This window comes from Abiotrophia sp. (assembly GCF_057275535.1).
Genome location: NZ_DBHIRJ010000012.1, coordinates 1 through 56,494, shown reverse-complemented (window position 1 = coordinate 56,494; position 56,494 = coordinate 1). Strand labels below are relative to the sequence as shown.

Annotated in this window: 56 protein-coding genes, 1 tRNA gene, 1 other RNA gene, 1 riboswitch and 1 other annotated feature (1 of these 60 cut by a window edge); of the genes, 16 read left to right on the top strand and 42 right to left on the bottom strand. The window is 49.3% G+C overall.

The genetic code is table 11. The features are described from left to right. The 24 genes from ACO53F_RS09030 to ACO53F_RS08915 form a co-directional block, all read right to left on the bottom strand. A protein-coding gene (locus ACO53F_RS09030) for a DUF4097 family beta strand repeat-containing protein (RefSeq protein WP_485138158.1) crosses the window boundary here: on the bottom strand, positions 1–330 show its beginning. 1,371 nt of this gene lie to the left of the window's left edge; only the first 330 of its 1,701 coding nucleotides appear in the window; the start codon lies at positions 328–330; its stop codon lies beyond the left edge, outside the window. A 407-nt stretch (positions 331–737) separates the two neighbouring features. Beyond that, a complete protein-coding gene (uvrA, locus tag ACO53F_RS09025; RefSeq protein WP_485138157.1) occupies positions 738–3,566 on the bottom strand; it encodes an excinuclease ABC subunit UvrA in 2,829 nt (942 codons plus the stop codon). A gap of 100 nt (positions 3,567–3,666) precedes the next feature. Beyond that, positions 3,667–4,233, bottom strand: a complete 567-nt coding sequence (locus ACO53F_RS09020; RefSeq protein ID WP_485138156.1) for a DNA-3-methyladenine glycosylase I — start codon at positions 4,231–4,233, stop codon at positions 3,667–3,669. Beyond that, a complete protein-coding gene (locus ACO53F_RS09015) occupies positions 4,220–4,420 on the bottom strand; it encodes a hypothetical protein (protein WP_485138155.1) in 201 nt (66 codons plus the stop codon). The genes ACO53F_RS09020 and ACO53F_RS09015 overlap by 14 nt, the downstream gene beginning before the upstream one ends. Before the next feature lie 16 nt (positions 4,421–4,436). Then, complete coding sequence (gene rsmI, locus ACO53F_RS09010) at positions 4,437–5,309, bottom strand: 16S rRNA (cytidine(1402)-2'-O)-methyltransferase (protein WP_485138154.1); 873 nt, start codon at positions 5,307–5,309, stop codon at positions 4,437–4,439. Further along, positions 5,290–5,622, bottom strand: coding sequence for a GIY-YIG nuclease family protein (locus tag ACO53F_RS09005; RefSeq protein WP_023391524.1), 333 nt, complete (start codon positions 5,620–5,622; stop codon positions 5,290–5,292). The genes rsmI and ACO53F_RS09005 overlap by 20 nt, the downstream gene beginning before the upstream one ends. Continuing rightward, positions 5,612–6,364 carry a tRNA1(Val) (adenine(37)-N6)-methyltransferase gene (locus tag ACO53F_RS09000; RefSeq protein ID WP_314761179.1) on the bottom strand — a complete coding sequence of 251 codons (753 nt, stop codon included), beginning with the start codon at positions 6,362–6,364 and terminating at the stop codon, positions 5,612–5,614. Before ACO53F_RS09000 ends, ACO53F_RS09005 begins: the two co-directional genes overlap by 11 nt. A 9-nt stretch (positions 6,365–6,373) precedes the next feature. Next, positions 6,374–6,766 (bottom strand): initiation control protein YabA, encoded by a 393-nt coding sequence (locus ACO53F_RS08995; RefSeq protein ID WP_298078055.1) that lies wholly within the window; start codon positions 6,764–6,766, stop codon positions 6,374–6,376. Positions 6,767–6,810: 44 nt separating this feature from the next. Then, positions 6,811–7,764, bottom strand: a complete 954-nt coding sequence (locus ACO53F_RS08990) for a hypothetical protein (protein WP_485138153.1) — start codon at positions 7,762–7,764, stop codon at positions 6,811–6,813. A gap of 12 nt (positions 7,765–7,776) precedes the next feature. Continuing rightward, positions 7,777–8,106, bottom strand: coding sequence for a cyclic-di-AMP receptor (locus ACO53F_RS08985; protein ID WP_035364067.1), 330 nt, complete (start codon positions 8,104–8,106; stop codon positions 7,777–7,779). A gap of 26 nt (positions 8,107–8,132) precedes the next feature. Then, positions 8,133–8,765: a dTMP kinase gene (gene tmk, locus ACO53F_RS08980; RefSeq protein WP_070756423.1), complete on the bottom strand. Its 633-nt coding sequence runs from the start codon at positions 8,763–8,765 to the stop codon at positions 8,133–8,135. Between the two features lie 25 nt (positions 8,766–8,790). Beyond that, positions 8,791–9,387, bottom strand: a complete 597-nt coding sequence (recR, locus tag ACO53F_RS08975; RefSeq protein ID WP_070756424.1) for a recombination mediator RecR — start codon at positions 9,385–9,387, stop codon at positions 8,791–8,793. A gap of 31 nt (positions 9,388–9,418) precedes the next feature. Beyond that, positions 9,419–9,742 carry a YbaB/EbfC family nucleoid-associated protein gene (locus tag ACO53F_RS08970; protein WP_485138152.1) on the bottom strand — a complete coding sequence of 108 codons (324 nt, stop codon included), beginning with the start codon at positions 9,740–9,742 and terminating at the stop codon, positions 9,419–9,421. Between the two features lie 25 nt (positions 9,743–9,767). Continuing rightward, complete coding sequence (dnaX, locus tag ACO53F_RS08965) at positions 9,768–11,738, bottom strand: DNA polymerase III subunit gamma/tau (RefSeq protein WP_485138151.1); 1,971 nt, start codon at positions 11,736–11,738, stop codon at positions 9,768–9,770. Positions 11,739–12,008: 270 nt separating this feature from the next. Beyond that, the gene (mgtA, locus tag ACO53F_RS08960; protein ID WP_485138150.1) at positions 12,009–14,666 is read right to left on the bottom strand and encodes a magnesium-translocating P-type ATPase; all 2,658 of its coding nucleotides are present in this window, start codon (positions 14,664–14,666) and stop codon (positions 12,009–12,011) included. 215 nt (positions 14,667–14,881) lie between these two features. Next, positions 14,882–15,037, bottom strand: a riboswitch (M-box (ykoK) riboswitch). 68 nt (positions 15,038–15,105) lie between these two features. Further along, positions 15,106–15,528, bottom strand: a complete 423-nt coding sequence (locus ACO53F_RS08955) for a YjdF family protein (protein ID WP_485138149.1) — start codon at positions 15,526–15,528, stop codon at positions 15,106–15,108. A gap of 184 nt (positions 15,529–15,712) precedes the next feature. After that, an RNA gene (gene ffs / locus ACO53F_RS08950) (signal recognition particle sRNA small type) lies at positions 15,713–15,798 on the bottom strand. A gap of 108 nt (positions 15,799–15,906) precedes the next feature. Beyond that, positions 15,907–16,902, bottom strand: a complete 996-nt coding sequence (locus ACO53F_RS08945; RefSeq protein WP_485138148.1) for a 2-hydroxyacid dehydrogenase — start codon at positions 16,900–16,902, stop codon at positions 15,907–15,909. A gap of 207 nt (positions 16,903–17,109) precedes the next feature. Continuing rightward, the gene (gene tadA, locus ACO53F_RS08940; RefSeq protein WP_485138147.1) at positions 17,110–17,646 is read right to left on the bottom strand and encodes a tRNA adenosine(34) deaminase TadA; all 537 of its coding nucleotides are present in this window, start codon (positions 17,644–17,646) and stop codon (positions 17,110–17,112) included. A gap of 4 nt (positions 17,647–17,650) precedes the next feature. Continuing rightward, a complete protein-coding gene (locus ACO53F_RS08935; protein ID WP_485138146.1) occupies positions 17,651–18,529 on the bottom strand; it encodes a PucR family transcriptional regulator in 879 nt (292 codons plus the stop codon). A 24-nt stretch (positions 18,530–18,553) separates the two neighbouring features. Continuing rightward, entirely contained in the window at positions 18,554–21,064 is a 2,511-nt protein-coding gene (locus ACO53F_RS08930; RefSeq protein WP_485138145.1) for an ATP-dependent Clp protease ATP-binding subunit, read from the bottom strand. Positions 21,065–21,083: 19 nt separating this feature from the next. Then, complete coding sequence (locus tag ACO53F_RS08925; protein ID WP_035364070.1) at positions 21,084–21,548, bottom strand: CtsR family transcriptional regulator; 465 nt, start codon at positions 21,546–21,548, stop codon at positions 21,084–21,086. Between the two features lie 295 nt (positions 21,549–21,843). Continuing rightward, complete coding sequence (locus ACO53F_RS08920; protein ID WP_485138144.1) at positions 21,844–23,181, bottom strand: bifunctional metallophosphatase/5'-nucleotidase; 1,338 nt, start codon at positions 23,179–23,181, stop codon at positions 21,844–21,846. Positions 23,182–23,202: 21 nt separating this feature from the next. Then, positions 23,203–23,970, bottom strand: a complete 768-nt coding sequence (locus ACO53F_RS08915) for a MurR/RpiR family transcriptional regulator (protein WP_485138143.1) — start codon at positions 23,968–23,970, stop codon at positions 23,203–23,205. A 189-nt stretch (positions 23,971–24,159) separates the two neighbouring features. Here ACO53F_RS08915 and ACO53F_RS08910 point away from each other — a divergent pair, with 189 nt between their 5' ends. Further along, positions 24,160–25,875 carry a PTS transporter subunit EIIC gene (locus ACO53F_RS08910; RefSeq protein ID WP_485138142.1) on the top strand — a complete coding sequence of 572 codons (1,716 nt, stop codon included), beginning with the start codon at positions 24,160–24,162 and terminating at the stop codon, positions 25,873–25,875. Between the two features lie 3 nt (positions 25,876–25,878). Next, positions 25,879–26,637 carry an HAD-IIB family hydrolase gene (locus tag ACO53F_RS08905; protein ID WP_485138141.1) on the top strand — a complete coding sequence of 253 codons (759 nt, stop codon included), beginning with the start codon at positions 25,879–25,881 and terminating at the stop codon, positions 26,635–26,637. 236 nt (positions 26,638–26,873) lie between these two features. On the opposite strand, the gene ACO53F_RS08900 is transcribed toward ACO53F_RS08905, so the two are convergent. Genes ACO53F_RS08900 through ACO53F_RS08855 form a run of 10 tightly spaced genes read right to left on the bottom strand, consistent with a single transcriptional unit; the run spans position 26,874 to position 34,662 of the window. Continuing rightward, on the bottom strand, positions 26,874–28,268 hold the full coding sequence (locus ACO53F_RS08900; RefSeq protein ID WP_485138140.1) for an oxaloacetate decarboxylase subunit alpha: 1,395 nt from the start codon (positions 28,266–28,268) through the stop codon (positions 26,874–26,876). A 15-nt stretch (positions 28,269–28,283) separates the two neighbouring features. Further along, positions 28,284–28,838 (bottom strand): citrate lyase holo-[acyl-carrier protein] synthase, encoded by a 555-nt coding sequence (gene citX, locus ACO53F_RS08895; protein WP_485138139.1) that lies wholly within the window; start codon positions 28,836–28,838, stop codon positions 28,284–28,286. Further along, complete coding sequence (gene citF / locus ACO53F_RS08890; protein WP_291428103.1) at positions 28,831–30,363, bottom strand: citrate lyase subunit alpha; 1,533 nt, start codon at positions 30,361–30,363, stop codon at positions 28,831–28,833. The genes citX and citF overlap by 8 nt, the downstream gene beginning before the upstream one ends. Before the next feature lies 1 nt (position 30,364). Beyond that, positions 30,365–31,252 (bottom strand): citrate (pro-3S)-lyase subunit beta, encoded by an 888-nt coding sequence (gene citE, locus ACO53F_RS08885; protein WP_291428105.1) that lies wholly within the window; start codon positions 31,250–31,252, stop codon positions 30,365–30,367. Beyond that, positions 31,240–31,548: a citrate lyase acyl carrier protein gene (citD, locus tag ACO53F_RS08880; protein ID WP_070756744.1), complete on the bottom strand. Its 309-nt coding sequence runs from the start codon at positions 31,546–31,548 to the stop codon at positions 31,240–31,242. The genes citE and citD overlap by 13 nt, the downstream gene beginning before the upstream one ends. Positions 31,549–31,577: 29 nt before the next feature. Continuing rightward, positions 31,578–32,585 carry a [citrate (pro-3S)-lyase] ligase gene (gene citC / locus ACO53F_RS08875; protein ID WP_485138138.1) on the bottom strand — a complete coding sequence of 336 codons (1,008 nt, stop codon included), beginning with the start codon at positions 32,583–32,585 and terminating at the stop codon, positions 31,578–31,580. A gap of 6 nt (positions 32,586–32,591) precedes the next feature. Continuing rightward, a complete protein-coding gene (locus ACO53F_RS08870) occupies positions 32,592–32,723 on the bottom strand; it encodes an OadG-related small transporter subunit (protein WP_023391554.1) in 132 nt (43 codons plus the stop codon). A gap of 18 nt (positions 32,724–32,741) precedes the next feature. Beyond that, complete coding sequence (locus tag ACO53F_RS08865; protein WP_268442528.1) at positions 32,742–33,866, bottom strand: sodium ion-translocating decarboxylase subunit beta; 1,125 nt, start codon at positions 33,864–33,866, stop codon at positions 32,742–32,744. Between the two features lie 24 nt (positions 33,867–33,890). Further along, positions 33,891–34,295, bottom strand: coding sequence for an acetyl-CoA carboxylase biotin carboxyl carrier protein subunit (locus ACO53F_RS08860; protein WP_485138137.1), 405 nt, complete (start codon positions 34,293–34,295; stop codon positions 33,891–33,893). Between the two features lie 34 nt (positions 34,296–34,329). Next, positions 34,330–34,662 carry a hypothetical protein gene (locus tag ACO53F_RS08855; RefSeq protein WP_485138136.1) on the bottom strand — a complete coding sequence of 111 codons (333 nt, stop codon included), beginning with the start codon at positions 34,660–34,662 and terminating at the stop codon, positions 34,330–34,332. 349 nt (positions 34,663–35,011) lie between these two features. On the opposite strand from ACO53F_RS08855, the gene ACO53F_RS08850 reads away from it, so the two are divergent. Beyond that, on the top strand, positions 35,012–36,394 hold the full coding sequence (locus ACO53F_RS08850; RefSeq protein WP_291453789.1) for a CitMHS family transporter: 1,383 nt from the start codon (positions 35,012–35,014) through the stop codon (positions 36,392–36,394). 151 nt (positions 36,395–36,545) lie between these two features. Here ACO53F_RS08850 and ACO53F_RS08845 read toward each other — a convergent pair whose 3' ends face one another. Continuing rightward, positions 36,546–37,457, bottom strand: coding sequence for a DUF2268 domain-containing putative Zn-dependent protease (locus tag ACO53F_RS08845; protein WP_485138135.1), 912 nt, complete (start codon positions 37,455–37,457; stop codon positions 36,546–36,548). Positions 37,458–37,561: 104 nt separating this feature from the next. Between ACO53F_RS08845 and ACO53F_RS08840 the strand changes: the two genes are divergently transcribed. The 8 genes from ACO53F_RS08840 (at position 37,562) to ACO53F_RS08805 (ending at position 45,271) form a co-directional block, all read left to right on the top strand. Beyond that, positions 37,562–38,305: a MerR family transcriptional regulator gene (locus ACO53F_RS08840; protein ID WP_485138134.1), complete on the top strand. Its 744-nt coding sequence runs from the start codon at positions 37,562–37,564 to the stop codon at positions 38,303–38,305. Between the two features lie 87 nt (positions 38,306–38,392). Continuing rightward, a complete protein-coding gene (locus ACO53F_RS08835; protein WP_485138133.1) occupies positions 38,393–39,088 on the top strand; it encodes a GntR family transcriptional regulator in 696 nt (231 codons plus the stop codon). Beyond that, the gene (citG, locus tag ACO53F_RS08830; RefSeq protein ID WP_485138132.1) at positions 39,081–39,923 is read left to right on the top strand and encodes a triphosphoribosyl-dephospho-CoA synthase CitG; all 843 of its coding nucleotides are present in this window, start codon (positions 39,081–39,083) and stop codon (positions 39,921–39,923) included. The genes ACO53F_RS08835 and citG overlap by 8 nt, the downstream gene beginning before the upstream one ends. A gap of 178 nt (positions 39,924–40,101) precedes the next feature. Further along, a complete protein-coding gene (locus ACO53F_RS08825) occupies positions 40,102–40,452 on the top strand; it encodes a MerR family transcriptional regulator (RefSeq protein WP_306486499.1) in 351 nt (116 codons plus the stop codon). Positions 40,453–40,494: 42 nt separating this feature from the next. Continuing rightward, positions 40,495–41,841: a type I glutamate--ammonia ligase gene (glnA, locus tag ACO53F_RS08820; protein ID WP_485138131.1), complete on the top strand. Its 1,347-nt coding sequence runs from the start codon at positions 40,495–40,497 to the stop codon at positions 41,839–41,841. A gap of 217 nt (positions 41,842–42,058) precedes the next feature. Next, a complete protein-coding gene (locus tag ACO53F_RS08815) occupies positions 42,059–43,009 on the top strand; it encodes a C39 family peptidase (protein ID WP_485138130.1) in 951 nt (316 codons plus the stop codon). Between the two features lie 60 nt (positions 43,010–43,069). Beyond that, complete coding sequence (locus tag ACO53F_RS08810) at positions 43,070–43,966, top strand: cation diffusion facilitator family transporter (RefSeq protein WP_485138129.1); 897 nt, start codon at positions 43,070–43,072, stop codon at positions 43,964–43,966. 12 nt (positions 43,967–43,978) lie between these two features. Beyond that, positions 43,979–45,271: an adenylosuccinate synthase gene (locus ACO53F_RS08805; RefSeq protein ID WP_485138128.1), complete on the top strand. Its 1,293-nt coding sequence runs from the start codon at positions 43,979–43,981 to the stop codon at positions 45,269–45,271. A gap of 49 nt (positions 45,272–45,320) precedes the next feature. Here the strand turns inward: ACO53F_RS08805 and ACO53F_RS08800 are convergent, their stop codons facing one another. Continuing rightward, on the bottom strand, positions 45,321–46,367 hold the full coding sequence (locus ACO53F_RS08800) for an alpha/beta hydrolase (protein ID WP_485138127.1): 1,047 nt from the start codon (positions 46,365–46,367) through the stop codon (positions 45,321–45,323). A gap of 173 nt (positions 46,368–46,540) precedes the next feature. Between ACO53F_RS08800 and ACO53F_RS08795 the strand changes: the two genes are divergently transcribed. Further along, positions 46,541–47,545, top strand: coding sequence for a biotin--[acetyl-CoA-carboxylase] ligase (locus ACO53F_RS08795; protein WP_485138126.1), 1,005 nt, complete (start codon positions 46,541–46,543; stop codon positions 47,543–47,545). A gap of 46 nt (positions 47,546–47,591) precedes the next feature. Here the strand turns inward: ACO53F_RS08795 and ACO53F_RS08790 are convergent, their stop codons facing one another. From ACO53F_RS08790 to ACO53F_RS08770, 5 genes are all read right to left on the bottom strand, one after another. Continuing rightward, a complete protein-coding gene (locus ACO53F_RS08790; protein ID WP_291453799.1) occupies positions 47,592–48,431 on the bottom strand; it encodes a MetQ/NlpA family ABC transporter substrate-binding protein in 840 nt (279 codons plus the stop codon). Positions 48,432–48,448: 17 nt separating this feature from the next. Beyond that, positions 48,449–49,654, bottom strand: coding sequence for a M20 family metallopeptidase (locus ACO53F_RS08785; RefSeq protein WP_485138125.1), 1,206 nt, complete (start codon positions 49,652–49,654; stop codon positions 48,449–48,451). A gap of 26 nt (positions 49,655–49,680) precedes the next feature. Beyond that, a complete protein-coding gene (locus ACO53F_RS08780) occupies positions 49,681–50,517 on the bottom strand; it encodes a MetQ/NlpA family ABC transporter substrate-binding protein (RefSeq protein WP_485138124.1) in 837 nt (278 codons plus the stop codon). A gap of 29 nt (positions 50,518–50,546) precedes the next feature. Continuing rightward, on the bottom strand, positions 50,547–51,203 hold the full coding sequence (locus ACO53F_RS08775; RefSeq protein WP_070756789.1) for a methionine ABC transporter permease: 657 nt from the start codon (positions 51,201–51,203) through the stop codon (positions 50,547–50,549). A gap of 77 nt (positions 51,204–51,280) precedes the next feature. Beyond that, a complete protein-coding gene (locus ACO53F_RS08770) occupies positions 51,281–52,456 on the bottom strand; it encodes a methionine ABC transporter ATP-binding protein (protein ID WP_485138123.1) in 1,176 nt (391 codons plus the stop codon). Positions 52,457–52,807: 351 nt separating this feature from the next. After that, positions 52,808–53,044, bottom strand: a binding site (T-box leader). 183 nt (positions 53,045–53,227) lie between these two features. Here ACO53F_RS08770 and ACO53F_RS08765 point away from each other — a divergent pair. The 4 genes from ACO53F_RS08765 to mscL all read left to right on the top strand — a co-directional run bounded on the left by ACO53F_RS08765 (position 53,228) and on the right by mscL (position 56,239). After that, entirely contained in the window at positions 53,228–54,394 is a 1,167-nt protein-coding gene (locus ACO53F_RS08765; RefSeq protein WP_485138122.1) for an aminotransferase class I/II-fold pyridoxal phosphate-dependent enzyme, read from the top strand. 18 nt (positions 54,395–54,412) lie between these two features. Next, positions 54,413–54,583, top strand: coding sequence for a 2-hydroxymuconate tautomerase (locus ACO53F_RS08760; protein ID WP_070756776.1), 171 nt, complete (start codon positions 54,413–54,415; stop codon positions 54,581–54,583). 64 nt (positions 54,584–54,647) lie between these two features. Next, a complete protein-coding gene (locus ACO53F_RS08755) occupies positions 54,648–55,778 on the top strand; it encodes an NAD(P)/FAD-dependent oxidoreductase (RefSeq protein ID WP_485138121.1) in 1,131 nt (376 codons plus the stop codon). A gap of 74 nt (positions 55,779–55,852) precedes the next feature. Then, positions 55,853–56,239 (top strand): large conductance mechanosensitive channel protein MscL, encoded by a 387-nt coding sequence (gene mscL / locus ACO53F_RS08750; protein ID WP_485138120.1) that lies wholly within the window; start codon positions 55,853–55,855, stop codon positions 56,237–56,239. Positions 56,240–56,353: 114 nt separating this feature from the next. Here the strand turns inward: mscL and ACO53F_RS08745 are convergent. Then, positions 56,354–56,426, bottom strand: a tRNA-Thr gene (locus tag ACO53F_RS08745). Between the last annotated feature and the right edge of the window lie 68 nt (positions 56,427–56,494).

Sequence of the window (56,494 nt, the reverse complement as noted above, 5' to 3'; positions counted from 1 at the left end):
TTTGTCATCAAGGCTTTGTTGGACGCTATAGATGATTTCTTGACCAAATTTGAGGCTCTTGTCGATGGCTTCTTGGACGGTAGCCTTGAGTTGTTCTGAGTCGAAGCCAACCTTCTTGTCCTGCTCAGGCTCTTGGTCAGTTGGCGCTTCTTGATGGGTTGGCGCTTCCTGATCCGTCACTTGGGCTTGGTCTTCGGCTTGGGCTTCGGCTGGCTCCTCTACTTGGTCAGCTGATTTTGCTTGGGCCGAAGCTTCGAGGAGGCGAAGGGCTTCATCCATGGTAATAACTTGTTGTTTGACTAATTCAATGATTCTTTCTTTCTCATTCATATCTCTCACTCCTTAAATGAGGGCTTATTTCTTAACTACACCCTTATTATGCCAGTTTTCCACTAGTTTGACATAGGGCCTAGGACCGATATTTGCTCGGACCTAGGGATGAAAAGAGCGGCTGACAGGTCTCAGCCGCTTTAAGCGCATAACTTATTCTAAGTTATAAGGGAAAATATAAATTATTATATAATGAAGATATGACGAACCCGCCAAGCAAAAGCCTATTAAATCAGTCTTTTCCAATCAAAAGACGAACGTTCTTGTGAAATTCTCCCGACTTTGTGAAAAACAGCTAAGAGAGACCGTAAAAATCATGGTGCTAAACCCTATTTATTAGTGTAACACTAATAAATAGGGAAGAGTAGATAAACAGATAAGACTGGGACAAATGTCCCAGTCTTATTTTATTTTTTCAATAATGGTTTGAGGTACTGGCCGGTGAAGGAGCCCTTGACTTTGGCTACTTCTTCCGGTGTCCCGGTAGCGATAATCTGACCACCGCGAACCCCGCCTTCTGGCCCAAGGTCGATGACATAGTCGGCGGTCTTAATGACATCCAGATTATGTTCAATGACCACTACGGTATTACCCGCTTGGACTAGACGGTCGATGACCTCTAGCAACTTGCGGATGTCGTGGGCGTGAAGCCCGGTCGTTGGTTCATCTAGGACATAGAAGGTGTTGCCGGTCGAAACCCGCTGCAATTCGGCCGCCAGCTTCATGCGTTGGGCTTCCCCACCTGACAGAGTAGTAGCAGACTGACCCAGGCTAATGTAGCCTAAACCAACATCTAGCAAGGTTTGGAGTTTACGCTTGATTTTCGGAATGGCAGCGAAGAACTCTACCGCTTCTTCAACGGTTAAATCCAGCACTTCGGTGATGTTGAGCCCCTTGTACTTAATTTCCAGGGTTTCAGAATTATAGCGACGGCCGCCACAGACCTCACAAGGCACGTAGACGTCTGGCAGGAAGTGCATCTCAATCTTGTTAATCCCGCCGCCGGCACAGGCTTCACAACGCCCGCCCTTGATATTGAAGCTAAAGCGCCCCTTGTTATAACCGCGCAACTTGGCTTCATTGGTCTGGGCAAAGAGATCCCGAATATCGTCGAAGACCCCCGTATAGGTAGCCGGGTTACTGCGTGGCGTCCGGCCAATCGGACTCTGGTCAATGTCGATGATCTTGTCTAAACTTTCGTAACCCTTAATCGACTTAAACTTACCTGGACGGGTCTTAGCCTTAGTCATCTCCTTGAGCAAGGCTTGCTTAAGGATGGCGTTGACCAAACTGGATTTACCTGAACCCGAAACCCCCGTCACGGCTACAAAGCGCCCTAATGGGAATTTGGCGGTGACATTCTGCAGGTTGTTCTCGCTAGCTCCTGTAACCGTCACCCAACCCTTGTCTTCCTGACGACGGCTAGCTGGCAAGGCGATTTTCTCCTTACCTGACAGGTATTTACCTGTTAAGGAATTTGGATTCTTCATGACCTCTTCCGGCGTCCCACATGCCACCACTTGGCCACCGTGCTCACCAGCACCCGGCCCAATATCGATAATATAGTCGGCTGTCATCATGGTTTCTTCGTCGTGTTCCACCACAATCAGGGTATTACCCAAGTCCCGCATCTGTGTCAGAGACTGAATCAGACGGGAGTTATCGCGTTGGTGGAGACCGATAGAAGGCTCATCCAAGATATAGAGGACCCCACTGAGGTTGGAGCCAATTTGGGTAGCCAGACGAATACGTTGAGCTTCCCCACCTGACAAGGAACCGGCTACCCGACTCAGGGTCAGGTAATCTAACCCCACATTATTGAGGAAGGTTAGGCGATCGGTCACTTCCTTGATAATGGGCTTAGCAATGACTTCATCTGCCGGCCCAAAGGTCAGGCTCTTGAAGTGAGCCAAGGCATCACTAATAGACAATTCAGTCGCTTGGGCAATATTGAGGTCCCCTACCCGAACTGACAAGGCTGTTGGGTTGAGACGTTGGCCCTGGCAGGCCGGGCAGATATGTTCGACCATGTATTGGCGCATAACTTCCTTGGTATAGTCGGAACCCGTATCGTTGTAGCGGCGTTCCATGTTGGTAATAACCCCTTCGAAGACCGTATCAACCGTCCGCGTGCCGGTACCCGACATTGGGGTGTAGGTGAATTTGAAGCTGCGTCCGTCTTTGACCCCATACTTAAGGTCGGCTTGCTGGGACTTTTTGAGCTTCTTATAAGGAACATCCATGGGAATGCCTTCCTGCTCACAGAATTGGCGCATCATGGACATATAGTAGTTGGAACTGATTGGATTCCAGGCGACAAAGGCTCCTTCTTCCAAGGTGAGATTTTCATCGGGAATAGCCAAGGCTTCGTCTACTACTAGACGGGAACCCAACCCATCACAGCTTGGGCAGGCACCAAAAGGCGCATTGAAGGAGAAGAGACGAGGCTCCAACTCACCCATCTGGAAGTCGCCGTGCGGGCAGGCAAAGTGTTCATTGAAACGCAATTCCTGACCATCAATGACATCGATGATGACATAGCCTTCAGATAGTTTGAGGGCGGTCTCCATGGAATCGAAGAGGCGGGAGCGAACGCCATCCTTGATGACGACCCGGTCCACGACGACGTCGATATTATGCTTGTTATTCTTAGCTAGTTCAGGCACTTCGGTGACATCATAAACCTGACCATCCACTCGCACCCGGACAAAACCGTCCTTATTAATCTTCTCCAGGGTCTTCTGATGCTGGCCTTTTTGATTACGAATCAGAGGGGACAGAATTTGGATACGCGTACGCTCAGGTAGGTCTAAGACCTGGTTGACCATCTGCTCAACAGATTGACGTTGAATGGGAATATTGTGATGGGGACAGTAAGGTACCCCCACACGAGCATAGAGCAAACGCAGGTAGTCGTTAATTTCCGTTACGGTTCCGACCGTTGACCGCGGGTTGTGGCTAGTAGTCTTCTGGTCGATGGAAATGGCCGGGCTCAGACCCTCGATAGAGTCCACATCTGGCTTATCCATTTGACCTAGGAACTGGCGGGCATAGGCCGACAGGCTCTCCACATAGCGGCGTTGGCCCTCTGCATAGAGCGTGTCAAAGGCCAGGGAGCTCTTGCCTGACCCGGATAGACCCGTCACTACAACTAGCTGGTCACGAGGAATCTCTAGATTAATATTTTTTAAGTTATGGGACCGTGCCCCTTTGATTACGATTTTATCTTTGGCCATTGTCTTTCTCCTCTGGTTGAATCTTACCTTACCCATTATAGCACACTTAGTCTCCTAGGTGCGAAAATTTGTTCGCAAAAAAAGCGCTCACCCTCAAGGGCTAGCGCACTGCTTGATAACAGAAACATTCTGGCTCGTGGTCATTGACCATACCGATGGCTTGTAGATAGGAATAGACCGTCACACTGCCTAGGAATTTAAAGCCCCGCTTCTTGAGGTCTTTGGTTATGCGATCGCTTAGATCACTTCGGGTTGGCCGCTCCCCTGGGGGCGGAAAGACCACCTGGCCCTCCGTAAAGTGCCAGATATAGGCGTCGAAGCTGCCCCATTCGGCCTGAACCTTGAGAAAGGCCTGGGCGTTGGCAATGGTCGCTCGAATCTTACCCCGATGGCGGATAATGCCCGCATCCTGGGCTAGGCGTTCGACATCCTCTTCCTGATACTGAGCGATACTGTGATAGTCATAGCCTTCCAAAGCACGGGCAAAGTTAGCCTCCTTGGATAGGACCAAGCGCCAGGACAAGCCCACATGGAAGGATTCCAGGACTAGCCATTTGAAGAGGTCTAAGTCCTGATGCTGGGGTACGCCCCAAACCTGGTCATGGTAGGCCTGATAATAATCCGGCATATTGGTGGCCCAGGCGCAACGTTTTTTACTTGCGTCCATGATCCTTGCCTTTGGCTTGGTCATCCTGTTCATGGTCATCTTCTAAGGCGCTTGGGTCAAAGGCGAATTGGTCGGTAGGATCGACGAATTCCTTCTCTTCTTCATCTAGGACTAAGCCTAATTTGGCCATGGCAGCCTCCAAATCTTTATCATTTTTCAATAAGAAATCTTCATCTTTTAATGCCATAAATCTTCCTCCTCTATTAGTCGGTCAGGTCGTGATAGGCCTGATAGACGCTTTGTTTTTTCAGTCCGTAAGTCTTGGCCACTTGCTTAATGGCTTGCTTGGCATTGAGCCCTTCTTGAGCCATGAGGTCTTGGACCAAGGCCTTAAGATCTGTCTCTGCGGTCAAGTCAGGTCCCGTCTCGTCCTTGCCCCCGCCAGCTACCAGGAGGACACATTCCCCCTTGATTTCCTGGTCAGCCAGGCTCATGAGCACTTGATGTACACTGCCCCGAATGTAGGTCTCATAACGCTTGGTCAGCTCTCGAGCTATGACCACGGCCCGGTCCGGCCCCAATTCCTGGCGAATGGCCTGCAAAGCCTGCTTGATTCGGTGGGGCGACTCGTAGAAAATGGCCGTTGCCTCCTGGCCTGCCACTCGGTCTAAGACAGCGACCTGGCCTTTCTTATCCCGTAGGAAGAAGCCGTAATAGGTGAAGGTCTGGCAGGATAAGCCCGAAGCAATCAAGGCCGTCAGGGCCGCATTGGCGCCCGGCAGAGCCACCACTGCTAGTCCCTGGCTAAGGGCGGCATCCACCAAGGGATGACCCGGGTCATTAATCAGAGGCATGCCGGCATCTGACACCAGGGCCAAATCCTGACCTTGTGCCAAACGTTCTAACAAGGGCTGGAGACGGTCAGCCTGGCTATGCTCATGGAAGCTCTGCATAGGCGTCTCAATCTCAAAATGGTTTAAGAGTTTAATGGTGTTGCGGGTGTCTTCTGCCAGAATCAAATCCGCTTCCTTGAGGTGGCGAATGGCCCGGAAGGTCATGTCTTCTAAGTTACCAATAGGCGTTGGCACCAAGTAGAGGGTGCCCCCCGCCCGGGACTCAAAGCTCCGTTGTTCCATCTTGCACCTCCAAGGGAATAATTAAGGGTTGGCTGGCCGATAAGGACGTCAAGCCATGGCGGAAGAGATAGTCTTCTTTCTGGGCCCGGGTCAGTCGCTTAAATCGCGCCTCCGCCCGCATGGCCAGAGACCGACTAGGCCGCTCTTCAGCATAGAGCAGGCGAACCGGCCGGCGCTTGGCTTGTTGGGTATATTTGGCGCCCTTGCCAGCATTATGACTGGCAGTCCGCGCCTCTAAGTCCACCGTATAGCCGGTATAGAGAGTATGGTCTGCGCAGTAGAGCACATAGAAAAAATACTGTTTAGTCGCCATAATAAATTGCCTTCATTTCTGGGGTATATTGCTGATCCGGCCCATAAATGACAATCGGCGGCTCCACCTTCAAGCCTTGGCGTCCCCCTGCGTAAATGGCTTCGACCAGCACCACCTTGGCCACCTGGTCGGCCTTGCCATAAGCAAATTGCAGACGGTGAACACTAAAGCCCGCCCCTAGCAAGGTCTCCATCAAGTCATCTAGGCGGTCTGGCCGATAGACACAGAAGAGCTTGCCCCGGGTCTTGAGCTGGCGTTTGGCTTGGGCCACCCATTGTTCCAAGGTTAGGTAGACCTCATGCCGGGCAATGGCATGGGAGGTCAGGTGGTGTTGGGTCTGTTTGTTAGTGACTGAGAAATAAGGGGGATTGCAAGTCACAACATCATAGAGGGGACGCGCCGCCTCCATGGTTTTGACATCCCCTTGGCGAAAAGTCAGCCGGTCCGTCAGATCATTGAGCTGGCAAGAGCGCTGGGCCATATCGACTAGGGCCTCTTGCAGTTCAATCGCATCTATGTGACCGGCTGTTTTGGCACTGAGTAGGAAGGGAATGACCCCTGTCCCACTACAGAGATCCAGAATTCTGGCCGTCTGACGTCGTGGCACCTTGGCAAAATGGGCCAATAGAATGGCATCGACTGAGAAGGCAAAGTAGTCTGGATTTTGAATAATCGACAAGTTCTCGCGAGCTAGATAGTCTAGGCGCTCGCCGGGCTTAAGTAAGTCAGTCGCGTCTGTCATAGGGACCTCCTAGTGGTTGTCTCGCTGGAAACTATCCAGGAGATTCTGACAGAAGATACACTCTTCCCCTGGCTCTCGCTTCATCCCATAGAAGGTATGGCAGATATGGATGCCTTCCTGGTAGAAGGTCTGCAGGCGCTCGCGCCCCGCTTGTTGCCGTTTGGCTGGCGCCACTTGACTGGTCTCCTCCTGATGCTTGTCTTCTTGCTCTGGAGGCAAATCCGTCAGGGGCGGGCTGGCTTCGCTGACGACCGATGCTAACTGGGCATTGGCCATGCGAAGACGGTTATTTTCATGGGAAAGTTCTGTTACCTGGTGCTTGAGTTGCGCCATGGTATCACTTAATTGGCTAAACTGACTATCCATTAGGGCCAGAATCTGGGTCAAGTTTGACTCATCCATTAGCACAACATCCTTTCATTATCAATAAGAGTGAATTGGCTTGCTTAGCGCCCCGCCTTAAATCGTAAGACGCACTGTTCTAAAGCCAACTGAGGGGATACATTAGCCAAAATCCGCTGCTTAGCCTCTAGCAAGAGCTGGTTAAGCCGCAAGAGGTCAACCTGGCTAGGCAAGCCTTGTTTGGCCAAATCGGTCAAGAAATGCCCCTGGAAATCATAGGCTGCTGCCTTGGTTAAGAGCTGATGGGTCAGACGCAGGCAATAATCTGCCAGGTCCAAGCCGCCCTGCTGAGTCAGGTCTCCTTTGAGTCGAGTCTGTAAAGCAACAAAGGCCATAGGGTCGCCCAGTACTAGTTGGCGATACCAGCCGTTCCAGGTCTTGATAGCCTGCTCAAACTGGGTGGCCTCATAATCGCTAGTCCAGCGGGCCACGGTTTCCTCTCTGAAACCTGCCAGAATCTGAGCGTGAACGGGTAAGACTCCATGAGTCTCCCAGTCCGCTGCCTGGGCTTGGCGGTCTGGTGCCTCCAGATGCAGGACTTGAACCCGTGACAAAATAGTCGGCAGGAGCAAGTTAGCACTTGGACTCCAGAGGAAGAGATAGACATTGTCCACCGGCTCCTCCAAGACGGTCAAGAGGGCATTGGCCGAAGAGGCGTTGAGGCGCTCGGCCTGCTCAATAATAGCAAACTTACCACGCCCTTCTAGCGGGCTCTGCCCCAACCATTCCTTGAGCTCGTGAACCTGGTCGACCTTGAGGGTCTGGCCTTGAGCCTCTAAGTAATAGATATCTGCGTACTGGTTATCGGCAATCCGTTGGCGGATGGTCGCTGGGTTGCCAGCACTATCCCTAGAGAAATAGTCTTGGGCTAGGGCCGTCATGACGGCTCGCTTGCTAGTCATGTCCCCACCTGTCAGCAGGTAGGCATGGGCTAGGTGGCCTTCCTGGACCTGCTGGGCAAAATAAGTCTTAAGGGCTTCGACACTATAGGTAGCCATACCAGTCGCCGCCTAGAATTGGTGGAAGCTCTCGATTGGTAAGACGAAGACGGTCGCGCCCCCTACTTCAACTTTGACTGGTAGGTTGACAGCTGAATCTAGGCCCATGTCCAAATGGAGCGGAGCGCTGACATATTGCTCACGCGCCTTAGAACATTGGTCAATAATCTTCAAGACTTCCTCAATCCGTTCTTCCTCAATCCCAATCATAAAGGTAGTGTTGCCGGCCCGTAAGAAACCACCGGTGGTAGATAACTTGGTGGCACGGACATTGGCATCATAGAAAGCGCGGCTCAATTCGTTTTGGTCTTGATCTTGAACAATGGCAATAATTAATTTCATCATGATACTCCTTCTCCTCTCTGTCTCTAGAGGGCATGTTGATGTAGAACGTCAATACAAGCAGCCACGACCTGGTCTAGTGGCGCTTGGCCGTCAATGACCTTAATGCGCTCTGGTGAGGCTTGGGCCAAATCTAGAAAGGCCTGGCGGACCCGGTTATGGAAGTCCAGGGATTCTTGGTCTAGGCGATCATACTGGCGCTGACCGCGGGCCTGATGAATGCGGGCTAGGCCCACCTCAGCTGGCACATCGATTAAGAGGGTCAGAGCCGGCAGTTGGTCTTCTACCGCAAATTGGTTAATGGACCAGATCAGATCCACCGGAATATCGCGGGCCATACCTTGGTAAGCCAGGGACGAATCCACGAAGCGGTCGCAGAGGACGATTTTGCCTTGACGCAAGGCCGGTAGAATCACTTCGACCAAGTGTTGGCGACGGGCTGCCGCAAACAAGAGGGCCTCTGTCCGTGGGTCCATGGCAGTGTGATCCACATCTAGAATGACCCGTCTAATCTCTTCCGCAATGGGCACGCCCCCCGGCTCACGAGTGGTCAGGACTTGATGGCCCTGGCCCTCTAAATAGGCGGTCAACTCCGCAATCACACTGCTCTTGCCGGCCCCATCAGGACCTTCAAGGGTTATAAACTTTCCTGGAAACATGCCTTCTCCTCACTTTGTCTTTCCACTATAATTCACGCCGCCCTTCAATGGCCCGGAAGAGGGTCATCTCATCGGCGTATTCAATGTCACTGCCTACCGCCAAACCGTGAGCTAGGCGGGTTACCTTAATGCCAGCTGGTTTAAGCAAGCGGGCCAAGTACATGGCAGTCGCTTCCCCTTCCGCGGTGGCATTGGTGGCCACAATGACTTCTTCAATCTCCGTCTCCTGCAAACGTCGCAGGAGCGAGGGGATATTCAAATCTTCTGGCCCTGTGCCTTCCATGGGTGATAAGACCCCGTGAAGGACATGGTAGAGGCCATGATATTCATGCATTCGCTCCATGGACATGACATCCCGGGCATCTTCTACCACTAGGACCGTCTTGCTGTCACGACTTTGATCGGAACAGATGACGCAGAGCTCGCTGTCCGTGATATTGCCGCAAGTCGGGCAGAACCGCAAGTCGCGTTTGACTTGAATCAGGGCTTGAGCGAACTCGGTCACGTCGGATTCTTTCATGTCAAGGACATAGAAGGCCAACCGAGCCGCTGTCTTGGCTCCAATACCCGGTAATTTGGTAAAACTATTGATTAACTTCGCGATAGGTGCAGGGTATTGCACTGGGTGGCCACCTCCTTTGATGGTTTATAGGCTAGAAGGGTAGGTTCATGCCTTGGGTGTACTTACCTAGGCGTGATTCCATCGCTTGGTCTACTTGCTTCAAAGCATCGTTGACTGTTGCAATCACTAGATCTTGTAACATCTCGATATCATCTGGGTCTACCAAGTCTGGCGCTAGGTCCAATTCTACCAATTCCTTCTTGCCGTTGACTTTAACCGTTACTAGTTGGTTAACATCTTGGGCTTGGAAGATAGTGGCTTCAATGGCCGCTTGCTCCTTGGTCATTTCCTTTTGCATTTTTTGGATTTTTTGCATCATGCCTTGCATGTTGCCCATATTTCCCATTCCACGCATCTTTATATCTCCTTTAAGGCTTGCTTTATTTTTCGTAATCGATGTCGACCACATCTTGACCAAAGAGGGCCAAGGCTTGGCTGACAACGGGTGGGAGGCTGTCCTGGTCTGGCGCCTGTGCGAAGACAGGGTCAACCGTCGGCAAGTCCTCCTGGTCCGCTAGTGGCTGAGCGGGTTCTGACGCTTCCATTGGCAGACCAAACAAATCGGTGCCTGGCTCACTTGCCTCTGGCGCCTCTGGCAAGTCCATCATGACTTGCTCTAGGCTTTGGAAGTCGTCTGACTGTGGCTTGGCTTGTTCAGCTTCTATAGACTCTGCTTCAGGGGCTAGCCTAATAGGTTCTGCCACGGCACCAATTTTGATTGGGCCGCCCGCTTGGTCATAGAGGACCTTATAGGTCTGGCGCACCTGACTCCATTCACTCTGTAAGACAAAGGCCAAGGCGACCGGCCGGTCAAAGTGGCGGGCCAGTTGGCGACTTAGTTCTTGGACGAAGTCCGCATCTTGTTGGACCCGACCACAGAAGTCCTGGCTCTTGAAGGACAAGAGAATGCGTTCAGGACCTGCTGCCTGTACCTCTGCTCCCGTCAAGCGCACGCGGTCTTGTGGTGGCAAGGATTCTAGCCAAGTAGCCCAGCCACTTTTGAGCTGGCTGACGTCTTGACGTGTGGCTTCATTGAGGACGGCATAGACGGCATCCGTGTCCAAATGATAGGCTTGGCGCTGTCCAGCAGGACGCTCGCGCGGTACCCGTGCTTGGTCATCCACTGCTGACGCTTGAGGGCTAGGAGCTGCTACTTGAGCAGGTACTCCTGCCCGCAACTGGGCTTCCAGTTGGCTGACCTTGGCCTCTAGGGCTTGCACCTGACGCACAAGCTCGGCTAGGGCACCCGACTCAGGGCCAGCAGCTGCCGGCTGATTGGCGACCTCTTGAGCCAATTCAATGGTAGCTACTTCCACGAAGAGGTCTGCCTGGGTAGCAAAACGCATTTGGTTTAAGGCTTGATTAAGTCTTTCAATCAGACTGTAATAGAAGCGGTTGTCCCCTGCTTGACGCAGAGGCTTGAGCTCTGCTTGGGTCAAGAGGGTGAAGTTGTCTTTGGAATTCAAGGTCAACAAGAGGTCCCGGCAGAAGAGGATTAACTCTTCCACGAAGCGATTGGCCTGCTTGCCTTCTTGAAGACTGGCCTGCAAAATACTCAAGGCCTTAGGCCCATCGTGGGCTTGCAGGGCAGTCAGATAATCGATATAGACCAGCTGAGACAAGGACCCCGTCACTTCCAAGGCCGATTGAACGGTCACTGCTGAACGGTTATAGGATAGGGCTTGGTCCAGCAAACTCAGGCTATCCCGCATCCCACCATTGGCTGCCCGGGCAATCACGGCCAGGGCTTCGGCTTCAAAGTCAATCCCGTCTTGTTCCAGAATATACTGCATGCGGCCGACTAAATCAGCCTGACTAATCCGCCCAAAGTCGAAGCGTTGAGTCCGCGAGATAATAGTGGCGGGAATCTTATGCGGTTCCGTCGTCGCTAGGATGAAGAGAACCTGAGCCGGTGGCTCTTCCAGGGTTTTGAGCAGGGCATTAAAGGCTCCGGTGGTCAGCATATGGACCTCGTCGATGATATAGACCTTGTAGGTCGCTTGACTGGGCGCATAGCGCACCTTGTCCCTTAAGTCACGGATTTCTTCGACCCCGTTGTTAGAGGCCGCGTCAATCTCAATAACGTCGCTCAATTGGCCAGCTGTAATGGCCTGGCAAAGTTCACACTGGTTGCAGGGATTGCCATCTGTCTGATGTGGGCAGTTGACTGCCTTGGCCAGAATTTTGGCTGCAGAGGTCTTCCCCGTTCCCCGTGGCCCGGTGAACAAATAGGCGTGGCTTAATTGCTGGTTCTTGACCGCATTTTTTAGGGTTTCGGCAATTAGGGGTTGCCCCACTAACTCGTCAAAACTTTGGGGCCGCCAGACCCGATATAAGGCTTGATAACTCATTGTCCACCCTCCTTTTTGGGCACAGATATTTCCTATCTATTATAGCATACCTCACCCCCTATCCGCTAGGCGGGGACTTAGAATTCTCCATTGGTCTCATGGTCTCCCTATTTATCTATTCTATAGATAAATAGGGTAGAAGTTAACAAATCTACGGTTATTTTTCTTAACATATTTTCAAATCTAGCTCTTTATGGGGCCCCTTACCCAGAGATAGCTTCTTCATTCTGGCAAACAAAAAAGCTGGGATTTTCATCCCAGCCATAGGCTCTAGAGCCATTCATTATACCGTTTAATATAAGCCGATTTCACTACTGTCACCAAGGCCATGTAGGCTACAATAATCAGCAGTAAGGCTACAAAGTACGGCGCATTCAGTGGTGCCAACTTAAGTGCTCCAGCTAATGGCGTATAAGGTAAGATAGTTACGGCGAAAACTGCAAAAAGTGAGGTTACCACTAAGGAGAAAGCTGGTAGAGACTGCACAAAAGGCAATTTTGGTGAGCGTAACATATAGATAACCATAGTTTGTGACCACATGGACTGGATGAACCAACCTGTTTGGAATACCATGAGGAAGTAGGCTGGATTAACCGACTCAAAATAGCTTGTTCCCGTAATCATGGGCCCAATCAGGAAGAACATCACCATAAAGGTGATGATATCAAAGATAGAAGAGGTTGGCCCCATCCATGCCATAAAGCGTGTAATGGATTTTGCTGACCATGCCCGTGGCTCCTTGAGAAATTCAGGATCTACATTGTCAAAAGGTAAGGCAATACAAGATAAGTCATAGACCAGATTGAGTACAATCAGATGCACAGGTGCCATCGGTAAGAATGGCAGGAATACAGACGCAAACAGGAGGGAGAAGATATTACCAAAGTTGGAGCTGACCGTCATCTTGATATATTTGGTCATGTTGGCATAGACCTTACGCCCTTCAATCAAGCCCTTCTCTAAGACTAAGAGATCCTTGTCTAATAGGATAACATCGGCCACTTCCTTGGCAATATCAACCGCTGTGTCTACTGAAATACCCACATCTGACACACGTAAAGATGGCGCATCATTAATGCCATCCCCCATATAACCGACCTTGTGGCCCTTGGCTTTGAGCAAGCGGATAATGCGAGCCTTTTGGTCCGGTGATAGTTTCGCGAAGATTGTAATATCTTCGACAAGTTCACCCAATACCTCATCGGTCATCGTGTCTATTTCTGTCCCCAGCAGAATATGATTAACATCTAGACCAACCTTTTCACAGACTGTCCGGGCAACCTTCTCGTTGTCCCCAGTCAGAATCTTAGTTGCTACGCCATGCTCGCGTAAAGCTTGGATAGCTGGAGCTGCCGAAGGCTTAGGTGGATCTAGGAAGGCAAGGTACCCCATAAGAATCATGTCCGATTCATCTTCGACTGTGAAGGCATGGTCGGGATTGTCATAATTCTTGTAGCAGACCCCTAGGACACGTAACCCTTGGTCATTGAGATCACTCACGGCTTGTAGGACATCAGCACGAATCTTATCCGTCAGCGCTATAATCTGACCTTCATCTTGGACATAATTGGAAATTGACAGCATCTCTTCTAGGGCACCTTTGGTCACCATGCGGACTTGGCTCGCTTCTTGAACGATGACACTCATGCGACGACGTTCAAAGTCAAAGGGAAGTTCGTCAATTTTTTTGTAACGACTGGCTAGGTCCCGTAGATCCTCGTGTTCTAGGGCTTCTTTCTCTGTACGCCCAATAATGGCCCGATCCAGAAGATTCTTAAGTCCTGTCTGGAAGTAGGAATTAAGATAGGCAACCTTCAGGACACCTAGGTCTAACTGCGCATGAATGTCCAAGGGATACTCTAGGATAATTTCGTCTTGGGTTAGTGTACCGGTCTTGTCTGTACAGAGAATGTCAATGGCGCCTAAATCCTGAATGGCGTTCAACTTCTTAATCACGACTTTTTCTTTGGCCATGATGACGGAGCCTTTGGCTAGACTGGCCGTGATAATCATCGGGAGCATCTCAGGTGTCAACCCAACCGCTACACTTAGGGCAAAGACCCCTGCCTCTAGCCAGTCCGAATCGGTCAGCCCATTAATAACGAAGACCACCGGTACTAAGACTAGCATCAGGCGTATGAGCAACCAAGAGATGCTGTTCATCTCCTTCTCAAAAGAAGTCGGCTCGTCATAGGTGTTCAGCGTCTTCTCAATCCTCCCAATCAAGGTATGGTTCCCAGTCACCAAGACTAATGCAATAGCACTCCCGCTCACTACGTTGGAGCCCATAAAGACGAGTTGCTCCGCCTCTAATGGACTCTTGTTAGCTTGGCTATCACCGGGTAGGGGGTAAGCCTTCTTTTCGACGGAATCACTTTCACCCGTCAGGCTAGATTGTTGGACGAAAAAGTCGCGTGATTCTAATAGTAGGACATCTGCCGGAAGCATGTCACCGGCGCTTAATTTAACCAGGTCCCCTACAACCAGTTCATCAATCGGCACCTCACTCTCTTGCCCATCTCGGATGACAGTAGCAGTGTTAACAATCAAGCTGGATAAATTGCTGGCAGCTTGGTCACTCTTGAGCTCTTGGAAGAAGCGAATGGCACCCGATACTATGACTAAAATAATGATGATAATAGGGGTAGTCGGATCTTGCTCACCAGGTTCGGCTAAAATGACATTGGTCACTAGGGAGACCAGGGCAATAATCAAAAGAATGACGGTAAAGGGGTTAATAATAGATTCATAAATTTTTTGCCAGAGAGTAGCCTGGTTGGCTTTGGTAATGACATTCTCGCCATAAGTTTCACGATTGGCTTCAACTTGCTCTGGGCTCAAGCCACGGGGAGAGCTCCCTACTTGGGTCAGGAGTTCAGCCGTAGGTTGCATCATCGCTAATTCTAAACGTTCTTTTGCTGTTAACATGGGTTCACCTCTCTAATTTATAGGTTACCCGAATAGCCAAACCAGGGCGTGTTCAGCGCCTAGGTTTTGATATTCAGGTTTTGGCCTCAGTATTGGTTCACTATCGGCACTTGGCATACTGAACACTCCTTTCTTAGTGGAATTTTGCGCAGTAGGTATCAAAAAAGACTTTAGCTCGTGATGGCTTAGACCATGACAAGATAAAGTCGTCTTACTTTCTCATTCATCGTCCAAGCTTTAACATCATAGGGCGATGAAATGACGTTAGTCGCCGCCTTCTCGACAGCAACTGCTAACCAACGCGAAGTGTCTCCACTTCTTTGCGGTAGTCATCCGTATCCCTATGGTAGTCTCACCTACCGAATTGCAACTTTAGTATAGCGCCAATATTTGGCTCTGTCAATCAAAAAAATGCCTCCAAATAGGAGGCAGATTGGCCCTAATGGCCACGATGTTTTTCGCGACGTTTGGCCTGCTTAAGGGCAAATTGGCGCGCTTGGTGCTCGCGTTTATTGGCGCTTTTTTGGCGCTTGCCCTTTTGCTGTCGGGTCTCTTGCTGGACCTTCAAAGCAAGCTGGGCCTTGGTACTGGCTACTGGCGCCTCTATTAAGGCGCGTTTGGCTTGGCGCAAGAGACGTTTTGGATTGAGCCTTTTGTGCGAGTTTAGCTTTGCTTGGTCCACCGCCGGACTCCAAGTCAAGTCTTGCCAGATACGGGGTAGATTGGCCAAGAGCTGAGGATTAGTCGGTTCTTTGCCAAAGGTATATGTCGCCACCCGCATGCAATTGGCCTCACGCCATTCCAAGCGTCCTAGCCAAAAACTCCCGTCGAAATATACTGTGAGACAGATGCTTTCCGTCATAACAGTCCCTCCTTTTTTGAATTCAAATGAAGGGACAACCCAGGAGGGGCAGGTTACTGCTAGCCAAAGCTAGGACCGGACTACCAACCGATTCATGTGTTTTTATCATTCTACCTTAGTATACACCTCGGCATAAGAAAAAACCATTATATCATATATGATATAATGGGCGGTTTTTGATAGATAAAAAAATAAGCACATGGCTTTGTCACTTATAGCTGCTACCTTCCGGTCCTGACTCGATTCATGACGCCGCCATTGCCTACTCTTATTCTAGCAAAAGATGATCCAAAATGCAAGATGCAAGCCACTATGCCCCTACCTCGTCAATTTTCCTATAAAAAGAAGCTAGGAATGACTTCCTAGCTTGCTTCACTATTAGGCAATGTCGTTGCTACATTGGCCTGTTTCCAGGTAAGACTTGAGGTTATTAAAGCTGGTTTCCACCATGTTCTCTACTGCCTCATCGGTGTAGCTGCCCATGTGAGGGGTTAATAAGACCTTAGGATAGAGGTCAACCAATTTCTTAACCGCAGAGTCGCTAATGTCTTGACTGCGCAGGTCCTTGAAGAAGAATTGGCTCTCGTTCTCTAAGACATCTAAGCCTGCCCCAGCCAAATGGCCAGATTCGATGGCTTCAATGATGGCATCCACATCCTGCAGCTCACCGCGCGCGGTGTTGACCAGAATGGCCCCTGGCTTCATCTTGCTGATGAATTCCTTGGTGATGACCTTACCATTAGCTGGAATGTAAGGTGCGTGAATGGAAATCACGTCTGACTTAGCTAAGAGCTCATCCAGTTCTACTTGGGTACAGATATGATCTACCCCTTCTTTTGGACAGGCGTCGTAAGCTAAGACATTCGCGCCCAAGCCCTTGAAGAGCGTTGCGGTCGTCAAGCCAATCCGGCCAATCCCAACCACACCAACGGTACAGTTACGGATTTCCTTAGAAAACATTTGCTCGTGGATACGAAAATCATGCTGGCTAGTTAAGTGCGTTGTATAGGCGACATTCCGCAAGAGGGTCATGGCCAAGGTCAAAGCCAATTCAGCAATCGCATTAGGTGAGTAAAAAGGGACGTGTGCTAACTTGAAGCCCAATTGCCTAGCATAGGCAAGATCGATATGATCGACCCCTACTGTCCGCGTCAGGACATATTCTACCCCTAATTTTTTGTAGATGTCTAAGACCTCCTTTGTAGCCCAGCAGTTACCACGTAAAATAACGGCCTGACAATCTTGAGCTAACCAAGCCTCTTCCGGACCCGTTAGGTAGTTGGGCACACAAACTAATTCATAACCAAACTTTTGATTGGCTATATCAAAAACGGGTCTTTCGATATCGCGAACACCATATGCTAGTACTTTCATTATTGCTTTTGCTCCTTGCATTTACTTCTTGAACGAAGTGGGGGATTTAATATTCTTATTCTAGCACATTAGAAAGCCGATGTTGATTAATTTTCATGAAAATGGATAATTTTGTATCTCAAATATTCGTAATACTCCCAACCAAGACAAAAAACGCTCAAGACCGGCCCTTAAGAGGGCTGGCTTGAGCGTTCATTTTTATATTAATTAGTCAGCTTGTTCATCCGCTTGCTTGGCTTGCTCTTTACGCAACTTATTCCGCTTGCGGAGGCCTTGGAAGAAGGTCTTGAGCTTGTCACTACACTGGGCTTCCAGCACTCCCTTAATGACTTGAGGCTGATGGTTGAAGCGGCTGTCTTCCAAGAGATTCATGAGACTGCCGGCACAGCCGCCCTTGGGGTCACTTGCGCCGTAAACCACCTGACCCACCCGCGATAAGACCAGGGCACCCGCACACATAGGGCAAGGTTCCAAGGTCACATAGAGGGTACAGCCCTCTAGGCGCCAGGCACCCAGGGCCTGGTTGGCCGCTTCAATGGCTAGGAGTTCGGCGTGGGCCGTAGCCTGGTGGTTGACCTCCCGCAGATTGTAGGCTGAAGCCAGGAGGACGCCATCCTTAACTAAGAGGGCGCCAATGGGCACTTCACCTAGGGCTTGGGCCTGGTCGGCCAGTTCTAGGGCCTGCTGCATCCAATATTCGTGCTGGGCCAAGTCGGTGGGCGCCAGTTGGCTTGCATCCATCATGGCCTCACCCCTTATGTTCCAGAGCCAGGTAGCTAACAATCAGATCTGTCAGATGTTGCAGGTTAAGCCCCGTTTCCTTGGTGTATTTGCTGAGGCGATAGGTCAGGGTATTGCGATGAATATAGAGTTCGTCGGCTGCCTGACTCAGGTTGCCCTGGTGTTCAAAGAGGGCCCGCACCGTCGCCGCATAGTCTGGATTGTGCTTGAGGACATCGTGCAGTCGATCCATAAAGGCATACTGCTTGGTCACCTCGCGCCCTACCAGGCGCAAGAGGACTGAGGTCAGGGGCACAATTTCAGGCTCCATAATCTGAGACAGAATACTGTGAACCAGACGTCGCTCATCTTGGAAATGGGCCACATAATCCTGGTCCAACTTGGCTACTAGGCCGACACAACCTCGGGTCACCGTCTCAAAGTCAATGTCCAAGGTCTTAATAATGTCCACCAAGGCGCCCACGTGTTCCATGCCTCGAAGGCAGACTAGCCAGCGATTGGCTTCATCCGGAATGACCACTTCAATGGCTTCCAGAGAATCTTCCAGGGTTTGCTGCCACAAGACAGGGTCGAAGGTCTCTGACTTGGCCTGCATAATCAAATAGATACAGACCAAACTGCCCCGCATTTGGCCTTCTAGCGGCCGACCTTCTAGGAGAAAGGCCCGCCAGGCCTGTTGATGTGGCGCTAAATCCACAACCGGCACCTGGGGAGTGGCCTTGGCCAAGCTCATCATGAGCAGCAGTTCTTCCTCCTTGCTAGTCAGGTCGGCCTGAGGAATGGCCAGGCCTTGATCCCCCAATTGGACAATCAGATAGCCGGGCAGCACCGCATCCGGTGCGACTGCTTGGGCCTGGGGATAGAGTCTTTGCAGTTGTTCAAACATGGGCTACCTCCCGTCTTAGATTATTTAGGCTTTGGCTTTTGGCTTAGCTTTGGCCTTGCTTGAGCCAGCCTCATGGTCCTTAGCGGCAATGTTAATCTTGCCGGACCGGCCGCCAATGGTCACTGAGTCACCGGTGACAATGTTGCCACTGAGCAGCAGCTCACTGAGTTGGTCCTCAATTTGTTTTTGAATCGCGCGACGAATTGGACGCGCCCCGTATTCTGGGTCGAAGCCGGCTTCGGCGATAATGTCTACCGCTGTGTCGGTCACCCGAGCCTTGATGGCCAATTCGCCTAGGCGCTTGATAATATCCTTAGTATGGAGCTTCACGATTTGGCGAATTTCTTCCTTAGTTAAGGAGTGGAAGACCACCGTTTCGTCAATCCGGTTGAGTAATTCTGGACGGAAAGAACGCTTGAGCTCTTCGCGAATACGTTTTTCCATGGCCAGGTGGTCAGCGGTAAACTGCTTAGCCCCAAAACCGACGGATTTCTCATCCCGCAGGGCGGTTGCCCCTAGGTTAGAAGTCATGATAATGATGGTGTTGCGGAAATCGACTTGGCGGCCCTTGGAGTCAGTCAAATGTCCGTCGTCAAAGACTTGGAGCAGGATGTTGAAGACATCTGGGTGGGCCTTCTCGATTTCGTCGAGGAGAATGACAGAGTAAGGTTTTTGGCGAACCTTCTCGGTCAACTGGCCGCTTTCTTCATGGCCTACATAGCCTGGAGGCGAACCAATCAGGCGAGACACGGTGTGTTTCTCCATGTACTCGGACATGTCGACCCGAATCATATTGTCTTGCGAGCCAAACATGGCTTGGGCCAAGGCCTTGGCTAATTCGGTCTTACCAACCCCGGTTGGCCCTAAGAAAAGGAAGGAACCAATTGGACGGCCTGGCGCCTTGAGGCCAGAACGAGCCCGGCGAATAGCACGTGACACAGCGGACACGGCTTCTTCCTGGCCGATGACCCGTTGGTGAAGCTCCCGCTCTAGGTTAACTAGGCGTTGGCTTTCTTTCATGGCCATTTGGGTCACTGGGATGCCAGTTGATAGGGCCACGACTTGAGCCACTTGTTCTTCATCCACGACTAAATGTGCTGGCTGGCCGGCCTGTGCTTGTGCTTTCTTGCGGGCCCGGGCCAGGCGTTTTTCCAGTTTTTGTTCGGCTTCACGAAGGCTAGCAGCCTCTGGGAAGTTGCGGGCTAACACGGCTTCTTCCTTGTCGGCCTGCAACTTGGCCATTTCCTTCTCGAGGGCGAAAAGGGGATCGTGAGAGACGGCTTCTTCAATCCGCACCTTAGCGGCCGCTTCGTCGATTAAATCGATGGCCTTATCAGGCAAGGAGCGTGACGTAATGTAGCGGACACTAAGTTTGACCGCCGCTTCAATGGCTTGGTCGGTAATGGTCACGGCGTGGTGAACTTCATATTGGGTCTTGAGCCCTTGCAGAATCTGGATGGTTTCTTCAGGCGTTGGCTCGTCTACTTGTACCTTAGAGAAACGACGTTCCAAGGCCGCGTCTTTTTCAATGTATTTCTGGTATTCACTCAGGGTCGTCGCCCCAATGACTTGGATTTCACCCCGTGCCAGAGCTGGCTTGAGGATGTTGGCTGCATCAATGGCCCCCTCGGATCCACCAGCCCCAATCAGGGTATGGAGCTCATCAATGAAGAGAATCACTTGGCCGTCGGCCATGACTTCTTCCACAATGCGCTTCATGCGCTCTTCGAACTCACCCCGGTACTTGGTCCCAGCCACCAGACTCCCCATATCCAGCATCATAAGGCGCTTCTTAGCAATATCGGCTGGCACGTCGCCTGACACGATGTGTTGGGCTAGGCCTTCTGCCAAGGCAGTCTTACCTACCCCTGGGTCCCCAACTAGGACAGGGTTATTCTTCTTACGTCGGCTGATGATTTGCAGCATGCGTTGGACTTCCTTCTCGCGGCCCACCACTGGGTCCATCTGACCTTTTTTGGCCATTTGGGTCAGGTTGCGGGCAAAGGAATCCAAGGTCGGCGTCTTACTTGGCGCAGTTTCGCTGGCTTTCTGGGTCCGCGCCTGAGGCTTGCTTTGGCCCATTGGCATCTTATCAATGCCGATGGCTTGGTAGACGGCTTTCTTAAGGGCGTCTAAATCAACATCTAGGTTGCGCAAGATTAAGGTAGCCAAAATTTCTTGTGGCAGCATCGCTAATAAGAGGTGCTCGGTCCCAATTTGGCGGGCGCCCAAGCGCTTAGCTGTATTGGAGGCATCCATGATATTCTTCTTGGCGCGCGGCGAATAAGGTAGGGTTACTTCCCCCCGTGGCATAGGCGCCTCTACATCGCCATGGATGGCCCGCAACTCGTTCAGAATGAGTTCCGGGGTCACGCCAAATTCACGGAGAATGACGCCGGCAATGCCACGTTCTTCGCGGGCTAGACCAATCAAGATATGCTCGGTCCCAATGGCTGAATGGCGCAATTGGTAGGTAGCCTCAGCCGCCATGATCATGACTTGATGGGCACTTTCGGTAAATAGTTCTTCAAACATCGCGTCTTCACTCCTTTTCTTAATAGCTGTATTTGAGTTGTTGCAAAAAGGTCTTGAGCAGTTGGGCGCGAGCCGCCTGTTCCTGCTCACTGATTTGATGGAGGACAGATTTTTCAATCACGGACAGGATTAAGGTCCCCTCGCGGTTGGTAATCAGGCCCTTGCCAATCAAATTCTCAATCATATGAATGCCGTTGCGTTGGCTAATCTTATCGCCCACTAATTCAATCAGCTGATCAATCAGGGCTGCCTCGTCGGCCAATTCAATCTTGAGAATGCGGATATAGCCGCCACCACCCCGCTTACTTTCGACCAGGTAGCCATGCTCCTGGGTAAAGCGGGTCTTGATGACGTAGTTAATTTGTGACGGGACACAGTCGAAGTGCTCCGCGATGTCACTACGTTTGATTTCGACATGCTCTTGGTGCTTGAGGAATTCCTTCAAGTAGGCCTCAATGATGTCGGTCATATTGCGGCTTGACATGTTACCCCTCCTTACATTGACTTTCTTTGACTATTGTACACCAAATCAGACCTTTTGCCAACCTAATTGCTTGGCCTAGAGCTAAAGAAAAAGGAGCCTGAGGCCCCTTTTTATATAAATGATTATATATTTGACTTTTCATAAGTGGCCGGAGTCAAAGCCCGGTCTGACAGGCTTTTGCCGCCAAAAGACGAACGTTTCCGGCTTATTTTTGACTTTTTCAGTCTGTGGCCCCCAAAAAGCCAGAATTTTTGCCCTCTCAAACCCTATTTAATAGTGTAACTATTAAATAGGCTTAAGCCTCTTGGGACAGGTAAGCCACCAAGGCATCCAGATCGCTACCCAGCTGCTGATCCAGCAGCTGGTGACGGGCCAAGGCCTCATAACCATCCCGGCCGCGTCCTAAGAAGTCGTTAGTCACCAGCTGATAAGTGGCCTCAGGGTCCAGCCCCTTGACTGCCTCTTCAAGCTCTAGGGGCTGGCCTTGACTATCGATCATACGAGGATAGTGGCCAGATTCCAGCGCCTCCTTGAGATCGGCGCCTGTCACTTCCAGGACCCAAAGCTGGCAGCCAAAGGGCAGAATAGCCAGGGCCTCCTCATAGGTCACCGGCCCCTGATCTAGACTGGCGCGGACGCCTCGTCCATTAATGAGGCTAAAGTCCACTTGCCAGCCCTTAGCCCGAGCAGCTGCCGCATAGGCCCGGCAGACCAGTTGGCTGAGATTGGTATGGCCCTGACTCAGGGCCTCCCGACTGCCATCTAGGGCCTGGCGACTGACGCCAATGACTTGGCTAATGCGCGCCTGGACCTGGCTTTGCCAGATTTTGAGTTCCTTGGCTACCGGACGGGCAACCTTGGCATAATGACTTAAATCATGTAGTTGGTAGTGGCCTAGCTGGTGGCTACCATCCGGATAGAGCCAGAGACTGAGTTCGCCCAGCAGGCGGCCATAGTAGCCAGCCTGCACCACCAAGGTCTGGCCGACTAAGGCGGGCTGCTCTGTCACCGTATGGGTATGGCCTCCGATGATGGCGGCAAAGTCCGGCACTTCTTGGGCCAGCGCCAGGTCCGTCTCATAACCCAGATGGCTTAAGAGAACAAAGTGGCTTGCCCCAGCCTGACGGGCCAAGGCCAGATTCCGTTCTAAGGCCTCGCGAGGTTCTTCAAAGCCAATCAGCTCCCCTGGCGAAGAATTATCCAGAGTTTCCAGGGTTGTGGCTGCTAGGAGGGCCAGTCGGACACCGTCCGCCAGGTCATAGAGGCGGTAAGGCGCCACTTGTTGCGCCGCCAAATCAGCCAAAGCCGGCTCTCGGCTAAAGTCCAGGTTACTGGACACAAAAGGCACTCGGGCTTGGGCCAGATAGGAAGCCAAAAAGCTAGGTCCCAGATCAAATTCATGATTGCCAAAAGTTACCGCATCATAACCTAGCTGGTTCAAGAGGGCAATTTCCGCCTGGCCAGCAAAGAGCTGGAAGTAAGGACCACCCACAAAGAGGTCCCCCGCCCCCAGCAACAAGCTGGCCTCATAGCGTGCGCGCAGGCCTTCAATCAGGTGGGCCCGCTGGCCAAATAAATCCAGATAGGAATGGGTGTCATTGGTATGGAGAATGCCAAGTTTTACAGCATGCATGAATCAATCGCTTCTTTCTGCCTAGGCCTGCTCTTGTTGGGCGGCCTGGCGTTTGAGTAAGGTCTCGAAGAGGAGGGTTCCGGCCAGGTTGAGCATGAGCCGGGACCGAATCTTCTTACGCGCCTTGGGCGCATCATAAATCTGAATCAGTTGATCACTGAGTTTGGCCAAAGGATGATGGATTAGGCTGGTAATGGCCACAATATGGGTCCCCTTTTGGCGAGCCTTGAGTAGGGTCTCATTAACCGTCTTGTTGGCCCCACCTAGGGAGAAGACTACGATGACATCTTCTTTGGTCGCAATATCAGGAATGCGTTCAATACTATACTGTTCGAAGAAGTCATTGGCCCAGACATCAATGAGCTTGAGCTTACGGTTAAAGTCAGACATGGGCATATAGCTAGACCCAATCCCCACGCAGAAGACCCGACGCGCCGCCAAGACCCGGTCAGCCACCGACTCGAAATCGGCCTGGTCTAATAGGGCCATGGTTCGTTGGAACTCGTCCGTCAACTGGGCCTTCATCAAGTCAAAGTGACTGGCCGCCAGATGATGGGACTCCTGATTGGACTCCTTACTACGGCGCAGGTCATACTTGAGTTCATTAAAGGTAGCATATCCTAACTTCTTACCTGCCCGCACAATGGTCGAAGCCGACAAATGCAGGGCCGCCACAATAGACTTAAGGGTCTGGGCCTCGATATTGTCCTGCTTCATGAGATAGTCGATGACTTCCTGTTCATAGACCGATAATTCTTCATAGTGAGCCTTTAGATTGACGAAAAACATGTCATCCCTCCTGATCCCCTAAGGGTTTACATTTCTATTGTACCACAGCTGGGGGCCGCCACAAAATTTAGAGGTAATTTTACCTCTTGGAGTCAATTTTATCTTCCTTGGGAACTTTTTAGCACATTTAACTAAAGCGTTTGCTTTTTTGCTAGAATAGACTTATCAAATTATGAAGGAGCGACTACAATGAGTCAAAAAAACAAGTTTGTTTATGCCTTTGAGCAGTTTGGCCGATCCTTCCTCTTACCTGTTTCGGTCTTGCCAGGGGCCGGGATTATTAAGGGGATTGGGACTGCCTTCTCTAACTCAGATACCTTGAAGATGTTCCCCGTTCTTCAGAACCAAATCTTCCAATTCATTATGAAATTCTTTATTACCTTAGGGGACACAGCCTTCAACAACCTACCAATTATCTTCGCTGTCGGCGTCGCCGTTGGTTTAGCCAAACGCGAAAAAGGTTCTGCTGCCCTATCTGGGGTACTCGGTTTTATCGTCTTACACTCCGTCCTCAACTTCCTCCTAGTCCAAAGCCATAGCTTGGTGGACACCAGCAAGTTATCCAGCGCTGAAGCTAAACTAGCCATGGCCAATGCCATGCAGACTAAGGTCATGGGGATTCAAACCTTAGACCTCAGCGTCTTCGGGGGGATTATTGTCGGGATTGTGGTCTTCTTCGTTCACCGTTGGGCGGTTAAGAAACAATTACCTACCCTAATTGGCTTCTTCAGTGGCCCACGTTTCGTACCGATTGTGACCATCGTTGCCATGGCCTTTGTTTCGGTTATTCTCTTCTTCATCTGGCCACCAATCCAACAAGGGATTTCAGTTATGTCCGTCTTCATCCTGAAGTCTGGGCCTCTAGGTACCTTCCTCTACGGGCTAGTTGAACGGGCACTCCTACCATTTGGTCTCCACCATGGGCTGAACTGGCCAGTGCGTACCACTGAATTAGGTGGGACCTGGACCATCAATGGCGAACGCGTTGTGGGTACCATCAATGCCTACCTAGCGTCCCTTGCGGATCCTAACATTACTTCAATCGACCCATCTATCACCCGTTTCAACGGCGGGAAGTTTGTTTACTTCATGTTCGGTTTATCTGGGGCTGCCTACGCTATGTACAAGACAGCCGATCCTAAGAAACGCAAAGTCGTCGGCTCTCTGCTCTTCGCAGCTGCTGGTACTGCCTTCTTAACCGGGATTACCGAACCAATTGAATTTACCTTCCTCTTCGTTGCCCCAATCCTCTATGTTGCCCATGCCTTCATGGCAGGTGCTGCCTTATTGGTAATGCACCTCTTAGGTGCTGGGGTGGCAACCCCAACCGGTCACGGTTTTATCAACTTAATCATCTACGGCGTCCTGCAAGGGCCTAAGACCCACTGGTGGTTAGTCTTCATCGTCGGCGTACCATGCTTCATCCTCTACTACTATGTCTTCCGCTTGCTCATCCTCAAATTCGATTTGAAGACACCAGGTCGTGAAGATAGCGATGAAGTCAAACTTTCAAGCAAGAAAGAAGCGCGTGAAAAACTGGGTGTTACCATTAACCAAGTCGGTCAAAACAACAGTAACAATGACTTACACCCTGAAGACCAAGCCCTACTAAACTCAGGCACTGCCATGAAGACCATTCCTGACAGTCCCGAAGACATCCATCAACAAGCCCTGGGCTTGATTGCCGCTCACGGTGGCCCAGACAACATCGAAGAAGTCAACGCCTGCATCACCCGCTTACGGATTAATGTCAAAGACAAAGCCCAAGTGGATAAAAACACCATCACGAGCCAACTCGGTGCCCTAGGCTTCGCCGAAAACGACATGCAAATGCAATCGATTTATGGCGCCCACGCCAATGTCTTGAAAATGGAGATCCAAGACATCCTCGGCATGGAGGAATAAGTCATGCGTAACCTCTTTGTGACAGACTTAGATGGTACCTTCGTCAAGGATTCTGTCACGGTCAATGCAGCTGATTTGGCGGCCTACCATACCGCCAAAGAGCTGGGCGACTTCTCCATCGCCACTGGCCGCTCCCTGGCAGAGATCCAGTACATTGTCCAAGGCAATGACCTCGATGTCACGCATATGATTGGCTTTAATGGCGCGGTTGTGACCCGCTATGCCCAACTCTTGGCCGAGCATCACTTACCTGAAGACGTTACCCCCAAGCTACTGGCTTATTTCAAGGAGCACAAGTTAATCTTTGATGCCCTAGACGGTCAACGTCGTATTGGTAACTTCGACCATGAGCAGAAGCAACGGCTCTGGAATATGCCCTTGATTTGCTTGCCAGATCCTTATCCAGCCTTGGAAGGTCATCGCCTCTACAAGGTCAATGTCCGCCCAAGTGCTGAAACCGCCGACTTCTACCTGGCTGACCTGCAAGCCAAGTTCCCTCAACTGGCTACCTATAAATCAGGTTCTACCCGTCTAGAAGTAACGGCTCAAGGGGTCTCTAAGGCCTCCGGCTTAGCCATCATCCGGCCTGACTATGACCGCCTAGTAGTCTTTGGCGACTCAGGTAATGACAGCGACATGTTCGCAGTGGCCGACATTTCCTACTGTATGGATCATGCCCCAGTCGAGGTTCAAGCCCAAGCCACGCACGTGGTAGCTAGCTTCGCTGACGCCATGGCCCATTTCCAAACACACTATCTATAAAGCCTCCACACCCGCCTCACTTCCTTCACTTCCGCGGGTATAGGATAAAAGACAGCTAGCTCTCACTGAGCTAGCTGCTTTTTTTGCTCTCCCTATCTATCAATCTATCTATTGATAGATAGGGTCTGAAGTTGCTTATTTACGTGCTGATTTAATCACAACTTTTCAACTACTCCTCTATTTCCTGTCCCGACCCAATAAAAAAGAGGACGGGAATTCCTCCCATCCTCTCTAGCTTATTGTAAATCCAGGGAAACTTCCACTGTCTGAACAGGCACGTCATAGTAGGGATCTTCCCGGCGGCCTAGGTAATCCTTGGCTTGTTGTGGGAAGAGGGCATACATGAGTAAATCCTCGTCAGACTTAGCGTAGTCCTTAATTTCTTCCCGCAATTCTGGTAATTGCGGCTCAATCAAGTCAGCAGGTCGTACTGTTACAACTTCTGCGTCCCCAATAATGGTTTGCTTGACTTCTGGATCAATCTTGGCTGGTGCTTGACCGTAGTGGCCTAAGACATAGTCCTTGATTTCCTTAGGTACCATCTTGTAGCGTTGGCCAGAGATGACGTTCATCACTGCCTGGGTCCCTACCATTTGTGATAATGGGGTTACCAGCGGTGGATAGCCTAAGTCAGCCCGTACTTTTGGTACTTCAGCAAGTACTTGATCATACTTATCAGCCAAACCTTGTTCGGTTAATTGGCTGAGCAAGTTGGATAACATACCGCCAGGCACTTGATAAATTAAGGTCTTAGGCTCGGTGTCCTTAACCTTAGGATTGAGAATCCCTTCCGACCGGAACTTGTCGCGGATACCATTGAAGTAAGCCGCCGCCGCTTCTACTTCTTTCATATCCACACCTGTCTTGAAGCCTAAATCTTCTAAGGCCAAGACCATCGATTCGGTGGCTGGCTGGCTAGTCCCGCCAGAGAAGGATGACAAGGCTGTGTCGATAATGTCGGCCCCTGCTTCTGCTACCTTGAGGTAGGTCATCTCAGAAATCCCGCTAGTTGCATGGGTGTGGACTTCCAAAGGTAAATCTACCTTATCCTTGATACGGCTAACCAATTCATAGCCAGCTTGTGGTGTTAGAACCCCTGCCATGTCCTTGATACAGATAGAATCTGCCCCGAATTTGGCCATGCGTCCTACCAAGTCCACATAGTAGTCTATGGTGTGAACTGGGCTAGTGGTGTAGGAAATAGCTGTTTGGGCTAAGCCCCCTGCTTCCTTGGTTGCTTCAATCGAAGTTTGTAGGTTGCGCACATCGTTCAAGGCATCGAAGATACGAATAATGTCAATCCCATTTTCGACTGATTTTTGCACGAAGAGCTTGACCACATCATCCGCATAGTTACGGTAACCTAGCAGGTTTTGACCCCGCAAGAGCATTTGTAACTTGGTGTTTTTGACCGCTGCGCGAATTTGACGCAGACGTTCCCATGGATCTTCGTTTAAGAAGCGGATGCAAGAGTCGAAGGTCGCACCGCCCCATACCTCCAGGGCATGGAAGCCTGCTTGATCCAAAGTTTTCAAAATTGGCAACATATCTTCCGTCGTCATACGAGTGGCAATTTGGCTTTGTTGGCCATCCCGTAAGACTGTTTCAGTGATACGAATTAATTTGCTCATAGTTTATTCCTTTCCTTAAGGGGATTCAGTCTGGGCCTCATAGTTAGCGACGGCCTGACTGATATAGGCCTGCATGTCCGCTACTGAGTGTTGGCGTGAGCGTGCACACTGCTTGGCGTCTGCTTGGCAGAGGAAGCACTGGCGCGGGGCCAATCCTAACTGCCGGCGGCTGATGGGGCAGGGTCTACCTTCCACCAGTTCCAGCACATCCAAGTCCATTAGGCGACCTAAGGGGTGCTGCCCTTCAAAGGCCACTAAATGCCGCTTGACTAGCTCAGCCTCCTGGCTAACCACCCAATAGGCCTCTAACCCTGTCACGGCCTCCACCAGATCCTGGTAGAGGACCGCCTCTTGGGCCAAATGGTCACTGACTAGCTGGGCTAGCCGGTGACCGATTTTGGACAGGCCCTCAGAGTTTTTGACAGGTCCCGGCGTATTAAGGGTCATGGAGACCAAGACGGCCGGCGCATAGGTCTCGAGTAAGTGGCTCTGGCGCTGGCTCCGCGCCTCGCGGGCTGATAGAACCTGGGCCAAGTGGACCTCAGGCCCATCAAAGAGTCCCTTAGACATTGCGCACCACGTCGATGACGCTACCGTCACGATATTCGATGACCGCTACGACCTTGTCCCCGTATTGAATCGGTTCTGGGTTGCCCACAATGCTGTAGGCTTTTTCTTTGAGTTCTTGGATGGTGTATTGAGGCACCTTGAGAGACTTGAAGTGTTCAACTAAGTCTGGGCGGTTAGGGTTAACCGCAATCCCAATCTCAGTGACGACCACGTCCACGCTAGTCCCTGGTGTTACGACCGTGTTAACAGAGTCTACGAATGTTGGAATGCGGCCACGTACTAATGGTGAAATCACCATGGACATCTTAGAAGCAAAGGCAGTATCACAGTGACCACCAGAAGCACCACGGATAACCCCGTCAGAACCCGTCATGACATTGACGTTGAAGTCCGTATCGACTTCCAAGGCAGACAAGATGGCGACATCCAAACGGTTAACCATGGCCCCTTTGGACAATGGGTTAGCATACATGCTAGCGTCGATTTCATAGTGATCCGCATTGCGACCAAGGGACACTGCCGATGGGTGGTCAAAGTCTTGAACGTCGATGACCTTCTCAACGAGGCCTTCTTCTAAGAGTTCAACCATGGCATTGGTAATTCCACCTAGCACGAAGCTGGCTTTAATGCCGTCTTTAATCATTTGTTCGCGGATAAAGCGGGTTGCAGCCAGAGAGGCACCACCTGTACCAGTCTGGAAGGAGAAGCCTTCCTTATAGTAAGGAGAACCGGTAATCACCTTAGAAGCATATTCTGCAATCAAGAGCTCTTTAGGGTTCTTGGTGAAGCGAGTTGCCCCTTTAGCAATCCCTTGAGGGTCCCCAATAGCATCTACTACGACCACATAGTCTACGTCTGTTTGTGGAATGGAAATTGGGGTGTTTGGATATGGCACCAAGGAGTCGGTGATGACCACTACTTGGTCGGCATATTTAGCATCAATCATGGCATAACCTAGGGAGCCACAAGTCGCTTTCCCTTTGGTCCCGTTGACGTTCCCATATTCGTCAGAACTTGGGGCACCTAAGAAGGCTACGTCAATGTGGATGTCGCCTGCCGTAATGGCACGGGCACGTCCCCCGTGGGAACGAATCACCACTGGATTCTCCATAATACCGGAAGAAATGGCAGCCCCTAACTTGTCACGCAGACCACTAGAGGTAATGTTGGTGATAACCCCATTTTTGATGTGTTCGATGAGGGGTTCATGTACGTTGGCAATTGAAGAAGGTGCGATGGAGAGATTTTTGATCCCCATTTTGGCAATTTCTTCCATGACCATGTTGATGACATAGTCCCCTTCACGGAAATGGTGGTGGAAGGAAATGGTCATGCCGTCTTTGAGGCCGGTCTTTTCAATGGCTTCGCGAAGGCTGCCCAAGAGTTTTTCTTGGCGTGGTTCAACGGGCTTTACCTTACGGCTTGAAGCTTCATAAGGTTTAATCCGTGCCAGCTCTCCTTCATAGACGCCGTATTGATCGGCGATTGCTTGTGGAATTTCACGTCCTGCTTTGTTGACTACCATCTTAAATTTCCTCCTCGCTAATGAGTCCCGCTGCTTTGGCTAGGGCAATGACCCGCTCAGCGCGTTCCACGATTGGCTTGTCGACCATTTTCCCTTTGACTGAGATGACGCCAGATCCTTTAGCTTCAGCTTCACGAATGGCCCAGATAATTTCCTTAGATTGTTGGATTTCCTTCTCAGTTGGGGCATATACTTCATTAACCACTGGAATTTGGCGTGGGTTGATGACCGATTTACCATCGAAACCTAATTGCTTGATGCGGGTGACTTCCTCACGGAAGCCGTCCATGTTGTCTACGTTAGAGTAGACGGTGTCGATTGCGGCGATCCCTGCGGCACGCGCTGCATGTAGAATCATGCTACGAGCGAAGAAGAGTTCTTGGCCATCAGGGTAACGGCGAGTCTTCATGTTGGTCACATAGTCTTCCGCCCCTAAGGCAATCCCAATCAGACGGTCAGATGCCTTAGCAATCTCACGAGCATTTAGTACCCCTTCAGCTGATTCGATGGCGGCCATCATCTTAGTGCGACCAACTGGAATATTATTTTCCTGCTCAACACGGGTAATAATAGCATCGACATCCACGATATCTTGGGCGTTTTCGGTCTTAGGCAGACGTACCACGTCAACCCCAGCCAAGACTACCGCTTCGATATCTAGGGCACCGGTAGTGTCCAGCCCGTTAATCCGTACAACGGTTTCGACATTGCTGTAGTCAAAGGTTTTGAGGGCGAAGTGCACCAAGGTGCGGGCAGAATCTTTTTCCTTGAGGGAGACTGCATCTTCTAGGTCAAACATAATAGAGTCAGCCCCGTATAGTGGCGCATCGCGTAGCATGGCCGCATTAGCACCAGGGACAAACATCATTGTTCTTCTTAAGCGTTCCATGAGTCAATCTCCTTCCAGTTGTATTCTGATAAGTCAGCAGCACGGTGGGCCACCGTAATGGTCCGGGCTTGGATGGTACAATCTAAGGCACCCTTGTCAACCGCTACTACTTGAGCTGATTGAATGCCTAGGCGGGTCAAGGTGTCTTCAATGACACGACGAATTTGCGCCCCAAATTGCTTTTCGACTGAACTTTCTAATTGAATATCAATGCGTCCAGCATCACTCGGATTCAAGGTAATCATAATGTCGCTTGATTCCAAGGTGCCAACAACTGCACTTTTTTTAATTTCCATCTTTATTCCACCTTTTCTCTCTGGGCATCTTAGCCCAGTAAGTCTTGTGACTGTATGTAATGATAGGTTGACTGTGGGACTAGGTTGACCCAGTCAGCTAGTTTCCCTGCTTGAATCGCTGCCCGTACGCGGGTCGCACTAATAACCTGGCCGTCCTTTTCTAGACGGGGGATAATCTTTAGGTCTAAGTCCTGGCCGAAGGCTTGGGCCAAGGCCTGATTGTAGACTTGGGTGACCGGCGATAGGGGTTCTTCCCCTACAAAGCGAATGGCAATATCTAGACTAGGCGCAATGAAGGCTTTGAAGACTTGCGCATCAAGTTCCGCTTGGACCTGAGCCACCGCCAAATCCGCCCTTTCCTTAAGGAAGTAGGAGGGAAAGGTAGCCTGCGAGACCATATAATCCCGGCTAGGCAGGACGGTGACATTGGCTAGGTCTGCCACCCCGGCTTGGACCATTTTGAAGCGATCTTGCGCGCTAAAATAGGACCGATCTTCGGATACCACGAAGATATAGAGGTGACCACAGGCGGACAAAGCCTGTTCTACCAGATAGCGATGACCTAGGGTAAAGGGATTGGCGTTCATGACGATGGCCCCATTTTTGGAACTGTCCACCTTATGCTGAGTCAAATAGCTCAGATAGTCCTGAAAGGACGGAAAGCCCTGCTCCATAAAGAGCAAGGCTTCGGTTTGCGCCAGAAGCCGAAAGCCCAAGGCCTTAAAGTAAGGAAGATTCTTTGGTTTAGTATAGACGAAGCGATTGGTTAAGCCTTCCTGGTCCAAACGTTCCAAGAGGGCCATCACCACTTGCGTCAGCAAGTTCTCTGACTGATAGGCAGCGCAGACCACCAAGCACTTGAGAATCTTGCCGTCCAAGGACCCAGTCGCTGCCAAGCGTGCCCCATCATAAATGCCGATTGTATAATCGACCGTTTCCTGGTCACTCAGATTGGCTGCCTGCATTAAGGTCTGCCAATCTCGCAAAGCTTGGGGGTCACGATCCAACCAGAGGCGTCTGGTCACATAGCCGTCCATTTTGTCTTAGTCCTTCTCGACTGGGAAGTACTTGATGAGGAGTTCAGATGCCCCGTATAAGATACCGAGAACTAAGAAGACCCCACCCATCCCAATCAGCATGAGTTCAAGAGCTTGTCGTAAGTTATCTAAATTCATAAGTGTTACCTCGCAATCTTAGTGGATGAAGTAAGACAACAAGAGCCCGCCGGCAATAACGGAGGCAATTTGCCCAGAAACGTTAGCCCCTACAGCATACATCAAGATGAAGTTTTGAGGGTCTTCTTCTGTTGCCATTTTTTGAATAACACGGCTTGACATTGGGAAGGCAGAAATACCAGCCGCCCCAATCATTGGGTTGATCTTGTCCTTGCGGAAGAGGTTCAAGATTTTGGCGAAGATAACGCCCCCAATAGAGTCCATGATGAAGGCTACCAAACCAAACAAGATAATCATTAAGGTTTGGACATTCAAGAAGAGACCAGCTTGCATCTTAACCGAAATGGTAATCCCTAAGAGGATTGACACAATGTTAACCAATTCGTTTTGAGCGGTTGCTGATAAGCTATCTAAGACGCCACACTCACGTAATAAGTTCCCGAACATGAGGAAACCTACCAATGGTAAGGCGATTGGTGCGATAAAACCAGCTACGATTGTGATTACGATTGGGAAGAGGATTTTAGTCATCTTAGATACGCCTTCAGCATGGTAAGTCATGCGGATCTTGCGTTCTTCCTTGGTTGTTACTAACTTAATAGCAACTGGTTGAATAATTGGCACTAAAGCCATGTAAGAGTAAGCCGCAACCGTGATGGCCCCCAAGAGATGAGGTGCCAATTGGTTGGCTACGAAGATAGAAGTAGGACCGTCGGCCGCACCGATAATCCCGATAGAAGCTGCTTCGCGGATGTCAAAGCCTGCTAATACTGCCACTACGACGACGAAGAAAATCCCGAATTGGGCTGCCGCACCGAAGAGCAACATGAAAGGATTTTGAAGTAATGGCCCGAAGTCAATCATAGCCCCAATCCCAATGAAGATAAGTAGAGGGAAAAGTTCTGTCTCAATCCCGGCGCGGAAGAGAATATCTAAGACCCCGTGTTGGGTTACGTTACCGACGGTTTGGTCTAGAACCCCTGAACCTGGGAAGTTAACCAGAATCGTCCCTAAGCCCATTGGTACCAGCAAGGTTGGTTCGTATTCTTTCTTAATCCCCAGATACATGAGTAGGCCACCAATGACCATCATGAAAACTTGACCAATGTTAATGGTCGTAATACCTTGAATTAATGTTTCCACTGTCTGTCTCCTTTACTGACTAGATTAGTTGATGGTAATGAGGGCATCACCTGGGTTGACTACTTGGCCGTTAGCCACATGAATCCCTGATACCACCCCTGCTTTAGATGCTACGATTTCGTTTTCCATCTTCATGGCTTCTAAGATCATCAATGGTTGGTTCTCAGCCACTGTGTCCCCAACGTTAACTAAGATGCGGAGAATAGTCCCTGGCATTGGGGATGGCATGGCATCTGCTCCGGCTGGTGCTACAGAAACTGGGGCAGCTGGCGCTGGGCTTGCTTCTACTGCAGGTTCGCTAGCTGGTGCAGCTGGGGCTGGAGCCACTGGTGCTGGTGCAACTGGGGCAGCTGGCGCTACGGCCCCAATTTCTTCCATTTCTACCAAGTACTCTTTGCCGTCAACTTTGATTTTGAATTTGCGTAACATATTGTATAATTCCTCCTAAATAAATCCATAAACCTTATGTGCGTTTTTGATAAATGTGCTTGACGGCCCATTGGCTGTCAGGGGCGTCCCCAGCCGCAATGGCTGACGCAATCACCGATACAGTCGTCACTTCAGGGTTACGTTTTAAGACGCGCTTGACCACGAATTGACTGTCGGGATAGTTGGCCGCTGCTAAAGCAGAAGCAATCACACTGACTTCTAGCGCTTCTTCTGAGTCGGCATCCACATAGGCTGCCACGGGCTCCCATTCTGCCTCAAAAGCAGCTTGCTGAGCTTGCGCTTGCGCTTGGCTCTCTGCTTCTTCAGCGCGGCGTCGGCCGCCAAATAATCGTCTGAGTAGTTCCATTTCTTCACTCCCTTCCAGATTAATCTACTACTTGTATTATACCCTAAACTAGCGCTTACACTAGTCAAATACTGTTCTTTTTGTGTTCTATTAGGCCAAGATTTTGATTTAGTCTTCCTATTTAAGCAAGGCGTCTTTTTTGGCTATACAAATTTCCTGAGCCCTTGTTTTTTAAGTGTTCTTTTTAGCTAAAGCCCTTTCTTTTTGTCTAAACATTCGCTATGATACAGGCATAAAGTAAACGCGTTCATTTCATGGAATGGACGTGTCGGGTCTAGGTCAGAAGGTTTTAGCGACTTTTGGCCTTTGCCCATGCTATTATTATTTTAATTTCAGAAAGGAAGATATGATGTTACTCACAGTCTTTGCGTATGCAATGATGGTTGTCTTCATGTATGTCATCATGAAGAAGAAAATGTCACCATTCACTGCCCTAGTACTCATTCCACTTGCTTTTGCGCTGGTAGCAGTCTTAACCGGCGTAGTCCAAGATGTTAACATCGGGACGCTGGTTCGCCAAGGTCTCTTTGGCAACAACTCCAAGGATAAACTTACTGCAATGAAAGGGACGGCTGAAACCGGGGTTATGCTCCTCTTCGCCATCCTCTACTTCTCCCTCATGTTAGATTCCGGTCTCTTCGACCCAATTACTAACAAAATGATTCGCTACGCTAAAGGCGATCCAATGAAAGTCCTCGTGGCTACTGCTATTGTTGCGGCCGCTGTTTCCATGAACGGTGACGGAACAACCACTACCTTGATTTGCTGCTCGGCCTTCGTGCCAATCTACAAGAAACTAGACATGAAACTCATGAACTTGGGTGTCTTAGTTATCTTGCAAAACACCATCATGAACCTCTTGCCATGGGGTGGCCCAACCGCTCGTGCCATGTCCGTCTTGGGCGTTGAAGCCGACATCTTGGGTTACTTAGCACCAGGGATGGTTCTCTCTATTCTCTACGTTATCTTCTTCGTTGCCCGTGGTATGGGTAAAAAAGAACGCGCTCGTTTAGGTATCAAGGAATTAACCGACGCTGAACTGGATGAATTAACTACTATTTCTGATCCTGAAGTCTTGGCTATCCGCCGTCCTCAAAACTTCTGGATTAACGCCATTATGACCCTCGTCCTAATTGGTTGGTTAGTAGCTGGCTCCTTCATCGACGCTATTGAAGTCAAGCCTGTTGTCCTCTTCTTAATCGGTACCGGCTTAGCCATGATGATTAACTACCCAGACCTCAAGACTCAATCCAAACGTATTGGTGAGAATGCTGGGGATGCGGTACAAGTTGTCCTCCTCGTATTCGGGGCAGGGGTCTTCATGGGTCTCTTCCAAGGGACAGGTATGGCTAAGGCCTTGACCGACAGCATCGTCCACATCATTCCACAACAATTAGCAGGCTTCTGGAGCTTGATTATTGCCCTCATCTCCGTACCAGGTACCTTCTTCTTAACCAACGATGGTTTCTACTACGGGGTGCTGATTCCATTCGCAGAAATCGGTCGTCAATACGGCTTCACCGATATGCAAATGGCCTTGGCTTCTCTCATGGGGCAAGCCTTCCACCTCTTAAGCCCACTGGTTGCCTTCATCTACCTCTTGCTCCGCTTAACTGGCTTGGACATGGGCGAATGGCAACGTGAATCTGCTAAGTACGCCGCAGTGGTCTTCGTTATCTTCGTGGTTACCATCGTCTTGATGGGCCACATGCCACTCTACTTAGCACAATAATACTTATGACAAAAGAGCTAGGACTAAGTCCTAGCTCTTTTTTTGTGTCCCTATTCAAATTGTGTCCACTTATGCACGTAAATTTCCTGACTCAGACCCTATCTATCAATAGATAGATTGATAGATAGGGTAGCAAAGCAAGATTGTTTGGTTAGAGTTGGGAAGTTGGCTGCTCCCAGAATTCTGGTACCTGAGCCAAGATCTCATCAGCTGTCTTCAAGCTGGCTTCTTCGACACTCAGGCCTGTCTTCTTAAGGTAGTAGCGCACCAAGTGATAGCCACAACTATAGCCCGCTGCATAGGGCAGACCGACTGGGCGCCCCCCTTGCACTTGAGTCAATTCATCCCCGTAGAGATAAGGAGCGGCCCCATAGAGGTTAGAGATATCAAGATTAGCCTTGATTTTGGGCTTGATTAGACTGTCTAAGGTCGCCAAATCGGTCTTGGTCACCCATGGGCCTAGATAGTCGGGACCATAGAGTTTTAGCACGAAGTTCTCAGCCAAGCCTTCTGCCACCATAAGCTCCTTCAGGGCCCCTTGTTGCCAATCCACAAATTGGTAGCGCACATTATGGTTACATTCATGGGCCAAGGCCGCTGGCAAACGTCGCAAGGTCTCTTGGCTTGGTACCAAGGACAAGAAGATGTAGCCCGGAATCCCGCCTTCACCCAGATAATTATCATTGAGTCGCATAACAGGACTCTCCGCCTTGCCTAGCAAGATCGCTAAGACATATTCTTTGCATGGTGGGTGGATTCCTGCCTGTTCGAAACTGTCAATGGCCAGATGGAAAGCTTTTTCTAGCTCCTGATAAACTGAATCGTCTAGTGCTTCAATATCCGCACTATGCTCAGACCTTAGGTTAAAGGGCGTTAGATTAGCCAAGCTCAGAATCTGCAAGGCATCTGCCCCCTGTCCAGCTTCTATACTTAAACCCTGGCGGGCAAATTTCCCCCGAAAAGGCGCTAAAACTTCCTTCCTGAATAAAGCTTCGCCCTGCTCTGGGGATAAGGTCAAGACTTGTCGATAGACTTGATCTGTACGAATGATCTTTAAGTTCATCCTAATTCCTCCTTTTTCTCTATTAGTCTACACCTTAACCTTACGTTAGGGTCAAGCCCTATGTTATACTAAATACTAGATTTTACTAAAAAGGAGGAGCAGGCATGATTTATCAGGTCAAAGAAGCTTCCCAGTTAGCTGGAGTTTCCCCTCGAACACTCCACCACTATGATGCCATTGGCCTCTTACCAGCTAAGAAAGAGGCCAATGGCTACCGCTATTACCAAGAAGAAGATTTGGAGCGTCTCCAGCTCATCCTCTACTATAAATACTTAGGTCTCTCACTAGAGGACATTGGCAAGTTGCTAGAAGCTAATAGCACTAATTTCCTCCAACTTCTGGAGCAACAGCTGACTCAACTACAATCAGAGCGCCAACGTTTAGACACCTTAATAGAAACCTTAACGGCTAGCATCCAAGCGAAAAAAGCAGGCCAGTCCCTATCACCACAAGCGCAATTTCGCGGTTTTAGCTATCCAGATATGCTACCCTATGTTAGCCAAGCGCGACAAGATTACGGCCTAGACGTCATGATTGAGGCTGAAAAGCGCCAAGAGGGGCAGAAAATAGAGGTCGCCGAGAAGTTCAATGCGGTCTTTCGCCAATGGGCTCAGCATTTTGAGGCCGGACTTTCAATCGAGTCGGAGCCTGTCCAAAGCTTATGTCAAGAACTCTACCGTCTCCTCAATACCTATGCCTTTGACTGCTCCCTGACCGTCTTCGGCTACATTGGGCAAAACTATCAAGATAATCCTGATTTTCGCCACAATCTCAATCGCTTTGCTCCCGATTTAGCAGCATTCGTCAGTCAAGCTATCCAATATTTTGTCCGCCACGCTAAATCCTAAGGGCCCTAACAAGGCCTTCGCTTGGCTAAAGTCCCTATTTTTAGGTATAATGGACATGATGACATCAAAAAGAAAAGGAGAATCCCTATGTCTGCGATTATCGAGGCGGTCAAACGCAACTTAGATATTACTCAGAATAAACCCCTCAAGATTTCGCTCTACGAAGCCTTTCGTAAGACGATTATCTTGGGCCAAATCCCAGCTGGCACGCGGATCAATGAGAAGGAATTCTCTACTGCTCTCAATATTAGTCGGACGCCCATCCGCTATGCCCTAACAGAATTAACCAAGGAGCTCTTAGTAGAACATATTCCTAAGATTGGCATTATTGTCAAAGGCATCAGCATCAAGGACGCCCTCGAAATCTACGATATTCGTAAGGCCCTAGACACCTTGGCTACCATCAAGGCCATGACTTTGATGACACCCGAAGACTTCCAAGAACTTCAAGCTATCCTGGAAGAGTGCGAGCAACTCAATCAAGCCAACCGTGTGGATGATGTCTTAGCTAACTTCACCAAATTTAATGACTTCATCTATGCCAAGAGCCAGATGACCCGTTTGCGGGACATCGTCTCTGAGCTGCGGACCTATGTTATTTATTTCCGCGACCTATCCATTCGCTCTTCCCAACGCCGGAGCGCAGCCTTAGAAGAACACTGGTTAATCTACCGTGGTATGTGCAACCACGATATTGATCAGATTACCCTCATTACCCACGAGCATCTGGATCGGTCCCTGCGTTTCATCCTCAAGCAAATGGAGAAACTCCACATTGACTAATAAGACGCTCTCTTGTGATTATCTGGCAGATTTAGCCTGCCAAGCACTGGCTTTTGAAGTGCAACTGGCGCCTAAGCCTGGCTTAGTTGATCCTTGGTCCAATGGGGCACATGACGATATGACGCCCCAGACTTTCAACGCTAGTATTGAGGCCTTACGGCCTTATTTTAAGGGCTATGTCCAGTTAGGCCAAGCGCATGCGGGGGCGCCTGATCAACTCTTCCAAGCCCTACGTCACCTAGGGCAAGAAGCCGAAGCCGCCATGTTAGCCGCCACCGCTGGTGTCAACACCCATAAGGGGGCCAATTTTTCCTTTGCCCTCCTATTAGGTGCCTTGGGAGCCTGTCAGGGAGACTTAGGCGCTAGTTGGGCTTTAATTGAGGCCATGACCCAGCAGCTCGTAACTCAGGATTTTGCCCACTTGTCTCAGAAATCCTCCCTCTCTTATGGCGAACGACTTTACTTGGAACATGGTATTACCGGGGTTCGGGGTGAAGCAGCAGCAGGCTATCCCGTCTTACGCCAAGGCCTCCTGCCCTTTGTCAGTCAGCGCCAAGGTCTGGATCAACGCCAACTTTGGTTGCAAGCCCTAGTCTATTTAATGGCTACTGTCCAAGATGGCAACCTACTCCACCGGGGTGGACTGACCGCCTTGGCCCAGGTTCAAGGCGAAATGAGTCTACTCTTAAGCCAACTTCCTGACTTATCCTTGACCCAACTCGAAGAGCGGCTCACGGCCTATGACCAGGTCCTCATCGAACGCCACCTCAGCCCCGGCGGCAGTGCAGACTTTTTGGCCTTAGGCTATTTCTGCACACTGATTCCATCCGCTTAATCCGCGCTCGCTAAGTAATCCAACTTGGCGAGCTTTTTCTTTGTTCTAAGAGCTATCTAGGGTTCTGGCTTGCAGAATCCGAACGTTTGTCATATTATCTAACATAAGAGGTCAGGATGCAGTTGACCCCTCATTTGACTTTCCCTATAATCATAAATGATAAAAGAAGGTGACAACTATGGCAGCCAAAGAATTCCGCAAATCTCTCGCCGTATTTCCCATCGGAACCGTCATGACCCTAACCGGATTGACCGCCCGGCAAATTCGGCATTATGAAGATTTCGGTCTGGTAGTGCCGGGCAGAAGCTCAACCAATCGCCGACTCTACTCCCTCAACGATGTAGATCGGCTCTTGGAAATTAGTGACCTGCTCGAGGAAGGCATGACCCTGAAGGGCATTAAACGCCGCTTCGAAACAGAAGCCGAGCGCCCTCATATGGGGCATCCCACTACCAGTCAACCCCTGACTGACCAAGATGTTCGTCGGATTTTATGGGATGAGTTAGACATCCAAGGTCGATTTCGCTAAGTCTGGCTAGACTGACTAGCCTACTATCAAAGGAGGATTTCCATGCCAACCACTCAATGGACCAAAGAAAGTATCTTACTAGACGCCAAGGAACGCAATGTTCGTTATGTCCGCCTCATGTTCACCGATATTACCGGAACCATCAAAAACGTTGAAGTGCCTGTCTCCCAATTAGAAAAGGCCTTAGACAACAAAATGATGTTCGACGGTTCTTCGATTGAAGGCTTCGTCCGGATTGAAGAGAGTGACATGTACTTGGTACCTGACTACAACACTTGGCTAGTCTTCAACTGGAAGGAAGGTGCCGGTGACACCAAGATTGCCCGCTTAATCTGTGACGTCAACAGCGTGGACGGCCTACCTTTCCAAGGTGACCCTCGTAGCAACCTCAAGCGTATCCTTAAACGCATGGAAGACTTAGGATTCACTTCCTTCAATATTGGTCCAGAGCCAGAGTTCTTCCTCTTCAAATTAGATGAAAAAGGCCAGCCTACCATGCAACTCAACGACAACGGCGGCTACTTTGACTTGGCGCCTAACGACTTGGCCGAGAACTGCCGTCGTGACATCGTCTTAGAACTAGAAGCTCTAGGCTTTGAAATTGAAGCCAGCCACCACGAAGTAGGTCCTGGCCAACACGAAATCGACTGGAAATATGCAGACGCCCTCCGTTCTGCCGACAATATCCAAACCTTCAAACTCATCGTCAAATCCGTGGCCCGTCGCCACAACTTACACGCCACCTTCATGCCTAAGCCTATCTTCGGTATTGCGGGAAGCGGGATGCACTGTAACATGTCCCTCTTTGATGAATCAGGTAATGCCTTCTACGATCCTGACACAGAAGACCAACTATCCCAAACCGCCCTCTACTTCATCGGCGGCTTGCTCAAGTATGCCCGCGCCTACACGGCTATCTGTAACCCGCTGGTTAACTCCTACAAACGGCTGGTACCAGGTTACGAAGCGCCTGTCTACGTGGCTTGGTCAGGTCAAAACCGCTCACCTCTGATTCGGATTCCAGCGGCTCGTGGTAACTCCACTCGGATTGAAGCGCGTAGTGTAGACCCAGCCGCCAATCCTTACTTGGCTCTGTCTGTCCTCTTGGCAGCCGGCCTCAAGGGTATTGAAGATAAGATTATGCCACCTTCTGCTGTAGACCGTAATATCTACACCATGACCCGTGAAGAGCGCCTAACGGAAGGGGTAGAGGATCTACCTGGTTCCTTACGTGCGGCCCTCAAAGAGCTCAAGAAAGAGCCTGTCATTCTGGAAGCCTTAGGTGATCACATCGCGCAAAACTTCATCGCTGAGAAAACAGCTGAATACTTCGCTTATCAAAAGCAAGTCACCCAATGGGAACTGGAGCAATACTTCAAAAACTACTAAGCAATAAGTCAGAGGCTGGTGTAACACCCAGCCTCTCTTTATTAAGTCTCTGTAACAGGCAACCAGAATAGGTGCTTTATGGGCCAGGGTTTGATACAATAACTAAGGATTGTATCGGAGAAATTCTTTGATTTCTTGCCAAAAAATTCATATTTCTCTTACATTTCTCTGTTATACTTCCCTTATGATTGATTACTTAACCAAAGGAGCTGGCCCTATGCGCAAACGTCGTAAGAATACGATTGCCGTTGTTACCTTCTTCTTGCTCTTGATTTGCGGGACGGCGATTGTCGTTTTCCTCAAGGAAAATACGCATCAGGCATCAAAATTGAATAACCAAGTGGCTGGCCAAGAACATATTGCTCAGGACCAAAGTAGCCAAGTGACCTCTAGCACACAGGAGTCGTCCAGTGAGTCGGAGTCTGCACCTTTCAACACGGTCCCTTTGCAGCTATCGGATGATTCCCTAGTTCACAACCTATCTAAGGACGAGCTCTCTGAAGTCTTGCAAGATATCCAAAACCAAGACTATCAGAGCGACTTACTTAATGCCCAGTCTGACATCGTGGCTGCCATCAACAAGCACCGCCAAAATATCAGCGAGCTAGGCTATCTCTTCCTGCCGCAAAAACCGGCCCAAGTCAGCCAGTTGCAGGGCGTCAAACAACTGGACATTCCGCTCTATCTGCAGAAAGACCCTAAATGGCGGACCCTCCAATACGGAACGGACACCACTCGCCAATTGGGCGAAAATGGCTGTGCTATCCTCTCCTTGGCTATGATTCATGCCTACTATAATCCGCAAGCTACGGTGACACCGCAGACCATTTTGGATTGGAGCAAGGACCATTACTATGTCCACAACCAAGGAACTTCCTGGAATATTTTCTATGACTTCGCTCAATCCTTCAATTATCAGTTCACCAATTTTGGTAATAACTTTGAAGAAGCCATGCAGGCTGTCAACCAAGGCCAAGCCATTGTCGCGACGGTTAAACCAGGCCTCTTCACTGAAACTGGCCACATCCTTGTCATTCGTGGCTACCAAGATGGCCAAGTCTATGTCAACGACCCTAATGATGACCCAAGCAAAATGTTCAGCATCAAGGCTATTCCAGCCCAAACCATGATGGAAGAAGGGGTCAACTATTGGGCCCTATCCAAATAAGCATCATTTCAGGAGCTAAGGCTCCTGATTTTTTGGCATTATCGCGTGAAGGAGAATACTATGCAAGCAAGCGACAGACAAAACCAACAACTTAAAATCGCCGCCCGCGGGGCCCTAGTCGGTATAATGGTCTACCTAATTATTTCGAGCCTCAAGTTAGGCGCTGCTTATTTCTTCCATTCGGCCTCCCTCAGAGCCGATGGTCTTAACAACTTAACGGACATCATCTCATCGATTTTGATTTTTATTGGCCTTCGAATTGCCCGCAAACCAGCAGATGAGGATCATTATTTTGGTCACTCCAAATTTGAACCCCTGGCCAGCTTCGCCACCTCACTCATCATGTTTACGGTCGGCCTAGAAGTCATCAAATCTTCAGCAGAACGCTTTATAGCCCAGGATTATATGGCACCCGACCTCCAAGCTCTTTGGGTGGGACTTGCTGCCAGTGTCATTTTGCTCATAACTCAACGCTATATCCATCATTTGGCCCAGAAAACTCAAAGCATGGGCCTCAAGGCCAGTGCCAAGGATCTCTTCAGTGACTTTTTGACGACACTTGCTACTATGGTGGCCATTGCCGCTTCAAGTCTAGGCTTAGCCTGGCTAGATATTCTGACAGCCCTCATCATTGGAGCCATTATTCTTCATACTGCCTATACCATTTTCAAAGATTCGACCTTTGAATTATCAGATGGTTTCGACCAAGAAGAACTAGAAGCCTACCGCGCCATCGTCCTCAAACACCCTCAAATCCGTGCAGTGCCGCAGATTCGCGCTCGTCTCTGTGGCCAGTATGTTCACGTGGATATCACGGTTTTAATTGACGGTCATCTTTCAGTTATTCAATCTCATCACATAACAGAGGAAATCGAACAGATTTTAGCGTATAATTATAATGTGTATGATGTCGATGTCCATGTCGAACCATATTTCCAAACCAATCTCAATCAGTAAAGGGGTATGTTTATGTCATCAGTTGTTGTTGTAGGAACTCAATGGGGCGATGAAGGTAAAGGGAAAATTACCGACTTCCTAAGCGAGAATGCCGAAGTCATCGCGCGCTACCAAGGTGGCGACAATGCTGGCCACACCATTCAGTTTGGCGGCAAAACCTTCAAGTTACACCTCATTCCTTCCGGGATTTTCTCCCCTGACAAAATCAGCGTCATCGGCAATGGCGTCGTTGTTAACCCTAAGTCTATCGTAGAAGAACTTGCCTACCTACATGGCGAAGGTGTCTCAACCGATAATCTTCGCATCTCTTCACGTGCCCATGTTATCTTGCCTTACCATATTGTCTTGGACAAGCTCCAAGAAGCCTCTAAAGGCGATAACAAGATTGGGACTACTAACAAAGGGATTGGCCCAGCCTATATGGATAAATCTGCTCGGGTTGGAATTCGGATTGCCGACTTATTAGACCGTGAAATCTTTGAAGAACGCCTACGGACTAACTTGGCAGAGAAGAACCTCTTTATTGAACGCGTTTATGGCGCCGAGCCCCTGCTTTTTAAAGATATTTTTGAAGAGTACTACCAATACGGTCAAGAAATCAAACAATATGTGACCGACACCTCAGTTATCTTGAACGATGCCTTGGATCAAGGCAAGCGCGTCCTCTTCGAAGGAGCTCAAGGGGTCATGTTGGACATCGACCAAGGGACCTATCCTTTCGTTACTTCCTCTAACCCCGTCTCTGGTGGGGTCACTATCGGGAGTGGGGTCGGCCCAACCCGTATCAATCGCGTCGTTGGTGTCTGCAAGGCCTACACCTCTCGCGTTGGGGATGGCCCATTCCCTACTGAACTCTTCGATGAAATTGGCCACCAAATTCGCGAAGTGGGCCGTGAATACGGGACTACTACTGGTCGTCCACGTCGAGTGGGTTGGTTTGACTCTGTTGTCATGCGTCACTCTCGCCGAGTATCAGGCATTACCAACCTCTCCCTTAACTCCATCGATGTTCTGACTGGCTTAGAGACCATTAAGATTTGTACCGCTTATAAGACACCAGATGGTCAAGTGATTGAGTACTATCCAGCTAGCCTCAAGTTGCTAAAATCTTGTACGCCTGTCTATGAAGAATTACCAGGTTGGACTGAAGATATTACTTCTTGTCGTCGTTTGGAAGACCTACCTTTGAATGCCCAAAACTATGTCCGTCGTATTAGCGAATTAGTGGGGGCTAAAATTGCCACCTTGTCCGTAGGTCCAGACCGCGAACAAACCATGATTTTAGAAAGCGTATGGCGCAGCTAATATATGAAAACTCCCCCGTCTATCTGATGACAGACGGGGGAGTTTGTGCTTATGGCTCTTTTTGTGGCGCAAAGTACTGGGCTATAGCTTCCTTGTAAGCTGCTAACCAGTCTGACATGGTCTGACGCGTCAAGGGGCAGTCGAAAGCCTCATAGCCATGATAGGCACCCGGATAGACGCGGTACGTGGTCGCTACGCCCGCAGCTTGCAGTCGCTTCATATAGTCTAGCGTTTCATCCAAGAAGGGATCTAAATCTCCCACATGTGTATAGGCGGGTGGCATACCTCTTAAGTCTAATGCCCGATAGGGTGCCGCGTAAATGGGCACCTCCTTAGATTCATAGAGGTCTCCTAGATAGAGCTGCCAGCCCGCTCGATTTTTGATTTCGTTCCAAATCATTTCCCGATTGCCCTTCATCGATTCTGTCGATAGACGGTCATCAATCATTGGATAAATGGGCATATGGAAGGCCACTTGAACTTGACCCCGATCTCTAGCATAGAGAACCGTGGCAATGGTGAGGCCGCCGCCAGCACTAGGCCCTCCCACAAAGAGTTGGTCAGGATTGACGCCTAGTAGGGCTGCTTCTTCCTTGAGCCAAACTAGGCTAGCATAGGCATCTTCTAAGGATGCCGGGTAGGGCTCCTGAGCAGACAGTCGATAATCAGGAGCCACTACCACTGTATTAGTCTCTAGCACAAATTGCCGAATAAAGGGTAAGTCTAAACCCGGATGCCCCAGGGCGTAGCCACCTCCATGAAGCCACAGCAAGCCTGTCGCTTGGGGACGTGGCTGCTTAGATCGATAGATAAGGGCACTTAAATTAGGATTCTGACTACTGGGAATCTTCACTTCTTCGACGACTAGGTCCGGATCCTGAGGCAAGGGCACTCGGAAGGTCGTAAGGCCTGTCTCATTATAGGCCTTCAGGTCCTCTGGCTTTTTGAAGTCAACTAAGATATCCGTCATCCAACCCCGAAAACGCAAATCTGGATTAACCTGAGGATAGCGCCAAGCCAAATAGTGTCGAACTCCTGGCAGCCCCAGTTGGTGACGGCCCCCTAGCAGAGGAACTAGCTTCTTCATAAGATTCATGGGAAAGACTCTCCTTAGTTTATCCTTCATAATGGGAAGCATGACTTGCCCGTCTTCCCCTCTCAAGTTCATTATAGGTCCAGCTAGCCCTATTTTCAAGCTAAGTGGGCAAAAATTGACCCAGGACCTGACATTTGCTAGACTAGGATTATCGAAGATGAGGAGGTCACATGATGTCGACACAAGATGAAATTTTGGCGGTCTTACTAGAGCAAAATGGCCAGCCTATTTCTGGTCAAGCCTTGGCAGACCAATTGGGCTTGTCTCGGACCGCTGTCTGGAAGGCTGTCGAAGGCTTACGCCAACAAGGCTATCAGATTGCCAGCCTAAGCAAGAAGGGCTATCTGCTAGAGAGAGTCAGCCATGCCCTTGATGCCCAGCAAATCAAGCGCGACTTGGATGCACCTTTTGAATCGCTGCAGGTCGCCCTTTATGACAGTGTTACTTCAACCAATGACCTAGCCAAACAATTTGCCATTCAAGCACCTGGCCAAGCCGGCCTCTTCATCGCTCGCAAACAAACTCAAGGGCGGGGTCGGTCAGGTCGCCATTTCCACTCCGATATTGCCTCCGGTCTCTATCTATCGATCGTCTTCCAACCCCAAGTGACAGATTTAGAAGAAGTACCCCAATACACCCTGCTAGCTGCCAGTGCCATGGTTGCTGCTCTGGAAGCAGCCAGTGGACAAAAGCTGCGTATCAAATGGGTTAATGACCTCTTCTGTCGTGGTCGTAAAATTGGTGGAATCCTGACAGAAGCAACGACCGATATTGAAAGTCGTAGCCTATCCTCGATTATTATTGGCATCGGCCTCAACTTAAGTGGCGACTTCAGTCAAGCGGAAGCCTCAACTCAGTCTGTTGCAGGAACTCTCTTTGGCCAGGAAATGCCGGCCGACTTCAATCCCAACCAAGTCATCCACGACTTCCTTAAGCAGCTGGCTTACTATATCCGTACCCTCTCTAACAAAACCTACCTACCCCACTATGAAGAACACCTACTGGGCGTCGGGCGCCAAGTCAGCTACCAACAAGCAGGACAAGAATTCACCGGTATTATCCAAGGTATCACCGACCAGGGCCACCTCTTGATTCAAGACCCTCACGGTCAAATCCGTACCCTCTTCAGCCAAGAAGTTCATTTTTCTAGTCAACAATTCGCTGATGATCTCGACTAAAGTAAAATCCCGCATCATAAGATGCGGGATTTTTTTATCATTTAGATTACCACATTGGGATCTTAGAGTTCTTGCTTAATTCTTCAATCTTCTTAGCGATTTCGTCTGATTGGAAGATTTCTACGACTTTCTTGTAGAGTTTGTTGTCTTTTTCAGACTCTTTAACGGCGATGATGTTCTTGTACTCATCTTTCAATTTTGCCTTGTCAGTTGCGTCAACGAAGAGAGCGTCTTTAACGGTTAAGTTAGCATCTGCTGCGTAGTTCCCGTTGATAACCGCTGCATCCACGTCTTTCAAGCTGCGTGCTGTTTGAGAAGCGTCCACTTCTTCGAACTTGATGTTCTTGTCGTTCTTGGTTACGTCGCTAACGCTAGCTAAAATACCTTTAGCATCGTCTACTTCAATCAAACCTGCTAATTCTAAGGTCAAGAGGGCACGACCTTGGTTGGTCACATCGTTAGGAATAGCGATTTTGGCACCATCTTTAGCTTTTAACTCATCCAAAGATTTAACTTTTTCTGAGTAAATACCTTGCGGTTCTACATAAGTGAAGCCGATATTTACAACTTTCCCCTTGTTAGCCTTGTTCCATTCTTCCAAGAAGATAATGTGTTGGAAGGCGTTGAGGTCCAATGACCCGTCTTCTACTGCCGCGTTTGGTAAGTTGTAGTCAGAGAAATTGGTAATTTCGATTTCGATACCTTCATCTTTTTTCGCTTTTTCTGCTACAGCTTGCCAGAGTTCCTTGTCAGCTTCACCGACAACCCCAACTTTTACTTTTTGGCCTTCAAATTCTTTGGCTGCTTGTGCAGTTGGGAAGCTAGCCCCAAAAACCAAACCTGCTGCAAGGGCTAGAGCCCCTAATTTTTTAACAAACTTTTTCATATTGCATGACTCCTTTATTAATTATTATTTGTTTGTGTCAATGATTGATGCTGGGCCTTAATGGCCGCTAGTTTTTCCGGATCCAATAGTAGCGCTAAGGCCGTATTAGCCAACAAGCTAGCAGCCACCGCTATGGAAGCATAACCCTTAGGGCTACCTGCTGCGGCTTTAAACTCCTCGGAATGGCCAGGAATTGGGCTGTCACTAATGGATACGGTAGGTTGAATGGTAGGCACAACTTGAGAGACATTGCCGACATCAGAAGAACCTAGCGAGTTACGCTTGCTTCTTTCGATTTCGGACTCATCAATACCATAATCGGCAACCTCTTGGAAGAAGAGTTGGTCGAAGAGTGGCGTTGGTACCACGTCATCCACCCAGTTCTGGAAGAGGCCAAACTTGTAGTCGCATCCCGTTGCTAGAGCCGCTCCTTTGACAATGTTTTCTACCTTTTGGTAGACACTTTCCAAGGTCTTGCGCTCAGCGGCTCTGAGATAGAAGCGACCTGACGCATATTCCGGAATGACATTGGCAGCCTGCCCGCCATTGGTGATAATACCGTGAATATTGACATCCTTGGTCAGATTTAAGCGTAAAGCATTAATGGAATTAAAAACTTGAATCAAAGCCTCCAAGGCGTTAATGCCCGCTTCCGGTGCCCCCGCTGCATGCGAAGCCCGACCAAAAAATTCAATGTCCACTGGCGCATTAGCCAAGAGCCGTAAGGTTGGCGCAAATTTGTGGGCTGGATGAGCACAAAGGGCGGCATCGACATCCTGGAAGAAACCTGCCTTGACATAGGAACCTTTGGCAGAACCGTTCTCTCCACCCTCTTCTCCAGGTGTTCCGTATACTCGGATTTCACCACCTAGGTCATCGATGACGGCTTTGAGGGCTACGGCCGCTAAGAGTGAGTAATTACCAAAGAGGTTATGCCCACAAGCGTGGCCAATACCTGGCAAGGCATCGTACTCGGCTAGGAAAGCCAAGACAGGACCAGGCTTGTTTGCCCGGTAGACCCCGACAAAGCCAGTCTCATGACCTGCAATGTTCTGGGTGACTTCGAACCCTTCTTGTCGCAATTGCTTAGCCAGTAAATCAGAAGCAAAGTATTCTGTGTTGCAGACCTCAGGTCGCTCATAAATGGCCTTGGCATGGTCTTGGTAAGTGGCTAATTTTTCCGCCACAACTGCGCGAATTCTATCTTTGTAGGCCTGGATCATTGGCCCACCTCCTTTTATTTCAAGGCTTATTTAGCACCGAAAGTTTCCCAAGCTGGTAAGAGTGAACCTTTAGAAACTTCTTCGATAACCTTCTTAGTATCTTCCGTTTGGTAAGCTTCTACAATTTTCTTGTAAGTGGCATTTTCTGCGTCTTTCTTACGCGCCACGATAATATTCACGTAAGGTTTTGAGCTTTTATCAACTGGCTCTAAGTAGATGGCATCTTTGGATGGAGTGTAACCTGCATCGACTGCTACCCCTGAGTTGATGATGGAAGCCGTCACGTCATCTAAAGCACGAGCAGTTTGGGAAGCATCTAACTCTTGAATCTTAAGGTTAAGCTTGTTTTCTTTAATGTCAGAAACGGTTGGTTTGTAACCTTTTGCTTCGTCTACTTTGATTAAGCCTGCTGTTTGCAAGAGGCGTAAGGCACGACCGCCGTTCGTTGGGTCAGAAGGAATCGCCACTGTGTCGCCTTCTTTCAAGTCTTTAATATCCTTGATTTTCTTAGAGTAAACCCCTAATGGTGCGTTAACGGTATTCCCGATAGAAACTAATTCTTGATCCTTATGCTCTTGTAAGTAGCTATCCAAGAAAATTTGGTGTTGGAAAGCGTTGAGGTCAATTGAGCCATCAGCCAAAGCCGCGTTTGGTTGGCTGTATTCTGTGAACTTAACATATTCAAGCTCGATGCCATCTTTGGCCAAGCGTTCTTTAACGTTGTCCCAAACTCGGGTGTCGTCACCGACTAAACCAAGTTTAACTTTTTCTGCTGCTTGTGCAGAAGTGGCAGGTGCTAGGACGCTAATCCCTAGGCTAACTGGGGTGATAATTGCAGCAAGTGTTTTAATCCATTTTTTCATTGAGTGTTCCTCCTAAAATTGTTAGTTAATTAGTGGGTGACGCGCTTTTCAATGCGTCGAGCAATAAATTGAGTGATGAAGACCAAGATTAAAATCAAGATGGTCGACATCAAGGTGACATCTGTCTGGAATCGGTTATAACCACGAGAGATAGCTAGGTTCCCTAGACCACCACCACCGACAGCACCTGCCATGGCGGTTAAACCAATTACGCTGATTAAGGTGAGGGCTGACGCGCGGACGATACCTGGCAAACCTTCTTTGAGATAAACGCGGAAGATAATGCCCCATGGGCTGGTTCCCATGGCTTGAGCGGCTTCTACAACCCCAGGATTGACTTCTAAGAGGGCGTTTTCGACCTGACGAGCGAAGAAGGGAATAACCCCTGCAATCAGTGGCACCAAGGCCGCCTTGGAACCAATTGTCGTACCTGCTAAGAAGCGAGTGGTTGTCGCTAAGAGAGCAACTAAGATAATAAAGGGAATGGACCGAAAAATGTTGACCAGTTGATCTAGAATTCGGTAGAACCAACGATTTTCCAGAATGCCTCCGTCGTGGGTGACAACCAGAACCACGCCAAGTAAAATCCCGAAGATACCAGACCAGAGAGCCGTCCAGAAGGTCATATAAAGGGTTTGTTGCGTGGCTTCTAAAAAGTCCTTAGGAATTTTAGCCACGTTTGGCATGATGGGCTCTAAACTAGCCCAAGCTTGGTTACTCCAAGTGCCAAGCTTATCTAAAAATTCTGCTAACCATGTTGCCATTAGTCTTTTGCACCTCCCTTATAGTCTTTGGCGCTGTGTGGACGCTTGAGGAACTTAAGGTTGACACCTTGTTCTTTGATGTAGGCGACGGCAGCTTCCTTATCGGCTTCTGCCCCTGCCAAGGTGACAATCAAATTCCCGATTGGCGTATTATCAATAATCTCGACATTACCATGCAAGATGTTGGCGGTGACATTGAAGAGACTGTAGAGTGTCACAATCAATGGCTCATCGGTTTCGTCGCCTAAGTAGGACAATTCTACTAACCATTCATCATCCTTAAGTTGAGAGAACTTAGGCTGGCTGAGAATGGTAGCTAAGGCCTGGTCTACATGGGTTGCGGTCCGAATGAAGTCGCGAGTTAGAGCTTGGGCTGGTTGGCTGAAGATTGGCACAACTGATCCGGCTTCAATGACTTCCCCATTTTCCATTACGGCTACCTTGTTACAGATTTCCTTGACTACTTGCATCTCGTGAGTGATTAAGACGATGGTCAAACCTAGTTTTTGGTTCAATTCTTTGAGCAAGTCCAAAATCTGCAAGGTTGTTTTAGGGTCGAGAGCACTGGTTGCTTCATCACAGAGTAGAATCTTAGGATTGCTAGCTAAGGCCCGCGCAATCGCCACCCGCTGCTTTTGCCCGCCAGATAATTGGCTCGGATAAGCTTCTGCCTTGTCAGCAATCCCTACTAGTTCAAGTAAGTCTAGAACTTTTTGCCGACGTTCCTTGCGAACTTGAGACCAGAACTTGAAAGGTGCGGTCAACTTCTCACCGGCCTTTCCAGACCATTTCCAAAAGGCCAAGGCCTGACCGACATGCTGGCCAAACTTGCGGAAGTTCTCACCATCATACTGGAGTGGGAAAGCCACGTTATTGAAGACTGTCCGACTGTGCATGAGGTTGAAGTGTTGGAAAATCATGCCGATTTTCTTACGTTCCTCACGTAAACGTCGACCGGACAGACCCTGAAGTGCTACCTTACCAACAGTCACTTGCCCGCCTGTTGGGCGTTGCAAGAGGTTGATGACCCGGACCAGGGTGGATTTCCCGGCACCAGAGTAGCCGACGATTCCGTAAATATCGCCTTCTTCGATTGTCAAATCAACGTCTTTGACTGCTTGGACCTGGCGGTCCTTCTGTCTAAATGTGACAGAGATATTCTTTAATTCTATCACCTATAATTCCTCCTTATTTCAAGGCTCATGGGTGGGTTAGAAAAAGCCCCCAAGGCGGCCTAGAGCCTACCTTGAGGGCGTCATGACGCGTTACCACCTCTTGTTCAGGCAATACTCACATATTGCCCCTTAGCGAGTATCCAGATTTGATACTCTTTGCTTTTAACGGTCGCACCGAGACTTGAATCAGCTTAAGCCACTCAAAATCTTCGCTCCATAGCCATTTTCATGTCGTTGCCTTGCTTCGTTCCACCACCCGAAGCTCTCTGTGAAGGCGAGGCGACCTTACTTACTATTTCATCGCATTATCTTATCTTAAAAAAAATAGCCCTCTCTACTAACTCTTGTTAGTAAAAGGACGATGTGATCGTGTTACCACCTTTTATTCAGAAGCCTATGCTTCCCTCTACCCAGCTGGCCTTACAGCGTAACTGGTATTCCTGGTAACGGGGGAATGACCCGAACACACCTACCTATCGGCGTATTTATCTCCCAGACCATCTTCATAACCTATTCGATAGTACCTTCCACCTGCCGGCACCTCTCTTGAATCGCTAGTTTTACTACTCTTCTGTTCAACGATATTTCAGATATGCCTCTACTATACCCAGATTTCAGCTAAAAGTCAAGCCTTTTATGATAAAATTCTGATGAAGAGGTGAGTTCTTCTCATTTTTACTTGGACTTTTTTCACCATGCTCTAGATTATGTCGGTCTATGTATGATAAACTAATAGATAGAAGTTAAGGAAGAAAGGGAAGTGCTCATCAGATGTCAACGCCACAAGTCAACCAAGGCCTGCTCGCCATTAAGCCGAGCCCTATCCGTAGTTTTAACGATCAAATCAGCAAAATCGAAGGCTTAATCCCCCTCACCATCGGGGAGCCAGACTTTCCAACACCCGATTTCATTAAGGATGCCGCCATTGAGGCTATCCGCAAAGACCTGAACGGCTATACCCATTCGCGTGGTCTCTTAGCCTTGCGCCAAGCTATTAGCGAGTTTCTAGAGCGTCACTATGAACTCCACTACAGTCCCGAAGAAGAAATCATCGTAACCGTGGGGGCAACCGAAGCTTTATTTGCTAGTCTGGTTGGCTTGCTTAACCCTGGCCAAAAAGTCATTGTGCCTGCACCTAACTATGTTATCTACGAAACGCAAGTTCGTCTTGCTGGGGCAGAACTCATTCGTCACGATGTCAGCCATAGTAACTTTAAGCTAGAGGCAGAAGAACTTAAGGCTCAGTTAGATAGCCATCCTGAGATTAAGATTCTGCTCTTGAACCATCCTTGCAACCCTACCGGCGTTACCTATAGTCGTGAAGAGTTAGAGGCTCTAGCCAATGTGGCCCGCCAATATGACCTCATGATTGTTTCTGATGAAATTTATAGCGAACTTACCTATTCTGATAAGCATGTTTCCATGGCGGAACTAGCTCCTGAGCGAACCATTCTGATTAACGGGACCTCTAAATTCTATGCCATGACTGGTTGGCGTTCTTGCTTTATAGCAGGGCCTAAGGACTATCTGAGCCAAATCTTTAAGGTCCACCAAGCAACCGTCAATACGCCACCATCCGTCTCACAATATGGTTCTATTGCTGCCTACCATTCAGGTGATGATAGTATTCATGAGATGCGTCAAGCCTATGACCAACGCCGCCAATTCCTGATTGGTCGTTTCCGCGAGATTGGCTACCAAACCTTGCTTCCAGAAGGCGCCTTTTACCTCTTCGTTAAAGTACCCGACTGGTTCCAAGGTGATGACTTCGCCTTCTGTCTGGCCTTGGCTCAAGAAGCTAAGGTTGGGGCAGTCCCTGGCCAGTCTTTTGGACCTGGCGGATCAGGCTACTTCCGTATCAGCTATGCTGCCAGCCTAGAAAGATTGGCAGAAGCCATGAATCGAATTCAAGCCTTTACCCAAGAAAAGACTAAATAATCTTAAGGAGGAGCTTTTATGCCATTTATCCACGTTGAACTATTAGAAGGTCGTAGCCCTCAAGCCAAAGAAGCCATGGCCAAAGAAATTATTGAGGTCGTGTCCAAACATAGTGGTGCGCCTACCGAACGCATTCACGTTGTCTTTCAAGACATGAAGAAAGAAAACTATTTCCACAATCCTAAATAGACAGGTAGACTGGCTGAGGTAATTCCTCAGCCTTTACCATTAGCTAATTGAAGGAGGCACTAAGATGAAGAAGAATCTTGCAATTATTGGGGGCGGAATCGTCGGAGCGACAGCGGCCTACTATGCCCTCAAAGAAGGCCACACTGTCACCCTCTATGAAGACGGCACCGGCCAAGCAACCAAGGCGGCCGCAGGCATTATCTGTCCCTGGTTTACTTTGCGCCGTAACAAACCCTGGTATTATCTGGTTTCTCAAGGAGCTGAGTTTTACCGGCGATTCATGGCGGATTTGGCTGAAGATGGCTTGAATACCGATCTAATTTTCCAAGAGGTTGGCGCTTTACTGGTTCGTAAAAATGAAAGCTCTCTAAGGCGTGACCAGGAGCGCGCGCAAGAACGCAGACCTGCTTCTCCTTCAATTGGTAACCTGACTAGTCTGTCCGCTCAAGAAGCCATGGATAAATTTCCACTCCTAGAGACCTCTTATCCAGCAAGTTTTGTCTCTGGTGGGGCGCGACTGGATGGTGCAGCTCTCATTCAAGAACTTCATGGCTTGATTCCAAAACTAGGTGGCAAGCTGATTCATGGACAAGCTCAGCTTGTAGCTGATGGTGATCAGCGGGTTTCTGTCTTAGGACCAGATAAGGATACAAAGTCCTACGATGCTATTTTGTTAGCCTGTGGTGCTTGGTTACCACACATCTTAGAGCCACTCGGCTATGAGGTTGCCATTAGCCCACAAAAGGGACAACTCTTTAGCGTCTATCAACCTGACTGGGCGGGGAATACTTGGCCGGTGGTCATGCCTCCCGGTAAATTTGACATCATTCCTTTCCAGAATGGCGAGCTCGTTATTGGCGCTACTCATGAGAACGACCGGGGTTATGATTTAAATATTGAAGCCGAAAGATTGGCTGAACTACAGGAACGTGCTAGCAGCATGCTACCTTTCTTGTCAGAACAAGTTGCTTACCACCAGGTTAAAGTGGGCATACGTGCCTATACACCGGATTATGCTGTATTAGTAGGGCCTGTCCCAGAACTGAATTCTGTTTGGGCCGTTAGTGGGCTAGGTTCTTCCGGTCTAACAAGTGGGCCCTTCCTAGGTTCTCAATGGGTCAAGCATGTCAGCAAAGGACATTGCGACTTGGATCAAAGCCTTTATCCAATTGAGTCCTACATTAAAAAAGTCTAAGAATTAGCCCTTTTTCACTACACAAATTAGTCTAAACATGTTATGATTAGTAGATGAAAGGAGGGGAATTTCGAATGAAAAAAATCTTTGAAGAATTCCGTGGCTTTATTGCCAAAGACAATATTGTAACTTTAGCCGTTGCTGTGATCTTGGGGGGTTCCTTCTCAAGTATCGTAACTAGTTTGGTAAATGATATCTTCATGCCAATTCTCGTTGCTGTAACTGGTCAAGCTACTGTTTCTGGTATCTCATTACGCATTGGGAATACTTACCTAGCTGTGGGTAACTTCTTACAAGCGGTTATTAACTTCGTTATCATTGGTTTCTTGTTATTCATGACTTTAAAGGCTTTAGGGAAGGCTCAAGGCAAAGACTTGATCAACCCACCTGCGCCACCTGCAGGTCCAAGCGAAAAAGACTTATTACAAGACATCTTAAACGAATTGAAGAAAGAAAAATAAGACTTTCGCTTAGAGCTGTCTCGCAAGAGATGGCTCTTTTTTCTATTGCCCAATACATCATATATGATATATCGGGCAAATAAAAAAAGAAGTATCTGACGATACTTCTTGATAAGCCACTTGCCGGGCTTGAACCGGCGACCTCATCCTTACCATGGATGCGCTCTACCTGCTGAGCTAAAGCGGCAATATAAAATTATACTCCGCAAGTAGGGCTCGAACCTACGACATCATGATTAACAGTCATGCGCTCTG

Excerpts from the sequence above, each read along its gene's own strand:
- ACO53F_RS08915 (WP_485138143.1), bottom strand. The coding sequence starts at position 23,970 with ATGTTTTTCGTCAATCTAAAGGCTCACTATGAAGAATTATCGGTCTAT.
- ACO53F_RS08760 (WP_070756776.1), top strand. The coding sequence starts at position 54,413 with ATGCCATTTATCCACGTTGAACTATTAGAAGGTCGTAGCCCTCAAGCC.
- ACO53F_RS08935 (WP_485138146.1), bottom strand. The coding sequence starts at position 18,529 with ATGTTTGAACAACTGCAAAGACTCTATCCCCAGGCCCAAGCAGTCGCA.
- ACO53F_RS08930 (WP_485138145.1), bottom strand. The coding sequence starts at position 21,064 with ATGTTTGAAGAACTATTTACCGAAAGTGCCCATCAAGTCATGATCATG.
- ACO53F_RS08845 (WP_485138135.1), bottom strand. The coding sequence starts at position 37,457 with ATGAACTTAAAGATCATTCGTACAGATCAAGTCTATCGACAAGTCTTG.
- citE (WP_291428105.1), bottom strand. The coding sequence starts at position 31,252 with ATGGAACGCTTAAGAAGAACAATGATGTTTGTCCCTGGTGCTAATGCG.
- citF (WP_291428103.1), bottom strand. The coding sequence starts at position 30,363 with ATGGTAGTCAACAAAGCAGGACGTGAAATTCCACAAGCAATCGCCGAT.
- ACO53F_RS08945 (WP_485138148.1), bottom strand. The coding sequence starts at position 16,902 with ATGAAAGTACTAGCATATGGTGTTCGCGATATCGAAAGACCCGTTTTT.
- ACO53F_RS09020 (WP_485138156.1), bottom strand. The coding sequence starts at position 4,233 with ATGGACGCAAGTAAAAAACGTTGCGCCTGGGCCACCAATATGCCGGAT.
- ACO53F_RS08835 (WP_485138133.1), top strand. The coding sequence starts at position 38,393 with ATGTCTGCGATTATCGAGGCGGTCAAACGCAACTTAGATATTACTCAG.
- ACO53F_RS08990 (WP_485138153.1), bottom strand. The coding sequence starts at position 7,764 with ATGGCTACCTATAGTGTCGAAGCCCTTAAGACTTATTTTGCCCAGCAG.
- mscL (WP_485138120.1), top strand. The coding sequence starts at position 55,853 with ATGAAAAAAATCTTTGAAGAATTCCGTGGCTTTATTGCCAAAGACAAT.
- ACO53F_RS08850 (WP_291453789.1), top strand. The coding sequence starts at position 35,012 with ATGTTACTCACAGTCTTTGCGTATGCAATGATGGTTGTCTTCATGTAT.
- ACO53F_RS08870 (WP_023391554.1), bottom strand. The coding sequence starts at position 32,723 with ATGAATTTAGATAACTTACGACAAGCTCTTGAACTCATGCTGATTGGG.
- uvrA (WP_485138157.1), bottom strand. The coding sequence starts at position 3,566 with ATGGCCAAAGATAAAATCGTAATCAAAGGGGCACGGTCCCATAACTTA.
- ACO53F_RS08785 (WP_485138125.1), bottom strand. The coding sequence starts at position 49,654 with ATGATCCAGGCCTACAAAGATAGAATTCGCGCAGTTGTGGCGGAAAAA.
- ACO53F_RS08815 (WP_485138130.1), top strand. The coding sequence starts at position 42,059 with ATGCGCAAACGTCGTAAGAATACGATTGCCGTTGTTACCTTCTTCTTG.
- ACO53F_RS08755 (WP_485138121.1), top strand. The coding sequence starts at position 54,648 with ATGAAGAAGAATCTTGCAATTATTGGGGGCGGAATCGTCGGAGCGACA.
- ACO53F_RS08925 (WP_035364070.1), bottom strand. The coding sequence starts at position 21,548 with ATGTCAAGCCGCAATATGACCGACATCATTGAGGCCTACTTGAAGGAA.
- tadA (WP_485138147.1), bottom strand. The coding sequence starts at position 17,646 with ATGATGGATGCAAGCCAACTGGCGCCCACCGACTTGGCCCAGCACGAA.
- ACO53F_RS08920 (WP_485138144.1), bottom strand. The coding sequence starts at position 23,181 with ATGCATGCTGTAAAACTTGGCATTCTCCATACCAATGACACCCATTCC.
- ACO53F_RS08855 (WP_485138136.1), bottom strand. The coding sequence starts at position 34,662 with ATGGAACTACTCAGACGATTATTTGGCGGCCGACGCCGCGCTGAAGAA.
- ACO53F_RS09005 (WP_023391524.1), bottom strand. The coding sequence starts at position 5,622 with ATGGCGACTAAACAGTATTTTTTCTATGTGCTCTACTGCGCAGACCAT.
- ACO53F_RS08970 (WP_485138152.1), bottom strand. The coding sequence starts at position 9,742 with ATGCGTGGAATGGGAAATATGGGCAACATGCAAGGCATGATGCAAAAA.
- ACO53F_RS08780 (WP_485138124.1), bottom strand. The coding sequence starts at position 50,517 with ATGAAAAAATGGATTAAAACACTTGCTGCAATTATCACCCCAGTTAGC.
- ACO53F_RS08860 (WP_485138137.1), bottom strand. The coding sequence starts at position 34,295 with ATGTTACGCAAATTCAAAATCAAAGTTGACGGCAAAGAGTACTTGGTA.
- ACO53F_RS08985 (WP_035364067.1), bottom strand. The coding sequence starts at position 8,106 with ATGAAATTAATTATTGCCATTGTTCAAGATCAAGACCAAAACGAATTG.
- ACO53F_RS08910 (WP_485138142.1), top strand. The coding sequence starts at position 24,160 with ATGAGTCAAAAAAACAAGTTTGTTTATGCCTTTGAGCAGTTTGGCCGA.
- dnaX (WP_485138151.1), bottom strand. The coding sequence starts at position 11,738 with ATGAGTTATCAAGCCTTATATCGGGTCTGGCGGCCCCAAAGTTTTGAC.
- tmk (WP_070756423.1), bottom strand. The coding sequence starts at position 8,765 with ATGTTTCCAGGAAAGTTTATAACCCTTGAAGGTCCTGATGGGGCCGGC.
- rsmI (WP_485138154.1), bottom strand. The coding sequence starts at position 5,309 with ATGGAACAACGGAGCTTTGAGTCCCGGGCGGGGGGCACCCTCTACTTG.
- ACO53F_RS08765 (WP_485138122.1), top strand. The coding sequence starts at position 53,228 with ATGTCAACGCCACAAGTCAACCAAGGCCTGCTCGCCATTAAGCCGAGC.
- ACO53F_RS08995 (WP_298078055.1), bottom strand. The coding sequence starts at position 6,766 with ATGGATGAGTCAAACTTGACCCAGATTCTGGCCCTAATGGATAGTCAG.
- ACO53F_RS09015 (WP_485138155.1), bottom strand. The coding sequence starts at position 4,420 with ATGGCATTAAAAGATGAAGATTTCTTATTGAAAAATGATAAAGATTTG.
- ACO53F_RS08900 (WP_485138140.1), bottom strand. The coding sequence starts at position 28,268 with ATGAGCAAATTAATTCGTATCACTGAAACAGTCTTACGGGATGGCCAA.
- ACO53F_RS08790 (WP_291453799.1), bottom strand. The coding sequence starts at position 48,431 with ATGAAAAAGTTTGTTAAAAAATTAGGGGCTCTAGCCCTTGCAGCAGGT.
- ACO53F_RS08825 (WP_306486499.1), top strand. The coding sequence starts at position 40,102 with ATGGCAGCCAAAGAATTCCGCAAATCTCTCGCCGTATTTCCCATCGGA.
- ACO53F_RS09000 (WP_314761179.1), bottom strand. The coding sequence starts at position 6,364 with ATGACAGACGCGACTGACTTACTTAAGCCCGGCGAGCGCCTAGACTAT.
- citD (WP_070756744.1), bottom strand. The coding sequence starts at position 31,548 with ATGGAAATTAAAAAAAGTGCAGTTGTTGGCACCTTGGAATCAAGCGAC.
- ACO53F_RS08840 (WP_485138134.1), top strand. The coding sequence starts at position 37,562 with ATGATTTATCAGGTCAAAGAAGCTTCCCAGTTAGCTGGAGTTTCCCCT.
- citX (WP_485138139.1), bottom strand. The coding sequence starts at position 28,838 with ATGTCTAAGGGACTCTTTGATGGGCCTGAGGTCCACTTGGCCCAGGTT.
- ACO53F_RS08805 (WP_485138128.1), top strand. The coding sequence starts at position 43,979 with ATGTCATCAGTTGTTGTTGTAGGAACTCAATGGGGCGATGAAGGTAAA.
- ACO53F_RS08905 (WP_485138141.1), top strand. The coding sequence starts at position 25,879 with ATGCGTAACCTCTTTGTGACAGACTTAGATGGTACCTTCGTCAAGGAT.
- ACO53F_RS08955 (WP_485138149.1), bottom strand. The coding sequence starts at position 15,528 with ATGACGGAAAGCATCTGTCTCACAGTATATTTCGACGGGAGTTTTTGG.
- citC (WP_485138138.1), bottom strand. The coding sequence starts at position 32,585 with ATGGACGGCTATGTGACCAGACGCCTCTGGTTGGATCGTGACCCCCAA.
- glnA (WP_485138131.1), top strand. The coding sequence starts at position 40,495 with ATGCCAACCACTCAATGGACCAAAGAAAGTATCTTACTAGACGCCAAG.
- mgtA (WP_485138150.1), bottom strand. The coding sequence starts at position 14,666 with ATGTTAACAGCAAAAGAACGTTTAGAATTAGCGATGATGCAACCTACG.
- ACO53F_RS08795 (WP_485138126.1), top strand. The coding sequence starts at position 46,541 with ATGTCGACACAAGATGAAATTTTGGCGGTCTTACTAGAGCAAAATGGC.
- ACO53F_RS08810 (WP_485138129.1), top strand. The coding sequence starts at position 43,070 with ATGCAAGCAAGCGACAGACAAAACCAACAACTTAAAATCGCCGCCCGC.
- ACO53F_RS08775 (WP_070756789.1), bottom strand. The coding sequence starts at position 51,203 with ATGCCAAACGTGGCTAAAATTCCTAAGGACTTTTTAGAAGCCACGCAA.
- ACO53F_RS08800 (WP_485138127.1), bottom strand. The coding sequence starts at position 46,367 with ATGAATCTTATGAAGAAGCTAGTTCCTCTGCTAGGGGGCCGTCACCAA.